Annotated in this window: 78 protein-coding genes (1 of these 78 running past the window's edge); 71 read left to right on the forward strand and 7 right to left on the reverse strand. The window is 67.1% G+C overall.

Annotation, left to right across the window (positions count from 1 at the left end):
• A partial coding sequence (locus ABT340_RS39360; protein ID WP_352016036.1) for a hypothetical protein occupies positions 1 to 183 on the forward strand: 183 nt, incomplete at its 5' end.
• Positions 183 to 1,184 carry an RNA polymerase sigma factor gene (locus tag ABT340_RS39365; protein WP_352016037.1) on the forward strand — a complete coding sequence of 334 codons (1,002 nt, stop codon included), beginning with the start codon at positions 183 to 185 and terminating at the stop codon, positions 1,182 to 1,184. The genes ABT340_RS39360 and ABT340_RS39365, both read left to right, overlap by 1 nt.
• 74 nt (positions 1,185 to 1,258) lie before the next feature.
• Here the strand turns inward: ABT340_RS39365 and ABT340_RS39370 are convergent, their stop codons facing one another.
• Positions 1,259 to 1,495, reverse strand: coding sequence for a hypothetical protein (locus ABT340_RS39370; protein ID WP_352016038.1), 237 nt, complete (start codon positions 1,493 to 1,495; stop codon positions 1,259 to 1,261).
• 208 nt (positions 1,496 to 1,703) lie between these two features.
• Between ABT340_RS39370 and ABT340_RS39375 the strand changes: the two genes are divergently transcribed.
• The 12 genes from ABT340_RS39375 (at position 1,704) to ABT340_RS39430 (ending at position 9,525) form a co-directional block, all read left to right on the forward strand.
• A complete protein-coding gene (locus ABT340_RS39375) occupies positions 1,704 to 2,774 on the forward strand; it encodes an LvrA C-terminal domain-related protein (RefSeq protein WP_352016039.1) in 1,071 nt (356 codons plus the stop codon).
• On the forward strand, positions 2,771 to 3,331 hold the full coding sequence (locus ABT340_RS39380) for an ATP-binding protein (RefSeq protein ID WP_352016040.1): 561 nt from the start codon (positions 2,771 to 2,773) through the stop codon (positions 3,329 to 3,331). Before ABT340_RS39375 ends, ABT340_RS39380 begins: the two co-directional genes overlap by 4 nt.
• On the forward strand, positions 3,328 to 4,686 hold the full coding sequence (locus ABT340_RS39385; RefSeq protein ID WP_352016041.1) for a replicative DNA helicase: 1,359 nt from the start codon (positions 3,328 to 3,330) through the stop codon (positions 4,684 to 4,686). Before ABT340_RS39380 ends, ABT340_RS39385 begins: the two co-directional genes overlap by 4 nt.
• 13 nt (positions 4,687 to 4,699) lie before the next feature.
• Positions 4,700 to 4,909 (forward strand): hypothetical protein, encoded by a 210-nt coding sequence (locus ABT340_RS39390; RefSeq protein WP_352016042.1) that lies wholly within the window; start codon positions 4,700 to 4,702, stop codon positions 4,907 to 4,909.
• A gap of 100 nt (positions 4,910 to 5,009) precedes the next feature.
• Complete coding sequence (locus ABT340_RS39395; RefSeq protein WP_352016043.1) at positions 5,010 to 5,645, forward strand: hypothetical protein; 636 nt, start codon at positions 5,010 to 5,012, stop codon at positions 5,643 to 5,645.
• A gap of 3 nt (positions 5,646 to 5,648) precedes the next feature.
• Positions 5,649 to 6,125, forward strand: coding sequence for a hypothetical protein (locus tag ABT340_RS39400; protein WP_352016044.1), 477 nt, complete (start codon positions 5,649 to 5,651; stop codon positions 6,123 to 6,125).
• A 160-nt stretch (positions 6,126 to 6,285) separates the two neighbouring features.
• On the forward strand, positions 6,286 to 6,519 hold the full coding sequence (locus tag ABT340_RS39405) for a hypothetical protein (RefSeq protein WP_352016045.1): 234 nt from the start codon (positions 6,286 to 6,288) through the stop codon (positions 6,517 to 6,519).
• Entirely contained in the window at positions 6,516 to 7,601 is a 1,086-nt protein-coding gene (locus ABT340_RS39410) for a DNA cytosine methyltransferase (RefSeq protein ID WP_352016046.1), read from the forward strand. Before ABT340_RS39405 ends, ABT340_RS39410 begins: the two co-directional genes overlap by 4 nt.
• The gene (locus ABT340_RS39415) at positions 7,598 to 7,939 is read left to right on the forward strand and encodes a hypothetical protein (RefSeq protein WP_352016047.1); all 342 of its coding nucleotides are present in this window, start codon (positions 7,598 to 7,600) and stop codon (positions 7,937 to 7,939) included. Before ABT340_RS39410 ends, ABT340_RS39415 begins: the two co-directional genes overlap by 4 nt.
• A gap of 60 nt (positions 7,940 to 7,999) precedes the next feature.
• On the forward strand, positions 8,000 to 8,479 hold the full coding sequence (locus tag ABT340_RS39420) for a hypothetical protein (protein WP_352016048.1): 480 nt from the start codon (positions 8,000 to 8,002) through the stop codon (positions 8,477 to 8,479).
• Positions 8,480 to 8,539: 60 nt separating this feature from the next.
• Positions 8,540 to 9,142: an RNA ligase 1 family protein gene (locus tag ABT340_RS39425; RefSeq protein WP_352016049.1), complete on the forward strand. Its 603-nt coding sequence runs from the start codon at positions 8,540 to 8,542 to the stop codon at positions 9,140 to 9,142.
• Positions 9,139 to 9,525, forward strand: coding sequence for a hypothetical protein (locus ABT340_RS39430; RefSeq protein WP_352016050.1), 387 nt, complete (start codon positions 9,139 to 9,141; stop codon positions 9,523 to 9,525). The genes ABT340_RS39425 and ABT340_RS39430 overlap by 4 nt, the downstream gene beginning before the upstream one ends.
• 145 nt (positions 9,526 to 9,670) lie before the next feature.
• On the opposite strand, the gene ABT340_RS39435 is transcribed toward ABT340_RS39430, so the two are convergent.
• Together ABT340_RS39435 and ABT340_RS39440 are read right to left on the reverse strand one after the other, a co-directional pair.
• Positions 9,671 to 9,826, reverse strand: coding sequence for a hypothetical protein (locus tag ABT340_RS39435; RefSeq protein WP_352016051.1), 156 nt, complete (start codon positions 9,824 to 9,826; stop codon positions 9,671 to 9,673).
• 299 nt (positions 9,827 to 10,125) lie between these two features.
• Positions 10,126 to 10,356 carry a hypothetical protein gene (locus tag ABT340_RS39440; RefSeq protein WP_352016052.1) on the reverse strand — a complete coding sequence of 77 codons (231 nt, stop codon included), beginning with the start codon at positions 10,354 to 10,356 and terminating at the stop codon, positions 10,126 to 10,128.
• Between ABT340_RS39440 and ABT340_RS39445 the strand changes: the two genes are divergently transcribed.
• From ABT340_RS39445 to ABT340_RS39455, 3 genes are read left to right on the forward strand one after another with little or no spacing between them, the layout of a single operon-like run.
• The gene (locus ABT340_RS39445; RefSeq protein ID WP_352016053.1) at positions 10,355 to 10,678 is read left to right on the forward strand and encodes a hypothetical protein; all 324 of its coding nucleotides are present in this window, start codon (positions 10,355 to 10,357) and stop codon (positions 10,676 to 10,678) included. The genes ABT340_RS39440 and ABT340_RS39445 overlap by 2 nt on opposite strands.
• Positions 10,671 to 11,234 (forward strand): hypothetical protein, encoded by a 564-nt coding sequence (locus tag ABT340_RS39450; protein WP_352016054.1) that lies wholly within the window; start codon positions 10,671 to 10,673, stop codon positions 11,232 to 11,234. Before ABT340_RS39445 ends, ABT340_RS39450 begins: the two co-directional genes overlap by 8 nt.
• Positions 11,221 to 11,448 carry a DUF6011 domain-containing protein gene (locus ABT340_RS39455; protein WP_352016055.1) on the forward strand — a complete coding sequence of 76 codons (228 nt, stop codon included), beginning with the start codon at positions 11,221 to 11,223 and terminating at the stop codon, positions 11,446 to 11,448. The genes ABT340_RS39450 and ABT340_RS39455 overlap by 14 nt, the downstream gene beginning before the upstream one ends.
• Here ABT340_RS39455 and ABT340_RS39460 read toward each other — a convergent pair whose 3' ends face one another.
• Positions 11,449 to 11,697, reverse strand: coding sequence for a hypothetical protein (locus ABT340_RS39460; protein WP_352016056.1), 249 nt, complete (start codon positions 11,695 to 11,697; stop codon positions 11,449 to 11,451).
• Positions 11,698 to 11,784: 87 nt separating this feature from the next.
• On the opposite strand from ABT340_RS39460, the gene ABT340_RS39465 reads away from it, so the two are divergent.
• From ABT340_RS39465 to ABT340_RS39565, 21 genes are all read left to right on the forward strand, one after another.
• Positions 11,785 to 11,997 (forward strand): hypothetical protein, encoded by a 213-nt coding sequence (locus ABT340_RS39465; protein WP_352016057.1) that lies wholly within the window; start codon positions 11,785 to 11,787, stop codon positions 11,995 to 11,997.
• A 59-nt stretch (positions 11,998 to 12,056) separates the two neighbouring features.
• Positions 12,057 to 12,206: a hypothetical protein gene (locus tag ABT340_RS39470; RefSeq protein WP_352016058.1), complete on the forward strand. Its 150-nt coding sequence runs from the start codon at positions 12,057 to 12,059 to the stop codon at positions 12,204 to 12,206.
• A gap of 86 nt (positions 12,207 to 12,292) precedes the next feature.
• Positions 12,293 to 12,517 carry a hypothetical protein gene (locus ABT340_RS39475; protein WP_352016059.1) on the forward strand — a complete coding sequence of 75 codons (225 nt, stop codon included), beginning with the start codon at positions 12,293 to 12,295 and terminating at the stop codon, positions 12,515 to 12,517.
• 91 nt (positions 12,518 to 12,608) lie between these two features.
• On the forward strand, positions 12,609 to 13,334 hold the full coding sequence (locus tag ABT340_RS39480) for a hypothetical protein (protein WP_352016060.1): 726 nt from the start codon (positions 12,609 to 12,611) through the stop codon (positions 13,332 to 13,334).
• A 54-nt stretch (positions 13,335 to 13,388) separates the two neighbouring features.
• Entirely contained in the window at positions 13,389 to 13,604 is a 216-nt protein-coding gene (locus ABT340_RS39485) for a hypothetical protein (RefSeq protein ID WP_352016061.1), read from the forward strand.
• 763 nt (positions 13,605 to 14,367) lie between these two features.
• Positions 14,368 to 14,499, forward strand: coding sequence for a hypothetical protein (locus ABT340_RS39490; protein ID WP_352016062.1), 132 nt, complete (start codon positions 14,368 to 14,370; stop codon positions 14,497 to 14,499).
• Positions 14,500 to 14,618: 119 nt separating this feature from the next.
• Positions 14,619 to 15,146, forward strand: coding sequence for a DUF6221 family protein (locus tag ABT340_RS39495; RefSeq protein WP_352016063.1), 528 nt, complete (start codon positions 14,619 to 14,621; stop codon positions 15,144 to 15,146).
• Positions 15,143 to 15,415, forward strand: coding sequence for a hypothetical protein (locus ABT340_RS39500; protein WP_352016064.1), 273 nt, complete (start codon positions 15,143 to 15,145; stop codon positions 15,413 to 15,415). Before ABT340_RS39495 ends, ABT340_RS39500 begins: the two co-directional genes overlap by 4 nt.
• Before the next feature lie 57 nt (positions 15,416 to 15,472).
• Positions 15,473 to 16,066, forward strand: a complete 594-nt coding sequence (locus ABT340_RS39505; protein WP_352016065.1) for a hypothetical protein — start codon at positions 15,473 to 15,475, stop codon at positions 16,064 to 16,066.
• Between the two features lie 330 nt (positions 16,067 to 16,396).
• Positions 16,397 to 17,317: a hypothetical protein gene (locus tag ABT340_RS39510; RefSeq protein ID WP_352016066.1), complete on the forward strand. Its 921-nt coding sequence runs from the start codon at positions 16,397 to 16,399 to the stop codon at positions 17,315 to 17,317.
• A 148-nt stretch (positions 17,318 to 17,465) separates the two neighbouring features.
• Positions 17,466 to 17,900 carry a hypothetical protein gene (locus tag ABT340_RS39515; RefSeq protein WP_352016067.1) on the forward strand — a complete coding sequence of 145 codons (435 nt, stop codon included), beginning with the start codon at positions 17,466 to 17,468 and terminating at the stop codon, positions 17,898 to 17,900.
• A 25-nt stretch (positions 17,901 to 17,925) separates the two neighbouring features.
• Positions 17,926 to 18,243: a hypothetical protein gene (locus ABT340_RS39520; protein ID WP_352016068.1), complete on the forward strand. Its 318-nt coding sequence runs from the start codon at positions 17,926 to 17,928 to the stop codon at positions 18,241 to 18,243.
• 280 nt (positions 18,244 to 18,523) lie between these two features.
• Positions 18,524 to 19,585 carry a hypothetical protein gene (locus tag ABT340_RS39525; RefSeq protein WP_352016069.1) on the forward strand — a complete coding sequence of 354 codons (1,062 nt, stop codon included), beginning with the start codon at positions 18,524 to 18,526 and terminating at the stop codon, positions 19,583 to 19,585.
• Positions 19,582 to 20,040, forward strand: a complete 459-nt coding sequence (locus ABT340_RS39530; protein ID WP_352016070.1) for a hypothetical protein — start codon at positions 19,582 to 19,584, stop codon at positions 20,038 to 20,040. Before ABT340_RS39525 ends, ABT340_RS39530 begins: the two co-directional genes overlap by 4 nt.
• A complete protein-coding gene (locus ABT340_RS39535; protein ID WP_352016071.1) occupies positions 20,037 to 20,477 on the forward strand; it encodes a hypothetical protein in 441 nt (146 codons plus the stop codon). The genes ABT340_RS39530 and ABT340_RS39535 overlap by 4 nt, the downstream gene beginning before the upstream one ends.
• 172 nt (positions 20,478 to 20,649) lie before the next feature.
• A complete protein-coding gene (locus ABT340_RS39540; protein ID WP_352016072.1) occupies positions 20,650 to 20,841 on the forward strand; it encodes a hypothetical protein in 192 nt (63 codons plus the stop codon).
• A gap of 49 nt (positions 20,842 to 20,890) precedes the next feature.
• On the forward strand, positions 20,891 to 21,121 hold the full coding sequence (locus ABT340_RS39545) for a hypothetical protein (protein ID WP_352016073.1): 231 nt from the start codon (positions 20,891 to 20,893) through the stop codon (positions 21,119 to 21,121).
• Between the two features lie 183 nt (positions 21,122 to 21,304).
• Complete coding sequence (locus tag ABT340_RS39550; RefSeq protein WP_352016074.1) at positions 21,305 to 21,559, forward strand: hypothetical protein; 255 nt, start codon at positions 21,305 to 21,307, stop codon at positions 21,557 to 21,559.
• A 12-nt stretch (positions 21,560 to 21,571) separates the two neighbouring features.
• Positions 21,572 to 21,985: a hypothetical protein gene (locus ABT340_RS39555; protein ID WP_352016075.1), complete on the forward strand. Its 414-nt coding sequence runs from the start codon at positions 21,572 to 21,574 to the stop codon at positions 21,983 to 21,985.
• An 80-nt stretch (positions 21,986 to 22,065) separates the two neighbouring features.
• Positions 22,066 to 22,830 (forward strand): hypothetical protein, encoded by a 765-nt coding sequence (locus ABT340_RS39560; protein ID WP_352016076.1) that lies wholly within the window; start codon positions 22,066 to 22,068, stop codon positions 22,828 to 22,830.
• Between the two features lie 19 nt (positions 22,831 to 22,849).
• The gene (locus ABT340_RS39565; protein WP_352016077.1) at positions 22,850 to 23,152 is read left to right on the forward strand and encodes a hypothetical protein; all 303 of its coding nucleotides are present in this window, start codon (positions 22,850 to 22,852) and stop codon (positions 23,150 to 23,152) included.
• A gap of 95 nt (positions 23,153 to 23,247) precedes the next feature.
• Here the strand turns inward: ABT340_RS39565 and ABT340_RS39570 are convergent, their stop codons facing one another.
• Positions 23,248 to 23,724 carry a hypothetical protein gene (locus ABT340_RS39570; RefSeq protein WP_352016078.1) on the reverse strand — a complete coding sequence of 159 codons (477 nt, stop codon included), beginning with the start codon at positions 23,722 to 23,724 and terminating at the stop codon, positions 23,248 to 23,250.
• A 138-nt stretch (positions 23,725 to 23,862) separates the two neighbouring features.
• On the opposite strand from ABT340_RS39570, the gene ABT340_RS39575 reads away from it, so the two are divergent.
• From ABT340_RS39575 to ABT340_RS39655, 17 genes are all read left to right on the forward strand, one after another.
• Positions 23,863 to 24,456, forward strand: a complete 594-nt coding sequence (locus ABT340_RS39575; RefSeq protein WP_352016079.1) for a hypothetical protein — start codon at positions 23,863 to 23,865, stop codon at positions 24,454 to 24,456.
• A gap of 191 nt (positions 24,457 to 24,647) precedes the next feature.
• On the forward strand, positions 24,648 to 26,093 hold the full coding sequence (locus ABT340_RS39580) for a hypothetical protein (RefSeq protein WP_352016080.1): 1,446 nt from the start codon (positions 24,648 to 24,650) through the stop codon (positions 26,091 to 26,093).
• Between the two features lie 15 nt (positions 26,094 to 26,108).
• Positions 26,109 to 27,788: a hypothetical protein gene (locus ABT340_RS39585; RefSeq protein WP_352016081.1), complete on the forward strand. Its 1,680-nt coding sequence runs from the start codon at positions 26,109 to 26,111 to the stop codon at positions 27,786 to 27,788.
• A 4-nt stretch (positions 27,789 to 27,792) separates the two neighbouring features.
• Positions 27,793 to 28,857 (forward strand): putative phage head morphogenesis protein, encoded by a 1,065-nt coding sequence (locus tag ABT340_RS39590; protein ID WP_352016082.1) that lies wholly within the window; start codon positions 27,793 to 27,795, stop codon positions 28,855 to 28,857.
• Between the two features lie 57 nt (positions 28,858 to 28,914).
• On the forward strand, positions 28,915 to 29,055 hold the full coding sequence (locus ABT340_RS39595) for a hypothetical protein (RefSeq protein WP_352016083.1): 141 nt from the start codon (positions 28,915 to 28,917) through the stop codon (positions 29,053 to 29,055).
• A 491-nt stretch (positions 29,056 to 29,546) separates the two neighbouring features.
• The gene (locus ABT340_RS39600) at positions 29,547 to 32,012 is read left to right on the forward strand and encodes a hypothetical protein (RefSeq protein WP_352016084.1); all 2,466 of its coding nucleotides are present in this window, start codon (positions 29,547 to 29,549) and stop codon (positions 32,010 to 32,012) included.
• Positions 32,013 to 32,015: 3 nt separating this feature from the next.
• A complete protein-coding gene (locus tag ABT340_RS39605; RefSeq protein ID WP_352016085.1) occupies positions 32,016 to 32,369 on the forward strand; it encodes a capsid cement protein in 354 nt (117 codons plus the stop codon).
• Positions 32,370 to 32,473: 104 nt separating this feature from the next.
• Positions 32,474 to 33,637, forward strand: coding sequence for a phage major capsid protein (locus ABT340_RS39610; RefSeq protein WP_352016086.1), 1,164 nt, complete (start codon positions 32,474 to 32,476; stop codon positions 33,635 to 33,637).
• 295 nt (positions 33,638 to 33,932) lie between these two features.
• Positions 33,933 to 34,265: a hypothetical protein gene (locus tag ABT340_RS39615; protein WP_352016087.1), complete on the forward strand. Its 333-nt coding sequence runs from the start codon at positions 33,933 to 33,935 to the stop codon at positions 34,263 to 34,265.
• Positions 34,266 to 34,273: 8 nt separating this feature from the next.
• Entirely contained in the window at positions 34,274 to 34,627 is a 354-nt protein-coding gene (locus ABT340_RS39620) for a hypothetical protein (protein WP_352016088.1), read from the forward strand.
• Between the two features lie 11 nt (positions 34,628 to 34,638).
• Positions 34,639 to 35,073 carry a DUF6093 family protein gene (locus ABT340_RS39625; protein WP_352016089.1) on the forward strand — a complete coding sequence of 145 codons (435 nt, stop codon included), beginning with the start codon at positions 34,639 to 34,641 and terminating at the stop codon, positions 35,071 to 35,073.
• Complete coding sequence (locus tag ABT340_RS39630; protein ID WP_352016090.1) at positions 35,070 to 35,513, forward strand: HK97 gp10 family phage protein; 444 nt, start codon at positions 35,070 to 35,072, stop codon at positions 35,511 to 35,513. Before ABT340_RS39625 ends, ABT340_RS39630 begins: the two co-directional genes overlap by 4 nt.
• A gap of 38 nt (positions 35,514 to 35,551) precedes the next feature.
• Positions 35,552 to 35,950, forward strand: a complete 399-nt coding sequence (locus ABT340_RS39635) for a hypothetical protein (RefSeq protein WP_352016091.1) — start codon at positions 35,552 to 35,554, stop codon at positions 35,948 to 35,950.
• Positions 35,951 to 36,019: 69 nt separating this feature from the next.
• A complete protein-coding gene (locus ABT340_RS39640) occupies positions 36,020 to 36,346 on the forward strand; it encodes a hypothetical protein (protein WP_352016092.1) in 327 nt (108 codons plus the stop codon).
• On the forward strand, positions 36,304 to 36,573 hold the full coding sequence (locus ABT340_RS39645; RefSeq protein WP_352016093.1) for a hypothetical protein: 270 nt from the start codon (positions 36,304 to 36,306) through the stop codon (positions 36,571 to 36,573). Before ABT340_RS39640 ends, ABT340_RS39645 begins: the two co-directional genes overlap by 43 nt.
• Before the next feature lie 3 nt (positions 36,574 to 36,576).
• Positions 36,577 to 37,059, forward strand: a complete 483-nt coding sequence (locus tag ABT340_RS39650) for a phage tail tube protein (protein WP_352016094.1) — start codon at positions 36,577 to 36,579, stop codon at positions 37,057 to 37,059.
• Positions 37,059 to 37,574, forward strand: a complete 516-nt coding sequence (locus tag ABT340_RS39655; RefSeq protein WP_352016095.1) for a hypothetical protein — start codon at positions 37,059 to 37,061, stop codon at positions 37,572 to 37,574. The genes ABT340_RS39650 and ABT340_RS39655 overlap by 1 nt, the downstream gene beginning before the upstream one ends.
• A 348-nt stretch (positions 37,575 to 37,922) precedes the next feature.
• Here the strand turns inward: ABT340_RS39655 and ABT340_RS39660 are convergent, their stop codons facing one another.
• A complete protein-coding gene (locus ABT340_RS39660) occupies positions 37,923 to 38,555 on the reverse strand; it encodes an Rv1352/Rv1906c domain-containing protein (protein WP_352016096.1) in 633 nt (210 codons plus the stop codon).
• A gap of 66 nt (positions 38,556 to 38,621) precedes the next feature.
• On the opposite strand from ABT340_RS39660, the gene ABT340_RS39665 reads away from it, so the two are divergent.
• The 15 genes from ABT340_RS39665 (at position 38,622) to ABT340_RS39730 (ending at position 51,865) form a co-directional block, all read left to right on the forward strand.
• On the forward strand, positions 38,622 to 43,223 hold the full coding sequence (locus tag ABT340_RS39665; protein ID WP_352016097.1) for a coiled-coil domain-containing protein: 4,602 nt from the start codon (positions 38,622 to 38,624) through the stop codon (positions 43,221 to 43,223).
• Between the two features lie 103 nt (positions 43,224 to 43,326).
• Positions 43,327 to 43,518: a hypothetical protein gene (locus tag ABT340_RS39670; RefSeq protein WP_352016098.1), complete on the forward strand. Its 192-nt coding sequence runs from the start codon at positions 43,327 to 43,329 to the stop codon at positions 43,516 to 43,518.
• 1 nt (position 43,519) lies between these two features.
• Positions 43,520 to 43,987, forward strand: a complete 468-nt coding sequence (locus ABT340_RS39675) for a hypothetical protein (protein WP_352016099.1) — start codon at positions 43,520 to 43,522, stop codon at positions 43,985 to 43,987.
• A 69-nt stretch (positions 43,988 to 44,056) separates the two neighbouring features.
• Positions 44,057 to 44,551 carry a hypothetical protein gene (locus ABT340_RS39680; RefSeq protein WP_352016100.1) on the forward strand — a complete coding sequence of 165 codons (495 nt, stop codon included), beginning with the start codon at positions 44,057 to 44,059 and terminating at the stop codon, positions 44,549 to 44,551.
• 1 nt (position 44,552) lies between these two features.
• Positions 44,553 to 45,245, forward strand: a complete 693-nt coding sequence (locus ABT340_RS39685) for a hypothetical protein (RefSeq protein ID WP_352016101.1) — start codon at positions 44,553 to 44,555, stop codon at positions 45,243 to 45,245.
• 11 nt (positions 45,246 to 45,256) lie between these two features.
• Positions 45,257 to 46,315: a phage tail family protein gene (locus ABT340_RS39690; RefSeq protein WP_352016102.1), complete on the forward strand. Its 1,059-nt coding sequence runs from the start codon at positions 45,257 to 45,259 to the stop codon at positions 46,313 to 46,315.
• A gap of 33 nt (positions 46,316 to 46,348) precedes the next feature.
• Positions 46,349 to 47,509 carry a hypothetical protein gene (locus ABT340_RS39695; protein WP_352016103.1) on the forward strand — a complete coding sequence of 387 codons (1,161 nt, stop codon included), beginning with the start codon at positions 46,349 to 46,351 and terminating at the stop codon, positions 47,507 to 47,509.
• The gene (locus tag ABT340_RS39700; protein WP_352016104.1) at positions 47,509 to 48,243 is read left to right on the forward strand and encodes a hypothetical protein; all 735 of its coding nucleotides are present in this window, start codon (positions 47,509 to 47,511) and stop codon (positions 48,241 to 48,243) included. The genes ABT340_RS39695 and ABT340_RS39700 overlap by 1 nt, the downstream gene beginning before the upstream one ends.
• A gap of 21 nt (positions 48,244 to 48,264) precedes the next feature.
• Positions 48,265 to 48,978: a hypothetical protein gene (locus ABT340_RS39705; RefSeq protein ID WP_352016105.1), complete on the forward strand. Its 714-nt coding sequence runs from the start codon at positions 48,265 to 48,267 to the stop codon at positions 48,976 to 48,978.
• Complete coding sequence (locus tag ABT340_RS39710; protein ID WP_352016106.1) at positions 48,979 to 49,389, forward strand: hypothetical protein; 411 nt, start codon at positions 48,979 to 48,981, stop codon at positions 49,387 to 49,389.
• Positions 49,390 to 49,475: 86 nt separating this feature from the next.
• Positions 49,476 to 49,841, forward strand: a complete 366-nt coding sequence (locus tag ABT340_RS39715) for a hypothetical protein (protein ID WP_352016107.1) — start codon at positions 49,476 to 49,478, stop codon at positions 49,839 to 49,841.
• Between the two features lie 2 nt (positions 49,842 to 49,843).
• On the forward strand, positions 49,844 to 50,050 hold the full coding sequence (locus tag ABT340_RS42545) for a DUF7620 family protein (RefSeq protein WP_502992603.1): 207 nt from the start codon (positions 49,844 to 49,846) through the stop codon (positions 50,048 to 50,050).
• Positions 50,051 to 50,084: 34 nt separating this feature from the next.
• Complete coding sequence (locus ABT340_RS42550) at positions 50,085 to 50,363, forward strand: putative phage holin (RefSeq protein ID WP_502992605.1); 279 nt, start codon at positions 50,085 to 50,087, stop codon at positions 50,361 to 50,363.
• Positions 50,360 to 51,196: a peptidoglycan recognition protein family protein gene (locus tag ABT340_RS39725; RefSeq protein ID WP_352016109.1), complete on the forward strand. Its 837-nt coding sequence runs from the start codon at positions 50,360 to 50,362 to the stop codon at positions 51,194 to 51,196. The genes ABT340_RS42550 and ABT340_RS39725 overlap by 4 nt, the downstream gene beginning before the upstream one ends.
• 240 nt (positions 51,197 to 51,436) lie before the next feature.
• Positions 51,437 to 51,865: a hypothetical protein gene (locus tag ABT340_RS39730; RefSeq protein WP_352016110.1), complete on the forward strand. Its 429-nt coding sequence runs from the start codon at positions 51,437 to 51,439 to the stop codon at positions 51,863 to 51,865.
• Between the two features lie 260 nt (positions 51,866 to 52,125).
• Here the strand turns inward: ABT340_RS39730 and ABT340_RS39735 are convergent, their stop codons facing one another.
• Entirely contained in the window at positions 52,126 to 52,584 is a 459-nt protein-coding gene (locus ABT340_RS39735; protein WP_352016111.1) for a hypothetical protein, read from the reverse strand.
• Positions 52,585 to 52,652: 68 nt separating this feature from the next.
• On the opposite strand from ABT340_RS39735, the gene ABT340_RS39740 reads away from it, so the two are divergent.
• Positions 52,653 to 53,204, forward strand: the 5' portion of a protein-coding gene (locus ABT340_RS39740; protein WP_352016112.1) for a hypothetical protein. Its footprint extends 483 nt past the window's final position; the window shows 552 of its 1,035 coding nt (coding positions 1–552); the start codon lies at positions 52,653 to 52,655; its stop codon lies off the right edge, out of view.

Raw genomic sequence — 53,204 nt, forward strand, 5'->3', positions numbered from 1 at the left:
GGCCAGTACGGCGATCAGCTGCAGTTCGGCGGCAGGCACTGCGTCGACACGTTCGTCGAAGCCGTCACCGCGCTGGCGTGCTTGTCGTGGATGCCAGGCGGAGTGACCTTCGCCGGGCTGCACTTCTGCGTCCGCCACGAGGAGTGTCACACCGCTGCCGCTGAGTCTGCAGGGAGGTGCTGATGGCCCAGCTCACCTATTACGTTGCGCCTTGGGACCGTGACGACAACGACGGCCCGGCCTGGACGCCGGCGCCGGAGGATGTCCACACCCTCAGGTACGGCTACAACCTGGCCGACCTGCAGCGCCTCACCAGGTTCTCGATGGGCCGCACCTTCGGCGGCAGCCTGGACTACCACACCCGGCACGAAGTGGCCTGGTCAGCGATCACTGAAGCTCTCTACGCCGCGGACCAGCCTCCTGAGCCTGGTGAGCTGATCGCTGCCGGGCAAGCAGCGATCGCCGAGCACCTCCGTATCGACATGCGCCACCACGGTCGTAGCCTCCGCTACACCAGCGGTCAGGCGCCTCGGTTCGCGGCCTACTGGACCGGCCTCGGCAGAGGCACGCCCTCACCTGAAGAGCGGGTAGTGGATGCCACGGCGCTGTGGCAGATCTGGCCCCGCCTGACCGACCGGCAACGTGAGGCCCTGCTGGCGCTCGCCGCTCACGACGACTACCGGGCGGCAGCGGAAGCGCTCGGCGTCACCCCGGCCACCTTCAGGGTGTTGGTCAGCAAAGCCCGCCGCACCTTTTTCGCGCTATGGCACGAGGGCGAGCAGCCTTCTCGGGTCTGGGGGACCGACCGGCGAGTCGGCTCGTACGCAGATCCCTCCGAGGGAGGTAAACGCCGCCCGGTCACCCGCGTCGCAGCCCGGCGCACGGGGCGACCCGTGCACGAACTCGACCACGGCGCGGCATCCACCTACAGCAACCACGGCTGCCGATGCGGCCCCTGCACCCAGGCCGCAGCCCAGAAAGCTCAACGAGGCCGCCGGGCCAGAGGCGTTCAAGCCCGGCGCCGCATCACGGTCAGCCAGCTCGCTGACATCCGCCGCCGCCAGGCCGCTGGCGAACCCTTGACCGTGATCGCTCGCGATCTCGGATTCTCCGACGGTTACCTGTCGCGTCTCGTCCGCGGGATCCTCCGGCCTGCTCCGGACCCCGAGGCGGTGGCCTCATGACCCCCACGTCTTCCTCCTCCCTCCCCTTCCCGGGGAGGGAATCAAGAGGGGTCAGCCGGGGGAGTAGGGCTGGCTCAGAAGTCGTCGAGGAGATCGTCGAGCGAGGTGCGATCGCCCCGAGGGAGTCCAAGCTGCTCCCGCGTAGGACGCTCAGGCCGTCTCGCATCTGGCCGGCGCAGGTGCCAGCGGATGTAGGCGTTGATGACCTGAGCGCGATTCGTGCCCATCCTCTGGGCCACAGCGTCGAGGTCTGCCCAGTCGTCGTCGTCGACGCGGACCGAGCGGTGCTGGGTGCGTGGCTGGTTAGGCACGCCTCCCAGTCTGCGGGGTGTACGTGCAGTTCTCAAAACCGGCTCCTTTTGGTGTACGTACACCTGAGTGTAAGGTGTACGTACACCGCGATCAAGGGAGGCCTTTCGCGAGTGGTGGATTTCGGCATGCGCCGAACGCGAGAGAAAGGGCGGAAGAGCTGGGGGTGTCGCCGAAGACAGGCCCAGCCCTCGCCGTCCACGTACGAGCTTGAACAGCACCAAGGGAGACACCGTCCAGGTGAACGACGCAACGCTCAGGGGAAACGCCGAGGCTGCCGCACAGGCCGCCGAGGGTGGGCCTGTGAGCCTGGACCACGAGGCGGTCGAATGGGCCTGGGCCCAGCCGATCACCAACAACCCGGGGGCGCGGATCGTGCTGATATGCATGGCCCGCCGCGTGGACGACATCTGGGAGTGCACGGCGAGCCAGGAGGAGATCGCGGAGGACGCGATGCTGTCTGCTCGCTCTGTTCGTCGCCACATGGAGCAGCTGGAGGAAGACGGGCGCATCCGGCGACAGAGAAGATTCGACGAGAAGGGGCATCGACTGCCCGACTTGTGCCGTCTGAATCCGGCCGCAAACCTACCGGCCAATCTGGCCGGTAGGCAGGTCACTCCAATGGCCAATCTGGCCGGTAGGGACTCTGACCACCGGCCAGGTTGGCCGGTAGGAAATCAGGACAATCCGGATGCTCCCAGTTCGGAGCCAGCGGCCAATTTGGCCAGTGGCCAAACCGACCTGTGGCCAGATTGGCCGGTAGGCGAAGGGGACGAAACGGATACCCCCAGGTCGGATCCAGTGGCCAAATTGACCAGTGGCCAAATTGGCCGCGCTAGTAGTTCTCCTACGGAGAACTACTCCTCTTCTTCTACGAAGAAGAGGAAGGGGGGTGCGGGGGGAAACTCCAGCACGACCAAGCCGCGGACCGACGAGCACCCCCGCTTCGCTGAGTGGTACGCCGCCTACCCGTTGCGAGACAAGCGCCCTGACGCAGTCAAGGCGTTCAACCGGGCCATCGCCAAGGTCGGCGACGCGCAGATCCTCATCGATGGCGCCAAGCGGTACGCCGCCCACGATCCCAGGGTCAAGCGCGGCTACATCAAGGGCCCCTCCGTCTGGCTGAACAACGAGTGCTGGAACGACGAGATCCCGCCCGAGCCCGCCAGCCAGCCTCAGGTGCCAGCCACTGACCGCCCTGGCAACGGCTCCGGCTCCCAGGTGCCTCCCCGCGGTCCCCGCCAGAGCGTTTTCCGAAGCAAGAGGGAGAAGACAGCGTGAACGACGATGACGCCCTCGCCGAGTGGCGCGCCGACCGCCTCCGCGGACGCGTTGAGGCGTTCCAGGCCCGCAGGCCGGTCCTGCTGCGCCACCCCGGCCGGTTGAACGACGAGGTCGCCGAGTGGGGGAGCCGCCTGTTCGACGGCACCGCCCGCAACCTGGTTGTGGTCGGTGACATCGGCACCGCCAAGACGTGGAACATGTGGGAGGTCCTGGAGCGGGCCGTCAAGGTCGGCTACGCCGGGACGATCCTGTTCGCCACCCCCGCCGAGTGGCAGGACATCGTCGGCCCGCCCGCCGACCGGGACCGGCTGCGGGAGATGCGCGTCGCTGACGTGCTGGTCCTGGACGACCTGGGGTCGTCGCGGATCAACGAGTGGCAGCGGGAGATCCTGCTCGGCGTCATCGACGAACGGTGGCAGCACGGCCGCCCGACCGCGATCACCTCCAACATGGACGAGTTCGACAACGCCCTCGGCCCCCGCCTGACGTCCCGCCTGGGCGACGGTGCGATCGAGGCGATCCTCGAAGGCGAAGACCTGCGGGCCGCCCGATGAACGACTTCGACCAGCAGCAGAACGAACGCGACCTGTTCGCCGAGACCGCGGTTCTCGGCTCCATGATGATCAGCCCCGACGCCGTCGACCGGGCGTTGGAGGCGGTGTCGAGCCGCGACTTCAAACGGCCCGGCCACCAGCTGGTATTCGAGGCGATCTCCGCGCTGGCCAACCGCGGCATGGGCATCGACCCGCTGACGGTCGCCGACGAGCTCGACAAGCACCAGTTGCTGGCGAAGGCCGGCGGCGCGTTGAAGCTGCACGAGATGACCTCGGCCGTGCCGACCGCCGTCAATGTCGGCTACTACCTGGGACAGGTCCGGGAAGCGGCCGTGACCCGGCACACGCTCATGGCGGCCATGCGGGTCGGGCAGGTCATGGGCAACCGGGAGGTGGACCTCGACGACCGGGTCGACGCGGTTCGCTCGCTCATCGACGACGCCACCCGGCTGACGTCGTCGGCACCGCTGCGGTCGGTCGCGGACGTGATCGGCCCGCTGCTGGACCGGCTCGGGTCGAAAGCCCCCGCGGCGGGGGTGACAACGGGCTGGGCCGACTTGGACGACAAACTGACCAAGCTCCGGCCCGGGCAGCTCATCGTCGTCGGCGCCCGGCCGGGCATGGGCAAATCCGTGATCATGGCCAACCTGGCGGCGCACGTGCGCATCGACCTCGGCCTGCCTGTCCTGTACGCCAGCCTGGAGATGTCCGAGGACGAGATCACTCTGCGGATGGTCGCCCAGAAGGCCCGCGCCGACCTGGCCCGCCTCCAAAGAGGCGACCTGGGCGACGACGAGTGGTCACGCGTCGCCGACTGGGCCGGACGGATCGCCGAGTACAACGACCTGATCATTGACGACGACGCGTCCATGACGATCGCCAAGCTGCGCTCCAGCATCCGCCGGATGCGCCGCAACAACATGCCGCCCGCCCTGGTGGTCGTCGACTACCTGCAGCTCATGTCGACCGGCAAACGGACCGAATCCCGCCAGGCCGAGGTGTCGGAACTGAGCCGCAACCTGAAGATCCTCGCCAAGGAGTTCGAGGTGCCGGTCGTGGTCGGCTCCCAGCTCAACCGCGAATCGGAGAAGCGCGCCACCAAGCGCCCCACCCAGGCCGATCTGCGTGAGAGCGGCGCCGTCGAGCAGGACGCGGACGTGATCTTGCTGCTGCACCGCGAAGACGCCTACGAACCGGAGTCCCCCCGGGCGGGCGAGATCGACGTGATCGTCGAGAAAAACCGTCAGGGACCCCGCGGTGTCGTGACCCTCGCCTGGCAGGGCCACTACGCCCGCGCCATGGGCTTCGAGCGCGACCACCGAGACGGACGCCCCAACCTGCACGCCGTCAACTGAAAGGACCATCCCCATGCCCAGTGAATTCGTCGAGTTCCTACACCGCCGCAAGGACTGGCTGCAGGTCGTGGTCGTCCAGAACAAGTGGGGCAGCTACGACTCCGCCTTGGTGGTCGACGGCAGCTATGCCGACGCCGACGACGCGGCCCGCAACGCCGAGGAGCTCAAGCAGCAGCTCCTCGATGCGCTCGCCTCGGGCGGCAACGTTCAGGACGTCGCGTGAGCGGCCCCGTGTGTCCCCAGGTTGGGGACACGGCTGTGGAAGACGCCCTGACCCGCCCGGCGCTGTCCGCCCCCACCCCCAAGACCACCGAGGAGACCCTGTGACCCGCGTCTGGCCCTCCCGCGAAGAGTGGGTAGCCGCCGCCGAGCGGTCGGTTCGTACGGCGTGCCTGCCGCTGGAGCGCGTCCCCGAAGGCGCCGAGCACTACCTGACCGCCGACGAGGTCGCGGAGATGAACCGCCTCAACGTCCAGCTTGCCCAGGCGGCCCGCCCGATCCTGACGGCGGAGATCGCCCGGTTCGCCGAGGAATTGCCGAAGCCAGCCCCGACCGCCCGCACTCGCCGGGCTGACTTCTCGGTGTGGTTGAACGCCTTGGACGGGACGCAGATGCGGATGTCGTCGCGCATGTTCACGCTGCGGCACGCCCGTACTGACATCGGCCGGCAAGCCAAAGCCGACCCGACGGCGCTCACGACGTGGCACTGGTCGCCGCTGACGTACACGGTCCTGTCGGACGTGGTGCGGGACCTACTCGACCACCTCGACGGGTGGCAGCTGCTGTACGGGCTGGACGCCAAGTACCAGCGCTACCGGTGGGACGCCGCCCGGGAAGCCGAAGAAGCCGCAGTGGCCAAAGCCATCAAGGTCCGCTCCTCCGACGAGGGGTGGGCCCGCGAACTGGAGCGGCGCGCCCGCATCGACGACGGCCCGGCCGTCCGCGTCAGGGAGGGCTGACCCGTGAGCGCCGATCTGACTCCTGACGACTCCGCCGTCGACATGTGGTCCGCCGCCCAGGACCTGACGATCCCGCCGGATGTGTTGGAGCGCTTCCTTGTCCGCCGGGTCGCCCGGCGAAGGGGCGAGGAGGCGGGGCCATGTCCGGCAGGGGACTGGCCGTACCTCGCCAAGCACACCGCGAACAAGACCACCGAGGAGCCCCCGATGACCGCTGACGAGTTCAACGCGACCTACCCGATCGCCACGCCGGTCCTGGCTTGGCCGGGCAGCCGTGACGAGGAGCCGCTGACGACCGTGACCCGTACCCCGGCTTGGACTCTCGGCCACGGCACCCCGGTGGTGTCCGTCGAGGGCATCGCGGGCGGTATCGCCCTGACCCACGTCGAGCGCATCTCGGCCGATGTCCGCCCTCAGGGCGGGGAGACCGCAGAGGGTGCAGTGGCCGGAGGGGCTGGAGTGGCTCAGGAAGCCGTCTAGCGCTCACGCTCGCGGGCGTAGGCGGGCCCTGGGTCCACGACTGAGGGCCAAGGAATCTGATCTTGTCTCAGGCCTCTACGACTCTCCGAGCTGAACTGGTTTACGAAATCTGACCAAGATCTCGAATCAATGATCGATTTACAACGGAAAGGGCGCCGGCATGGCTATCTCAATCGGGCAGGTCTACGAGGCCTGCCACCCCCTCGACGAGGGGCGCCGCATCCGCGTCGTCGGCATGCCTGTCAACACGAAGGTGCTGGTGGAGTCGCTGCCGACCGGTGGGCGCGGCGCCCGCCGCCGCAACATCGAAACCAGCCAGCTCCACGCCAGCGCCACCACCCGCTCGGGCGCGGCCCGCCGTACGGGGTACGCGCTCGTCGAGGACGTGCAGTGATCATCAACCTGTTCGCCGGCCCGGGCGGGGTGGACATGGGCGCCCGCATCCTCGGCCTCACCGGGCAGATCCACGGCTACGACATCGACGCCGACGCCTGCGCCACAGCGATGGCGGCCGGGTTCGCCCGCACCCAAGCCTCCGTGCTCGACCTCGACCCTGACGGCATGCGCGGCGTGACGGGTGCCGTGATCACTTCGCCTTGCCCTACGTTCAGCACGTCCGGCAAGCGAACCGGCCTGGGCGACCTGCCGCACATCCTGAAGGCCATCGAACGCCTGGGGGACAGCCAAGCCGGAGTGGGCCCTGACGACGGCTGGGCCGAGGTATACGCCCAGGTTCAGGATGTCCGTTCCGCCCTGGTTGCGGAGGCCGCCCGGTTCGCGCTCCGACTGCCACACCTGCAGTGGCTGGTGTGCGAACAGGTCCCCGGCGTCACCCCGATCTGGCAGGAGATGTGCGCCGAACTCGCCACCAGCCACGACTTCCTGGCCTGCTTCGTCCTCACGATCCACGGCGAAGACCTGGGGTTGGCGTCCCGCCGCACCCGAACGTTCGTCATCGCCACCCGCCACCGGATCCCCGACCTGAACGGGCTGCCGTTCCGGGACGGGTGGGCGTGCGGCAAGTACGCCGCACCGACGAACCTCCTCCCGGAGGCGGGGCGCCGCATCTCTGCGGTCACGATGGCGCAGGCGTTGGGCTGGCCGGCGGGGGAGCGCATCAACACCCGCGGGGTCCGCAAGACCTCCGGCGGTAACGAGTTCTCCGCCGACCAACCCGCCTGGTGCCTCACAGAGAAGGCCCGCTCCTGGCGGCGCGTCTCCGACGGCACCCAGCTCACCGCAGCCGAGGCGGGGCTGCTCACGGGGTTCCCCACGGACTACCCGTGGCGCGGAGCCCGATCGAAGTGCTTTCTGCAGGCCGCTGACGTGGTGCCCCCGCCGGTCGCCGCCGCAGTGCTCGGTGCCGCCCTTGGCCTCGACTGGGAGACCCCGGTCAGGGACTACCTGGCCGGCATCTACCCGCCCCCTGTCGAGACGGCCTACCAGCCGTCCCTCTTCGAAGGAGCAGCAGCATGACCGACTCCACAAACGCCTTGACTCCCGAAGAGGAAGAGGTCCGCGCGGAACTCGCCCGGCAGGACGCCAAATGGGGCGAACAAGCTCACCCGGACGGCACCGGACCCGACGTCGCGTGGGCCTGCACCGGACCTGCCACCTACGTCGCCAACAGCGCACGCAGCACCGTTGAGCAGTTGGCCGCCGCAGGACACCTCACGTGGCGGGACATCCTCCTTGAGGAAGTCGCCGAAGCGTTCGCTGAAGACGACCCTGACAGGCTCCTTAACGAGCTGCTTCAGGTTGAGGCCGTTGCCCGCCAGTGGCGTCTGGCGATCCGCCGCCGTCTCACCGAGTAATCCCCTTCGCCCGCCCTCACCTGAGGGCGGGCCTACCCCAACGAAAGGGCAAGATCATCAATGGGTAGTGCACCCGAAGCGACCCTCGCCTACGGCTATGCCCTTGGAGGTGCCGACGGCTGGGACCTCGTTGAGGTCGACGAGTACGACGGCATCGACCCCGCCAAGGTCACCTGGTACGACGAGGACAGCGAAGACGACTTCATGGGGCAGGCGGAGAAGCGCCTCCTCGCCACGCTGCTGGGATTCACCGAGACCGATTGGCGGGTAGACGGCTACTTCGCTCGCGAGCGTGAGGCGAAGTCCAGTCTCGGAGTGAAGTTCTACGGCCACGGCTACGACGCCGGCCAGATGTACGCCCTCGTGACGAAGACCATCACCGTCAAATGGGGCGAGTCCAAGGTCCTCGACCTGCCAACTCTGATGGCCGAGCCCGCCGAGCGCGGGTGGGACGACAAACTCGCTGCCGCGCTGACAGCTCTTGGCATCACGCCGAAGCAGGAGCGGCCCGGCTGGCTGCTCTGCGCCTACTACGGCTGACCTTCCCCCGCCCGCCCCCTTCTGTGGGGCGGGCCTCACCCCGAAAGGACAAGACCACCCATGAAGAAGATCCCCACGGTCTTCATCCGAGACTGGGACAACAACCCCAAGCACGTCACCCGCGAGCCCAACCCTGAGTGCGCTTGGGTCTTCGACGGCGAAGGCGCTCCCACGGTGAAGTGGGACGGCGTCTGCGTCGGCTACCTGATCCTCAGCGAGACCGGAGGCGAACCGGCCTGGTACATCCGACGCGAGATCAAGCCAGGCAAGCCGAGGCCCGACGCATTCTGGGCGACCGGCACCGACGGGGAGACCGGCAAGATGACCGGCTGGGAGCCGATCGACCGATCAGGCTTCGCGAAGTACTTCCGTGAGGCCGTCGTCAACGTGCCCTTCGGCAACAAGATCGGCACCTATGAGCTGGTCGGCCCGAAGATCAACGGCAACCCGGACGGCTTCGACGCCCATGTCCTCATGGAGCACGGTTGGGCGCCCCTCAACATCCGTGAGGACGTGAAGACCGCCCCCCGCGACTACGACGGCCTCGCCGCGTGGCTGCACGCCCGCCCGTACGAGGGCATCGTCTGGCACGGACCAGACGGCAGGATGGCGAAGATCAAGAAGCGTGACTTCCCCGCTCCCACTGGGGAGGTGGTCCCGTGATCAACCCCGGCCTGCTCTCCTCCATGTGGGAGCGCAACGCCCAGTACTGGCACGCCACGGACCCGGGCAACGTCGGGTCGCCCCTCCCGGTCCGGCGCCCCGTCCTGCCGTCCTGGACCTTCGACGAGGCCGACGTCGCCCTGGAGGACAAGACTTTGGAGCGTCTCGCCCTCCTGACCGCCGAGTGCGGCTCCTCCTGGGCAGCAGCTTGCGAAGCGTTCGGGCCGTACTCGTTCGCCCGCGAGTTCTTCGCCAGCCAGCCTTCCAAGGTTGAGCGTCTGGCCCGGGAGCGCCGCCGCTGGCAGATGCTCCGCCACCAGTGGCCCGTCATGTCCCGCGTGAAGGCCAGTTACCACCGACGCAGGAGGAACCACCGTGGCTGACACGACTGGCTTACTCGCCCGGCTACGCCGGAAGTCCATCGTCCCTGGCTGTTCTCATGAGACTGCGGTCGAGGTCGAGTCCTACGGCCAGGTGGTCGCGGGCTTGTGCTTGAAGTGTGGGGAGCAACTGACCGCCGGGTGGTTCTCATGCCCACACGACTCGGTAGTGGTAGGGCACGACGAGGAAACCGCCCTCCGCCTCGCCCGTCAGGCCGCACCGCACATGACCACCTTCAACGGCCACACCGTGGCCGAAGCCCTCGCCGAAGGAGACAACCGTGGCTGAGACCTCCTCGTCCACGAAGGACCAGACGCTTCCTCCCTCATGGCCTTGCGACTCAGGAGACTGCGGTGAGCTGGCCGTCTACACGATCACGTTCCACGGACAGTCCGGCCACGTCCACGACTGCGAACGGCACACCGCGGTCCTTCGGGAATGGGCAGACGTCGCCAGCGTCATCCCGCTGCCGTGCCCTCACCGGCACGGAGACACCTGGGTGGAAACCCCACGGACTCTTGGGGGCGATGATGACCACCTCTGACGCCCTTCAAGGCGCTACGGCTGCGGTTCTCGCTCACCCGTGGCAGGACTCTCCTCGGTCAGCCCACCAGGACCACACCTACGACGCCGAGTGCGCGGTCTGCCAGGGGGACGTGGCCGCCGTCCTCGCCGTAGCCGCGCCGCTCATCGCCAAGACGATCGTGGCAGCGATTGACGCCGAAGCTCGCACTGGCGAAGCAGGCGCCCGTGGAGGACAGCACCTCACCTACGCGGGAGGGCTCCGTCGAGCTGCCCGCATCGCCCGCGCGGCTTTCGGGGAGGGCGGCCATGCCTGACATCCCCGACGCCGCCTTCCAGGCCGCCTCCGAGGCGATGGAAGCAGAAGACGGCAACCGAACCTACTTCACCTTCACCGCGATGGCCCGGACCGCTGTGGAAGCCGCAGCCCCGTTCATCGCCGAGCAGGCCCGCGCCGAGGAACGTGCCGCCATCGTCGAGGACCTCCGGACGTTCGCCGAAAGCGACGATCCGCTCAGCGCTCAGGACCGCGAGTTCATTGGTCATCACGCCTACCACGCCTCCGGGGCCGTTGTCGCGGCCGTGATGCTCGCCATCGCCGACAAGATCGAAAAGGGGAGGTCCGGTGCCTGACATCCCCGACACTCTTCTCCGTACGGCCGAGGACGCCATCCGATCCCGTGTACGTCTCCGTCTGGGGGAGCGGGCTCTCGCCGCCGCTTCTGCGGGGAAGGCCGTCATGCTGTCCGGCCGTGAGGCGGAGGAAGCGGCCCGCGCCGCCCTGGATGCCGCCATCCCGCTTCTCGCCGATGCGATCGCCCACCGCATCGCCTCCGCCTGCCCCACCCCGGACGAGCCGCACCAGGTGCCCTGCGACTACATGGACGCAGCCCGCATCGCCCGCGAGGTCTTTCCCGTCCCGCTCTCCTCCGTGGACGACCTCCGCGGCCAGGACGTCACCCCCGAGGACGCGGAAGCCCTCCGCCACCGCGGCGGCGAGCCCTGCTGTGACGCCCAGCAGGCGCTTCAGCGGGTCGTTGACCTCGCCCGAAGCCTGGAGGCCGACCAGCTCGTCGCCGCCGACAACATCGCCACCGCGATCCTCGGCCTCGCCCCCGAGGCGTACTGGCCGGGGGAGTCGATGGCCCTCCTCAACCAGCAGCGGGCGCGACGCCGTGACTCAGCTTGACGTTGAGGACTCGGGCGAGGAGAAACCGCGCCGAGGCCGATGCCGAATCTGCCGACACAAGCTCCAGGACCCTGTGTCGCAGGCGTACGGCATCGGCCCGGACTGCCGGGCAGCGCTGGGCCTCACGAAAGGGCCACGCCTCATACGGCTCACCCGGGTCCGTGCCGGCGGGCACGTGCCAGGGCAGGAGGACCTTCTCGCGGGGGAGGAGTAGCTACTCCCCAGGGGAAGTCTTGCGCCCCTTGGGGCCCGGGGGGAGGGCCTCCACTCCTCGCGCTCGAAGCTCCTTCCGGATGGTGACGGCGGTGGAGAAGGTACGCAGAGCGAGGGTGTCGGCGCTGTCCTGGCCGGAGCGCACCCGTTCGGCGCACAGGGCGAAGAAGTCTCGTTTGGCCTCGTCTGCTTGTTGCTGGAGCTTCAGGTATCGCTCGCTAGCTGCGACGACGGGATCGTTCTCGGTCATGCGAAAGAGAATACCGAAAGAGGGTTGCGAAACCTAGTCGGGAGGGGCATGATGATGCGTAAGCGAGTTGCGAAACAGGAGATCGAAATGACTGACACCGCCCAGACCATCCCCGCCGAGCGCATCCGCCCCGGCGTTGGCTTCCAGACCGTCAACGTCTTCGACCGGGCCGGCAACTATGTCCGCCAGCTCCGGTGCTACGGCACCGAGGAGCAGGCCCGGGCCCGTGCGGAGATGGGATTCCTCCACGACACGAACCCCCGCTGGTGGGCGCTCCGAAAGATCATCATCGGCCACTGACCGTCCCGGCCCGGGGGAGACCCCGGGCACCCCACCCCCTGAACACACTTGGAGGACCCGTGAGCACCAGTGAGACCCTGCCCCGCGCGAACGACGAGGCCGACACCTCCGTCTCCGCGCCGACCAACACGCTCGCCAAGGCGCTCGACCAGCGACCCGCCACCCGGTTCCTTGCCGCTCTCGGTGTACTGCCCACCTCCACGGTCTGACCGTCCGCTGTGTCTGCCGCTCCCACCGCGGGGGAGCGGCATGCAGAACGACCGGCCAGATCCACCGATCTCGAAGGAGACCCCCGATGTCCGCCATCCGCGCCGCTGGCGCCCGACTGTCCGCCCACCTCGACCAGGTCGGTGCCGCCGCCCCGCATCCGCCCGCTGACGTGCTCGCCCAGCCGTTGACGGCCGCGATCGTTGCCGCCTACCCGGCCTACTACATCCTCGGCCCCGGCCGGGCTCAGGCCCAGGCCACGCAGTGCAGCCACGGCTACAACCTGACCGACTCCTGCCCCTGCTGCCCCTGACCGGTTGCTGCGTCTGGCGGCCCTACGGGGAGGGCCGCCCTGCGGAGCGTCCAGCCAGATTCTTTCCCCTCCGATCCGGAAGGAGCCCTCGATGGTCACCGCTCAGCTCACCGCCCCCGCCCACCCGATCGACTTCGACCTGCAGGGTTGGCGCCGCCACGCCAACCGCCTCCTGCAGACCTGGCTAGCCGAGGACTTCACCTGGGGAGGCGCTCCCTTGTCGACGTTCATCAGCGCAGTCACTGCGGCTCTGGGGGACGGGACTACCTTCCCGCTGTGGGGCGACCACCGCTTGCTCGCCACTCCCACGCCAGCCGCCGTCCTCGACGCCTCCCTGGAGGACGCCGAACACGATCCGTGGCACCCGGCATGGATCGACCTGATCTCCGCCCCCTGGGAGCTCAAGGGCCGCTGGCTCCACCCGGACACCGCCTACGAGATCGATCAAATGGTCTTCGCCCGCAACGGCGGGAACCTCCTCATTGCATGCGCCGACCGCAGCCAACCCGGCACCGAGCCTCACCTCGACCCCACCCAGTCGCCGTACTTCACCGACCAGGGCGTGATCGCCGCTCCGATGCTCCCCTTTCGCGCTCTACGCCACTTGGAGAACGGCCACAACCCCGCGGAGGCGCTGCTCCTTCTGGCTGGCACCGCCGTGGCAGAGTTCTGCGTCCACGAGGCCTTGGAGACGTTTCAGGCCGCCCCAGGCAGCCCGGACTGGGATCCCCACGACAGCCCTTACTCGCTGGACATCACCCTGTACTGGCGCACTCCAGTCACGGTTTGCCAGGCGTGGCCCATCAAGACGTACTGATCCACCCAGCTCTCTCCTCCGGCACTCTGGCCGGACAGTACCCATGGAGGCGATATGACCACCCCTCTTTCCGGAAGCCCCGACGTGGCCCGCGTGAAACTCGCGGGGGCGCGTGAGCACCTGGGGCGCCACCCGATACCGGACCCTGACCGGGTCCATGAAGCGCTGGACATGATCCCGCTCCTCGTGGCCAGGCTGGAAGCCGCCTACCGGGAGATCGACCTCCTCCGAGTGGCCTGCGCGCGCCGGATCGGCCAGAACGACGACTGACCTTCTGTTCTCCTCGTGTCTCTACGAACCAGACACGGGGAAAGCCGCTGAAATACTCCAGGCGGCAAACTCCTGAAAGGAGCGACATGTCTACTTGCCCTCGCTGCGGACGCACCATGACCTTGCCCGGAACGTCCCGTACCACCACGAACCGTGACATCGAAATCTGCGGCCAGTGCTGCCAGGACGAGGCCATCCGGGACGCTGCTGGCCTCGCCCCTCAGCCGCCGCAGGAATGGCCCGTGGCTTGGCTCACCGCCTGGCGCGCCTGATTACCGTCTTGGTGCCAGCCCGTTCTTGCGGGCCGGCACCGGCACACTGGAGACGTCCCTGCAGCCTTGAGGAGCGTCCGTGACCGCTCACCCCGTCCCTGAGAACCACTCGATGTGGTGGCTGGTCCCACGCTCATCCTGGCGCCGCCTCCACGCCGTCCCAGCAACCGCCCTCACCCCAGAGCGGCTGGCTGACGCGATCGACTGGGGCGGACCACTCAGCCTTCGGGCAGCCTGCGGGCTGGTGGTAGACCTCACCTACGCCGGGGTCGGGAGTCGCTTCGGCATGCCAAGATGCGCCCACTGCTGCCGGGCGATCGGCATCCCGGCCGGTCTCGGAACCCCCGCTAACGAGGCCTGACCTAAGCGCCGTGCCCATGTAGACCTCACCCCGAAGCCCACACCAGGGCACCAAGGAGGAGGAAGCCATGAGGATGCATGAGGAGTGGGAAGTCACCTGCGGGCAGTGTCAAGGGCGCGGTGAGCACGTCATGGAAACCTACGCAGAGACGATCCGCACCACCTGCGAACGGTGCCACGGGGAGATGACCCTGCGGGTGTGGTACCTCAGCGACGACAACGGCCGATCGTGGGCGCCGATGGAACCGCAACCAGAGTGGTAGCCCGTCCCGGGCCGGAGGCGCTTTGGAGCCGTCTCCGGCCAGGGTGCACGCCGCTACGCTGTCCGCGTCGAGATCCTCGTGGCCTGGCCCGAGGCGCCCGCCTCTCCCAAAGAGGACCATTGACCAACGACCTGATCGCGTTTCTCGGTGCCCGCCTCGACGAGGACCAGGCCTGGGCGGAAGCCTGCCAAGGGCACCGCTGGCAGTGGGTCCGCAGCGAGGACGACCAGGTAGTAACCGCCAACCCGGCCCAAGAAGAATGCTTGGACGAGGACAGCTACGGCATCTCGCTGCGCAGCGTCGAGAACCCTGACCAAGAACCCTCGCCGATCGGCCACGCCGAGGGGGTTGAGTCCTCGGTGGCAGGTCACATCGTCCGCCACGACCCTGCCCGGGTACTCCGGGATGTCTCGGCTGACCGCAAACTCCTCGCCCGATATGCGGAGGCCGTGAAGGAGCAGGAGGAAGCCCTCGCGGCGTTCAGGGTCGCCCGCGACGAGTGGGGGTCCTCCTCTGAGGAGTACGCCGACGCCTACAAGGACTGGTCTGACGCCCTCCTCCGGGAAGGGGCTTTCCTGACCGTCATCAAAGACAGAGTCGCCCGCTTCTCCGACCACCCCGGCTACCTGCAGGAGTGGGCGCCGTGACTTGGCCACCAGCAGGAGAGAACTGGGAGGGCGGCTACCGCGACAAGCAGGGCCGCCGCTGGGTGCACGTCCCGAACGAGGGATGGAGAGAAGCGAACCCTGCGCCCTTCCTCAAGACGAAGGGCGCGCACAACCCCCACCAGAGCATGAGCCTCGTCGAGAAGATCACAAAAGGCTTATGGGAGCTCTTCCACACGTTCGACGGCGTGCAGGTGCGCTGGAAACCGTTCAGTGTTCGCTATCAGCAGCCGCGCTGGGAGGACAGGTAGGCAACGATCTGTTTGTATGCCCCCGCGTCGCCCTAGCCGCGCGGAACACTGTCCGCCATGACCCCCGAGACCTGGTCCGCACTCATCGCTGGCCTCGCCCTGGCAGGGACCGGCGGAGCTTGGCGGACGGCATACCTCGCCAAGCAGGCCACCGTGGACCTCACCCGGATCGAAGCCCGCCGCTGGCACGCTGACATGACCCCTCAGTTCGAAATCACCTGCGTCCCTCTCTCGATGGGGGACCAGGTCAGCGAGGACCGGGCAGAGCTCCGCATCCGCTTCGTCGGCCCTCCAGGGCTCACCAAGCTCACAGTCACCCCGACGATCCGAGACGACTGGCCCGACCGCAAATCCACCCTCGCGGGCGGACCCACCCAGGAGGAGGTCACTTCTCAAATCTGGGGGCCCTACCGCTTCATCCACGGAGTAGACGGCGGCTCCGAGGGCAGCCGCACCGTCACCCCGATCACCCTGCTCCTCAGCGACGGCCGCCCGCTCTCCGTGGAACGGACACCACCGCCCCGGTGGGCCGACTCCGCAGGGTGGCGTCAGCGGTACAACGGCACCCCAGTACGGCTCGCCCTGCACTGCGTCCACGAAGGCGACGAACCCTGGACCGTGTACAAGGAAGTCCCGACCGTCCACCAGTGACCGCGCAACCTGGGAGAATGGCTTCTCATGATTGCTTCCCCTCCCTCGGTCTACACGCACCCTGAGGTGCCGGGGGCCGTTCTCCACCGCAGCCCGACTGGCATCTTCTACCTCATCACTGGGGCTCTACAGCTCACCCCAGGCCAGCTCGTTGACGTCGGCAAATGGCTGACTCAGCTCGGGCGGGAAGAATCGGGCGCCTCAGAGCGCTAGACAGCGAAACGGCTCCCCGCCCCAACGGAGAGCCGCCTGCCGATCTCAACCGCTCCGGACCCTGCCTGATCGCGAAGCCTCACCTCACCGCAAGCGTACGACCTCGGGGAGGCTTCAATGTCTGCATGGATTCACTCGGACCCCAACGCCGACGACGGCTACTGGCGAGACCACGGCATGCGGGAATGCGCCCGCGCCGACCGGTGCGCAGCGCCCCGCACGGAAACCGCGAACGGCCGCACCGTCTACCTCCCCGCCCTCACCCCGCGGGCCTTCTGCCTGGCTGACCACGCCGCTATCGCCCGCGCCCTCGACGCCCTGCCGGCGCTGTACGTCCGTGTCCACCAGGCCATCGACAAGACCTTCGCCGTAGCCGGTGTGGGCCCCGTCGTCGCCATGTCGAAAACCGCACCGGTCCCGGTGTCCCTGCCTGCGGACGAGTTGGCACGCCACATTCTGGCGGTGCTCACCTCATGGGAGGAGCGCGTGCGGGTCGTCGCCCGCCTGGCCCCGCTCTCCACCGGCGCTTCCCGGCGTCGCCGAGACGGTGTGATCCTCACCCAGGCGTGGACCGTCCTCGCTGCCCACCTCGACGCGCTCCTCGCCTTGCCCGCCGAGCCGATGGCCCGCACCGTCTCCCTCCGTGATGCCGCGGCCCTTCCGCCCGGCACGCCCGGACTCGTCCACCACGCCGCCGGGTACGCCGACGTCCTGCTCACCCTGTCCGGCGCCGACGCTGGCCTGGAAATCCTCGCCCTGGCCGCCCGGTGCCGAAGCTTCCTGACCGACACCCCTGCCAGCCGCCGGCACATGAGCGGCGTCCCGTGCGGGGCGTGCGGCTACACCGAGCTGTACGAAGTCCTCGACGGAGACGGCCAGCACGCTGGCGCTTCCTGCGACGCCTGCAGGGCCGGGTACGACGCCGACGCCTACAAGGCGCTCACCATCGACCAGGTCACACCGATCCGCGCCTCTGGTGCCCGCCGCCGCGCTCTGCGCTCCGCGTCGCGAGACGACGTGCTGTCGCGCCGAGCCTGAAAGGAGACGCAGGGGAGTAGAAGGGGCGGGGCCGCTCCTTCTACTCCCGTTGTCTGCCGCAGCGTAAGGCAGAGCGCACCTTGACTACCGTCGGCTTCTTTGACCTCATCAAGGGTGACCAGCACCACCCTTCGCGAAGCGAGGTCGTATGGGCAATGTCATCCTCGGCGGACTACTCGCCATCATCGGCGGCATCGTTGGCACCCTGCTCACCCACTGGCTCCAGATCAGACGCGAAGAAAGAGCCCGCCACTACGAGCAGCGTCGAACAGCTCACCTCGAATTCGCTCGCAGGTTCAACGAAATCCGTGCCGCGGTAGCTGACTCCGACTACACCCAGGAATCCCCGTCCATGTACGACTACCGAGTGACCGGCGACCTCCCTCTCCTGTTCCTAACAGTCCGGGTCTTCGCGTCACCAGCCACCCGTCAGGCCGCGTCTGTCGCCATTGACCGTCTCCACGACTGGATCGGTACAGACGGCAAGGCGGACGACGGCCCTCTGAACGCGGCGTTCGAGCAGTACTTGCGCCTGGTCCGCCAGGAGCTCGGTGTGCAGGGTAATCCGGCTGTCCAGAAGTAGCGTTTAACTCCACGACCTGTTATAAATGGGATCGATCGTCCAGCAAAAGGCCCTCAGGCACCTCGCCGAGGGCCTTTTCGCATGTTGGGAGGTGCCCGGCATGCAGAGACGAGAACCCATCACGATCGCCGCCGCCGCGGCCCGCCTCCGCAAGCCGGAGCCAACCGTGCGCGTGTGGGCGTCTCGGCACCATGCCCGTCGGTGCATGAAGATCGGCAAAACCGTCTACTACGACTGGTTCGACCTCGCAACGATCGAAAGGCAGCTTCGCCTCGGGTTGAGGGTGCCAGCCACGCCTGAGGCACGCGACGAGATCCGCGCTCAGGTGCGGTCCGCAGCGTAGGTCTTTGAACTTCCTGATCGCGCACCACCTGGCGGGGGTGCGCTGCTCCGCGAGGCGACTTCCCCGTGCGCCCCGCGTCGAGCTCCTGGCGGCTGGTTCGGGCGCGGCGGCCCGGCCAGCCGCCCCAAAACGCACGCCCCCTCACGGCGGCGTGCTGCGTGACGCAGAGCAGTGGGGTCCCCCGACGACACGCTCGCCACGCACGTGGCCCGGTCTCCCCGCAGGGGGTGCAGGGAAGACCGGGCCACACACCCCACCTCCAACACCCCCTGGAGAACCCATGCACTGGCACACCGTCGACTACCTGAAGGAAGACGGCCCTGCCCGGGGCCGCCTGGTCAACCGCGGGTTCTGGCTGTCCGGCATTCCCCGGCCGCTCATCTGGTGCCGCCTGCTCGGCCACCGGCCTGTGGTCGACGGCTACGGCCCTCACCGACCGGGCCTGGACGCCGCACGGTGGGTGTGCTGCGACCGGTGTGGGGTCCGCCCCGACCCCCAAGGCAACCTCGACCCTGACCAGTGGGACGTCGGCCAGCGCTACACCGGCACCTTCGACGGCGCCCTCGTGGTCCGGGACCGCCCGAATAGCCGGGAACCTTCCGCCGCGAAGCGTCCGCTCGTCCGCGTCCACGGTTCGCCCGGCTCGTGGCCGCGCCGGTCCGAAGGCGAGGTGGGCGGGCAGTTCGTGATCGGCAAGACGTTCGGCGTCTTCGAAGCTGAGGTGAAGGTCGGCAACGCCGGAAGTGAACAGACGCTCGCCGCTCACCTACGCATCTGGCCGATCGGCGCCCTCTACCTGCACACCGAACGGTTCGGCACTTGGCTGCAACGCCGCCTGAACCCGACCGGCTATGACTCCCGGCTCATCAGCCTGGCCGTGGGGGATTGGCAGGTCCGCTGGAAGCTGTGGGCCCGCCGCGACCACTACTCCCGCACCGACCCCTGGTGGATGCACGGCTCTATCAGTCTCAACCCCGTCGAGCAGCTTCTCGGCCCCAAGTACTACTCCTACGAGAACGTTGGCGAACCGGTCACTGCGACCGTCCGCATGCCCCACGGCGATGACCACCAGGTGACCCTGCAGCTCCAGAGCCGGACCTTTGGCCGTCGTCGCGGGCGCAAGACCGTCGGATGGGACGCCGACTGGAACTGCGAAGGCGGCATCGCGACCAAGCCCGGCGACCGCGGCGGTGTCTGGGGCTCCGGGGTGGAAGTGCCTGACGACGCGGTCAAGGCAGGGGATTGGGTGTCAGCTGCTGTCGCGGCGATCGCTCAGCGCCTCACGGCCGACCGCGTCCGGTACGGCTTCCAGAAGCGGACCGCCCCTGAGGTGACCCGATGAAGGTCTACCTGGCGAGCAGAGGCTCGTATTCCACCTACCGGGTGGTCGGCGTCTTCGCCCGCAAGGAGGACGCTGAAGCGTACGAACTCGGCGAGGACGTCGAGGAGTACGACGTCCACGAAGGGCCTCAAGAGGTTCGGGCCTGGCTGAAGCTGATCTGGTACCCCGACCATCCAGATAAGGACACGTGGGAAGGCGACGGGCCGTACAACCCCTACGAAGACATGCGCCCAGAACGCCGCGACTACGACGGGCACCCCAACCGGGTTGAGCACCGCTGGGCCCGAGGGTGGGGCGAACGCGGTTCCGGCCACCTCGAAGTCTGCGGCTGGGAGATCGAACGGATCCGGAAAGTCTTCGGCGAGCTCCGCGCCCAGTGGTTGAGCAACAGGACGCTCGGCATGGTGTGGGACTGCGACAAGCTGGAGTGGACCGCCCCCGAGGTGGAGTCATGACGCTCAAACCTGAGGACCGCCGCCCCTACCGGGCGCTCTCTGAGCCCGGAGACGAGTGGGTCGTCACTCACGCCGCCCCTACTGCCAGGAAGAGGCGCTACACCCTGCGGCTGGTCGGCCGACACGGACAGAGCGGAGCCTTCTACGCGCTCGACGAACCCGCGTCCCAGTACGAGCCAGGGCCGTTCGGGCTCATGTGGGTGATCGCCTCCACCGACGAGGACGACCCCCAACAGACCGCCCAGCAACTGAACTTCGCCATAGGGCGGAAGCCCACCGCCCGGCAGATCCTCACCGACGCCCTGAGGCAGAACGACTTCTTCGCCCAGGACCCCGCCCACAGGGTTGGGTGGCTCACTGACCAACTCCTGCTCGCCCTCGACGAAGCCGGGCTGGAAATCGTCGCCAAGGACGAAACGGAGGCGACCGATGCCTGACGAGTGGGTTGCGGTCAGGATGGGCGAGCGCTAGATCAACACGAACTTCGGCCTGCCCTTCTCGTCCACGGGGTCCAGGGGCAGGCCGATCATCTCCGGGCGGGTGGCTGAAACCAACCGAACGCATGCGGTGAGACAGGTCACCCGCCCGGCACCACCCCCAGGAGGCCCCGTGCCCCTCTCCGATGAGACCAGAGCCGCGATCGTCGCGATCCCCGGAGATAAGGGCTGGTGGAACTACGCCGCCCGCGACGACTACGTGGCGCTGGCCGCTGACCTCATTGGCTACGGCCTACAGCCCGAGCAGGCGGTCAGCGTACTGACGGCCGCCTTCCGAGTTGTCGCTGAGGAAGTCGGGGAGTAGGCCACACGCCTCACCTGATCTGTCAGTACCGCCCCGTACCCTCACCTGCGTGTCCACTGTTCCGCCTCGCCCGCCTCTGGTGTGGTACGGCTCCCGCCTGGCCTGGCTACAGGTATGGCGCCGCGGTGAGGTGCACTGGATGGCGTTGGTGTTCTACGCCGAGAACGACGGTAACCGCCCCTACGTCGTGGAGCGGTGGGCGACCGCCGACGAGATCACCAAGATCGACGGCGAGAATTACACCCGCGTCCCGCGCGTCATCTCCCCACCCGCTACCTGACCCGGGCGGGAGGCGCCGTGCATCTCCGCCACCGGTGGGAGGTCGTCGAGACCATCGGCAAGGTGACCACCACACGCTGCAGGATCTGCGGCAGGACCCGCACCCGCGTCGCTTGACCTTCAGGGCCGTCCATCCGGGCGGCCCTTTCGCCTACCCAGCAACCTCTGGAGTCCCGTGTCTGCCGTGTACCTGATCGCTGGCCCCCGCACTATGGCGGGCGAACTTTCCAGCCCGCCCCAGACGCTGTTCACGAACTGGCTGATAGCGGAGGGCATCGACCGAACCCGCGGTAACCGGCTCACTGTCTGGGATGACCTGAGCGCCGTCTTCGATGTCTTCGAGCTGGACGAGAACGGCGACCCGGTTGACCCGCCCACCACCAGTCCTGAGGCCCTGACTGTCTCCACCTTGCCCCCAGTGAGCGGTGAAACCGCCTGATAGGAGGACGCCGTGGCCACCCGCCTGTCCACCACAGCCCGCAACGCAGCCGCTGACGCCGTCGTCGACCTCCTCGACGCCGGATCGGGGCCGGCCATCGTGGAGATCCGTACCGGCACCCAGCCAACTACGGCGAACGACACCGCCACCGGGACGCTGCTGGCAACCCTCACCTTGGCCGACCCCGCATACGGGTCGGCGTCTTCAGGCGCGGCCACTATGGCGAGCACTCCCCGCACAGCTACAGGTGTGGCGGCTGGTACCGCAGGCTGGTTTCGCATGAAGGACTCCGCTGGCAACACAGTGCTGGACGGGTCGGTGACAGCCACAGGCGGTGGAGGCCAGCTCGAACTCGCCACCACCAGCATCTCGGTCGGCCTGACGGTGGAGGTCACTGCTGGCACCGTCACCATGCCTGCAGGCTGATGGCTCGCCACAACCTCTGCCTCAACCCGTGCTTGACGAACGACGGCACCGGCTGGGGCGGGGGTAGCACCCCGACTCGCGTGGCAGCGAGCGGATTCGTCAGACCGTTCGTCGCTGAGTACACCACCGGTAGTTTCGCCTCCACCCCAGCCACCCAAGTCGGCGCCATCACAGTGGGCGAAACCTACACAGTAAGCCTCTACCTGCGAAGCAACACCTTCAACGTCAACAGCGGCAGCGTGTACGTCGAATGGGTGAACGCGGGCGGAACAGGCTTCGGCTACCCCAGCGCCGTCTACAGCGTGGCCGCCAACACAGTGACCCGCGTCTCCGTCACCGCGGTCGCCCCAACTGGAGCTGTCGCCGCCAGGGTGATCGTGGACGGCGTGAACTTCCCGATCAGCCCAGGTCACTTCACCGCTGTGCTGATCGAGCCCGCCGCCAGCCTCGACACCTACTTCGACGGCGACACCAGCCCGGGCGGCTCATGGGACGGCGCCGCCGGCAACAGTTCCAGCACCCTCTTGGATGCTGTCGCCGGAATCCTCACAGCCGCCCTGCCCACCCTCGACTCTGCCGTAGCTGCTACCGCCACCACGACTGGCGCTCCGATAACCACGCTGCCGTCTCTCACTGCCACCACTACGGGAACCGCGAAAACCTCCGGCACAGCCGCCATCAGCCCAGATGGCCTCACCGTGGCATCGGCCGGTCGGGCCGTTCTCCGAGGCGCCATGGTTGTGGCCTTGCCCGAACTCGCCGCCTCCACCCCAGCTACCGGAGACGTCACCATTCGGCTCGGCCCAGTACGACGCCGCTGGTCAGCTCGCACCGGCCACCGCTGACCTCCTGGAGGTGACGGCAGTGGAACAGTTTCCTCGGGGGGGCACCGAATACCTCACCGTCATCATCACCGGCGACGCCAGCCTCGACACCCTGCCCGTCCACATGCAGGTCCTGCCCTACGGCGTCCGCCCCACGACAGACGGCTGGCAACCCGCCGAATGGGACACCGACGACGACGGCAACACCATCGCGAAGATTCTCATCGGCCCTGACAGCCTCTTCGACTTCTCCCTGGCGCCCGGTACGAAAGTCCCGTGGGTGAAGGTCACCACCAGCCAGGAGACACCGGTGCTGGAAGGCACTCCCTTCGAGGTGACCTGAACGGCCACGACCCCTTTTCGGTCACGCTCGGTACAACTCGTCACCGGTGGGAGACGCCGGGCTAGTAACCGTTTGTAATCACCGCAGGATGACTTCTACTGACCTAGGGCCTTCCTCTGCGTGGCCTGGTGCACCTCCGACAAGTCCACCAGCCGCTTGTCTCCACGCATCACCCCACCGCACCGCTCCTGCAACAGCTCAAGCAGCTTTATGTGCTGATCCGGGTCCGTCAGCGGCCCCCGGTGCGTCGCGTACTGCCGAATAGCTGCACGCAACTCCCGATCCCGTATCCGAGCGCAAGGCCGCTCCAGTGAATCGTTGACTTCGCTGTCCTCCATCTCCTGCTGCTCAAACGGGCGGGGATCCCTCCGCCGAGCTGGCGGATAGAGCGACTCCTCGATCTGTTCGGTCCGCAACTTCCCCAACACGGCGTAGAGCTCCTCGCACGCGGTCACCTCCGCCAAACGCTGCTGATAACGCACCTGGGATCGGGCCGCGTACACCTGGCCGACCACGCCACCAACCAGAGACAACGCGCCACCGACGATCACCGGCAGAAGCAGGTTCCACATGAACCCACTATCCGCCAGGCCGGTGCCTGCGGCGAGAGCTTTCCTGCGGCGCACACCGAATCGGCCTCGCTGACCCAGCGTTCCACCAGTGATCCTCATGAACCCCCCTCGCGCGCGACATCCCCTTGGAGGTGAGCCGTGGAACGCCAACGCTGCTCAGCCAAGTCCAAACGCTCAGGAGAGCAGTGTCAGAACAAGGCCATCCCGGGGGCGAAGACCTGCCGCATGCACGGATCGGCGACGAAGAAGGCCAAGAACGCGGCCGAGCGGCGGGTCGGTGAAGACCTTGCTCGTCGGACGGTCGACACGTACGGTCTGCCGCGTGAGGTGGACCCGGCGACTGCTCTGCTGGAGGAGGTCCACCGTACGGCTGGCCACGTCGCTTGGCTCGCCGAGGTGGTCGCTGGGTTCGAGCGTGAGGATCTCGTCTGGGGCGTCGTCGAAGAGGTCGAGAAGACCGCGACAGAGTTCACCGGTACGGACGTCACTCGTAAGTCCGTCCCGAACGTGTGGCTGGATCTTTACCAGCGGGAGCGGAAGCACCTGACAGATGTGTGCAAGGCGGCTATCGCGGCGGGCATCGCCGAACGGCAGGTGCGCCTTGCCGAACAGCAGGGCGCGTTGATCGCGTCGGTGATCGGACGGATCCTAGACGATCTCGACCTGTCGGCGACCCAGCGGGCCCGAGTGGGGGAGGTCGTGCCGCGGCACCTTCGGGCGGTGGCCGGGTAGCGGCCATGCATGGTCGATGCATGACGGCTGCATAAACGGACATTCGGGCGGAAATTCTGTGGGCGAAATGCGCAGTTTGCGTTTTCGCTGGTCAGGGGCTCGGCTTACCGTACAGACTCTACATTCTGTACGGTTACCCATAGGTAACGTGATTCGTGCTCGCTAGCCCTCTATAGCTCTCAGGGGGCGATATGAGTGCGCTTGCTGCATTCGAGTACGCTGCCCGCGCGTTTGAGCCACCGAAGCCCAATCCCTATCTGAATGACCCTGTTGGGTGGGTTCGCGAACGGCTCGACGGCTACCTCTGGTCCAAACAGCAGGAGATCGCCAACTCGATCGTCATCAACCGGCGAACCGCTGTGAAGTCCTGCCACAACGCCGGCAAGAGCTTCCTCGCCGCGCAGATCGCCTGCTGGTGGATCGACGTCCACCCTCCCGGCGAGGCGTTCATCGTCTCTACCGCCCCCACCTACGCGCAGGTTCACGCGATCCTCTGGGAAGAGATCCGCAAGGCGGCCAAAAACCCGAACGGCGACTCGCTCCCCGGCAGAGTGCTCCAGTCAGACGAATGGAAACTGGACGACGGCACGCTCGTTGGCTGGGGTCGCAAGCCAGCCGATAACGACCAGCACGGCTTCCAAGGAATTCACCGCCGCTACGTCCTCGTCATCCTCGACGAAGCATGCGGCATCCCCGAACAGCTCTGGGTCGCCGTCGAAGCCATCACCACCGGCGCCGATTGCCGCATCCTCGCGATCGGCAACCCCGACGACCCGAACACCGAGTTCGGCAACGTCTGCAAGCCGGGCTCCGGCTGGAACGTCATCCGCATTTCCGGCTTTGACACCCCGAACTTCACCGACGAGCCGTTCCCCGACCGGCTCCGGCCGCTCATGCTGTCCCCGGAGTGGGTGGAAGACAAGCGGCGCCGGTGGGGGGAGACCTCACCCCGCTACGTCGCCAAGGTGCTGGGGGAGTTCCCTGAGGTCGGCGATGACACGCTGATCTCACCTCGGTGGATCGAAGCCGCCCAGGCCCGCACGTGCACCCCTGGCCCGCGCAACGTACTCGGTGTGGACGTGGCCCGTTTCGGCTCTGATCGGTCAGTGTTCTGCCTGGTCCGTGGCCCGGTCGCCCGCATCATCGGCGACCACGCTCACGCCCGCACGACCGAAACGACCGGCAAGGTCATCGCCGCCAAGCGCGAGCACGACGTGCACGAGATCCGCGTCGACGGCGTAGGGGTCGGCTCCGGCGTCGTCGACGAACTCCTCGACGCCGGCCACGACGTCCTCGACATGCAGTCCGGCGCCGCAGCCCTCGACCGTGAGCACTTCGCCAACGCCCGCGCCGAGTGGTGGTGGGGCCTACGCGAACGCTTCGAGCAGGGCGACATCGACCTCGACCCGGAAGACGACGAACTCGCCGCCCAACTGGGGGCGATGAAGTACAAGTACACCGCCCGCGGCCAGGTCCTCATCGAGTCCAAGGACGACATGAAGAAGCGCGGGCTTCCGTCACCGGACCGAGCTGATGGCGTGATGCTCGCCTACGCCCACGTGCCGCCACCTGACCAGATCGTCGACGACGACGACCTGGATGAGGACCTCGACGGCTACAGCATCAGCGACTACTAGGCGAGGGAGGCCGTCATGGGGATCGCCTCCCGCCTGCAGGAGTCCTGGTATCGGGTGACCGGCCGTACGGCCCTCGCTGAGCAGCTCGGCAAGGAGCGCCGCACCGCCGAGTTTTTCCAAGAGGCCCTCACCGACCTCGAAGCCCGCATGTATGAGCCGGGGTGGCAGCACCTCACCGCTCGGGCCGATTTGGAGTTCACCCGGGAGGGCCTCGGCCGTCTCGCTGTGGTGTGTCGTGTGATGGCGATCAAGAACCCGTTGATCAAGCGCGGCCTAGCGTTGCGCGCCGCCTACGTGTGGGGGCAGGGCGTCAACATCTCGGCCCGCGACGAGAAGGTCAACGCCGTCGTCCGCGCCTTCCTCGACGACCCAGGCAACCGGCGGGTGCTGGCGGGGGAGCAAGCCCACGAGATCCTGGAACGCGCGCTCGGCACCGACGGCAACCTCGTCGTCGCGTGCTTCACCAGCCCCACGACCGGCCGGGTGAAGGCCCGCCTCGTGCCGTGGGATGAGATCACCGACATCATCACGAACCCCGAAGACGCCTCCGAGCCGTGGTTCTACCGCCGAGACTCCTGGATCGACGAAGTCGATTTGCGGTCCGGCGCCCGTATCACCCGCCGGCAGATCGTCTACTACCCGGCGCTCGGCTACCGCCCCAAGGTGCGAATCAAGCAGATCACCGACGCGGCCGGCACCGGGCAGGTGATGTGGGACGCCCCCGTCTACCACGTCAAGGTCGGCGGCCTGGCGGGCTGGAAGTGGGGTGTGCCTGACGTCTACGCCGCACTGGACTGGGCGGCGGCGTACAGGGAGTTCCTCACTGACTGGGCGAAACTGGTTAAGGCGCTTTCCCGATTCGCGTGGCGGCTGACCTCCAAGGGGTCGAAGCAGGCGCAAGTCCGGGCCAGAATCGCCGCCGGGCCAAGCACGGACCGCTACACCGGAGATCCGCAGCACGCCGGGGCGACCGCCATCATGAGCCCGGACATGGCGCTCGAAGCGGTACCGAAGAGTGGCGCGACGATCGACTCGGACTCCGGCCGGCCGCTGGCTGCGATGGTGGCCGCTGCCCTCGACGTTCCGGTGACGATGCTGCTCGGAGACCCAGGCACCACCGGCGCCCGAGCCACCGCTGAAACGCTGGATACACCGACTGAGCGGGCGATGGAGCTGCGGCGTGCGGTGTGGGGCGAGATGCTGCGGCAGATCCTCACCCACGTCATCACCGAATCCGTCCGCGCCCCCCAAGGCGCCCTCAAGGGCACTGTCGCGCCGGGCGACTTCGACGGGCAGGAAACCGTCACCTTCGCCAAGGGCCTCGACCCGACGATCGACATCTCCTGGCCCGACATCGACGACGTGCCGATCGCCACGCTGATCGACGCGATCACCAAGGCCGACAGCACCGGATACGTGCCGCCGCTGGTGACGCTGCGGGTACTCCTGGAGGCGCTGCGGATCAAAGATGTCGACAAGATCCTCGAAGCCGTCACCGACGAGGACGGCAACTTCAAACCGCCCGAAGGCGCTGGTGGCCAAGCAGGGCAGGCCGCGGTGGACGCATTCAGACGAGGAGATGATCCGGCCGCACTCTTGGCCGGACGTGCGCCAACCAAGCAAGGAACGGATTCGAAGGGCGCTCAGCCTTCTGACGATGAGGACGTCGGCGAGAAGTCGCAGCCGAAGAGGTGATCGCATGCCGGTCACCCACGAAACGCTGCAGCTGGTCGAGCGGATGCGCCAAGCCGTCAACAGCATCGTCGACAACGTCACCCGGCTCCTTGTGGCTGCCTGGGTGGGGGCCTGGGACCAGATGGCCGTCGAGGTCGCCGCAGGTATAGGCGAGGTCCTCCAGGCGGGCGACGGCCAGTGGCCAGCCCGGCGGGTGATCGAGCGGACCTCCCGCATGATGCGGGCGCTGGACGTCATCGCCGCAGCCCTCACCCGATTGGCGGACCTGACCCGATCCCAGACCCTCACGGGCGCTGCAGAAGCCGCCCGGATCGCTCTTGATGGGCAGGGCGAGCTGGTTGCGTCCCAGCTGCCGTACGGGTCCACGCTCGGGTTGGCGGCCCGCTACCGGCGGCAGCAGCCCGACACAGTCGACGCGATCGTGCGCCGCACAGCTGAGCAAGTCAACGCCGCTCACTGGCCGCTCGCCGACGAGGCGACAGCCGCCCTGAAACGGGAACTCATCCGTGGGGTCGTTGTGGGAGACAACCCGCGTACCGCAGCCGCCCGCATGCTGAAAGGGCTAGAAGGCCAGTTCAATGGTGGTCTGACCAGGGCTCTCGTGCTCAGCCGCACTGAAATCATCGAGGCCCATCGCCAAGCCGCTGAGATCGGCCAGGCCGACCACGCTGACGTCCTGGACGGGTGGGTGTGGCACGCCCGCCTCGACGGCGTCCGCACCTGTCCCTCCTGCTGGGCCAAGCACGGCACCCTGCACCCGCTCAGCGAGCCGGGCCCGATCGACCACCAGCAGGGGCGATGCAGTAGGACGCCCCGTACCAAGAGTTGGGCGGATCTCGGCTTCGACATTCCAGAACCGGCCGATGCCACCCCGGATGCCCGAGCGGTGTTCGACGCTCTCCCTCAGGCCGACCGTCTGAAGATTATGGGGCGCCGCCGCCTCGAACTCCTCGACTCGGGCGCCATCGACTGGGCTGACCTCGCCCAGCGCCGCACCACCACCGGCTGGCGAGACAGCTACGGAGCGAGGCCGGTGAAAGACCTGGAACGCCTCGCCCGCTCTACCTGATCGTGTCGGCTGCCAGTGCTGGGCGGGGCGGCCGACACTCACTCTTCGGAGACCCACGTGAACGTCCTCGTGCTTCTTGCTCTCATCTGCTTCTTGACCTGCGCCATCTGGTCAGCCATCACACGCGCCTGGCCGCTCGCTCTGCTGGCTGCCGGGCTGACCCTGCTCCTGCTGGCCTCCGCGCCTCTTGACCTCTGACAGGAGGACCCATGTCTGACGAGTTTGACTGGCTGGCCGAGGGCCGCCACTCCGCGTGGAGGGAGGAAGACCACCCTCGCGCACCGGACGGAAGGTTCGGCCACTCCAGTGGAACCCACACCGGTGGTGTCAGCAGCGGACATGGCGGGGGAGGCGGCTCGCACTCAACATCCCCCGGCGGTAGCCGATCTGCTTCCGTCGACACTAAAAGCGGCCCCGTTACTGTCACCCGGAACTCAGACGGCAGTGGAACAATTCACGCTGCAGGAGTCACGCTTCAGCTCGCCAACGCCGACGAATACCATGAAGCTTACTCGCAGCTTAGCATCACCAGCATGGTCCCCTCAGGGCTCACGCAAACTGCCAGGGCATTCACGGTCGGCAAAGAGCGGCCTATGCCAGCGGATGAGACAACGGCTCCTCTTGGAATGGTCAAACGCACTGGAAGCGATACATTCGAAGTGCGATTCAGGCCTCGGCCGGGAGCCACCATGGATGAGATATCCGCAGCTCCCGCGATTACGGTCACTGCCAAACAGGCGAACAGCATTGCGGGCGCCATGGAAAAGCATCGGGCTGATGTAAAAAAAGAGGAGAAGGCGGCTAAGGATGCAGCCCGGCAAGCGAATATAGCAGCCGGGCGAGCCAACCCGGCAGACGTCGGACGTCGCGCTTCCGGACAGCCGCCGAGCGTCACTGGACCAGATGAGCGTGGCATGTCTGCGACGATCGCTTCCAAGCAGATGCGCACTACTGGCGGCGGAAGCCTAACGCTTCATCGTCAGGAAGGTAGTGACTATACCCACGTCACCACTGCTGACGGCCAGACCTATGCACTCACCGATGATGAGGTGCGCGAAGTTTACTTTAGGGTCCATGACATGGATGACGGTGAATTTAAGGTCGGCGAGAATGAGGGGCTCGTTGACAAAGAGGGGTTCCTGTTCGGGCAAATTATGAAAGTCGGATCCGACCGGTATGATGTCCAGATCGATGGAAAGCGGGCATTCACCTTAAGTCCCAAAGACGCTACGCGATTGGAACAGGCCGGGAGTGATCTTTCTACCGCAAAACGATTGGACACCGAATTCGGCAAGATCGATGTCTTTTCAACTGGCGGTGGCAAAGTAGGGGTTCGCCACCTTGGTGACGATGGCAAGCCCTTGGAAACGACCTTTAACGCCGGATCCTGGAGGAAGCTCGGCCAAGCAGTTGACGTCGTCTTCGAAGGCTTTGATGAGGAAGATACCAACCCGAACGCGCCCGATTCGGGTGTGGCCAGTAAGACGGTCAAGACCAACGTCGGTAACGTGACTGTACAGCTGAAAGGCGAATGGGGGGCGCCCGACAGCAGCCTCTCAATGATGCCTGAGAAAGGCGACTGGGGAGTCGTCGTTGATGGGCCGCACATGGATGCGTGGTTGAGCGCAATCGCTGGCGTTCTGGAGGAGTCGGCTGGATCCCGCCGCCTATCTGCTGGCCAAGTGTCGCTGTCTGAGGCCACCGGCGTGGCGCCTATCCAGCAGACTTCGGACTCGCGCGGACGTTTCCGGGTCCTCCTCATCAAGGAGGGGTGGGGCACCAGCGGCTACTACCCCGAGGCTGTCTTGCGCCGCGATGGCCCGCAGGTGTGGCCCAAAGGCACCCACATGTACCTCAACCACCCCACCGTCAGTGAAGCCGCTGAACGGCCCGAGGGCGATGTCAGGTCGTGGGCATCCATCACCACCACTGACCCTGTCTGGGATCCCGCTCAGAGGGGGTTGGTGGCTGAGGTGCAGGTCTTCCCCCAGTGGCGGCAACTCCTGAACGAGGAGTTCGCCCGCGAGGTCGGCCTGTCCATCCGCGCGAGCGGGCGCGTCGAGTACGGCGAAGCTGCTGGCCGCGAGGGGCCGATCGTCACGAGTCTCGACGAGGGGGTGTCCGTGGACTGGGTCACCAAGGCCGGTGCAGGAGGCCGAGTGCTGGAGCTGATCGAGTCCGCCCGCAGCGAGGGCTCTGGTCTGCTGCGGCGCGCAACGGAGGCCAAGCAGCCGCCCGTCAAGAGAGGCTCTGCCAAGGAGCCCGAGGTCGACGAGGAGCTCGACGGCGAGGACGACGAGGCACAGGACGGCGATTGGAAGGGTAAGCCCGCTTTCCTGAAGGCCAAGGAAGCCGCCTCCCTGACAGAAGGCGCGAGCCTCGGCCAGTGGCTCGAAGCCCGCATGCACCTCGGCTTCACGAAGCTGGCAGATGAGCTGTACGGCGACGGCCGCCTCACCCGCGAGGAGCGGATCGGCCTCTCCCAAGCCGTCGGCGACGGCCTGAAGGCTTTTGTGACCCGGGTGGAGGCCGACTGCCCCCGCCTGTACCAGCGCGCCGTGTGGGACTCACCAGAAGAGCCCGACGACGACAGCCAAGAGCTTGAGGAGGCCCCCTCCTCGGCTGCGGCTACTACCGAGCCGGGCAGCCCGCCCGCAACCACAAGCAAGGAGGAAGGCATGCCCGAGCTCACCGAAGCGCAGGCTCACGACCTGCGGGAGGCGAACGCCACCGCTGAGGCAGCCAAGAACGAGGCTGAGCAGCGTGCCGCAGCCGCCGAGAACCGGCTTCAGCGGTTCGAAGCGCTGGAGGCCGCCCGCCCCGTTGTCCGTACGGTGCTGGCTGAGTCTGGCCTGCCCGGCAGGGCACAGGACCGGCTGCTGGCCACCGTGACTGCTGACAGCGTCCCGCTGGCCGACGGACGCCTCGACGAGGAGGCTCTGCGCAAGACCGTCACCGAAGCCGCCGAGGCCGAGAAGGCCTACCTCGCCAGTCTGGCCGAGGACGCCGGCGCGGGTCAGGTGCGGGGCCTGGGCGAGTCTGCCCGCACGGACCGCAACAACGGCGGTGACCTCGATCAGCGGCTCACCGAGGCCTTCAAGGGGCTCGGCATGGACGACAAGGCCGCTCAGACCGCGGCGTACGGAAGGGGCTGACCCATGGCGCAGAACATCGTTTTCGAGGACGGCACGCAGCTCGCCCTCACCGCGACTGACCCTGCTACTCCGGCGTCGGGTGACCCGGTCCTGGTGGGGCAGATTCCCGGTGTGGCCCTCATCGATGAGGCGGCTGATGGCGTCACGACCATCAAGACCAACGGCGTCGCCACCCTCAGCGTGAAGGGCATCGACGGCGGTGGCAACTCCGCCGTTGCCGCTGGTGACATCCTCTACTACGTCACTGGCGACACCCCGAAGCTCAGCAAGAAGAACACGGGCGTACGGTTCGGCTACGCCCTTGAGGCCGTCAGTTCGGGCGCGACTGCCACGATCCGCGTGAAGATCGGCTACTGACGTCGGCGCCCCTGGCGCCCCTTCTCCTCTTTCAGCCTCCGTGCCGTCCGGCCCGGGGGCTTTCGCATGCCCCGGCGCGGAGCGCCTGAGACAAGGAACGCAGAATGCAGCTCCTCGACCTGATCGAGACTTACCACGCCCAGGACGCCTCCACCGAACGGCTGTACGCCCGCGAGGGGCGCCGGGTGCGCGGTGGGCGCAACACCGCCCAGTACAAGGAATCCCTGCTGGAGGCCGCCAACCTGTACGAGGGCGTCCTGAACGGCCGTACCCCGTTCTGGCGCCTGCAGGAGGCCATGACCACCAGCGATTTCTCCTACCTGTTCGGCGACATCATTGACCGGCAGATGCTCGCCTCGTACCAGCACATGCCTGTCCTGTGGCAGAGCATCGCCCGCCGCGGTGTCGTCCGGGACTTCCGTAGCGTCGACCGCTTCACCCTCGACGGCGGCGAGGCTGTCCTGAGCGAGGTCAAGCAGGCGTCGGAGTACCCGGCTGCTGCGGTGGTGGATGGCCGCTACCAGTACGCGGTGAAGAAGTACGGCAAGCGCCTGCCCTTCACTTGGGAGTCGTTCGTCAACGACGACCTGGGCGCGCTGCGAGACCTACCGACCCGTCTCGCGAACGCCGCCCGGTTCTCTGAGGAGCGGTTCGCCACCGACCTGTACGCCGGCACCACCGGGCCCGACAGCACGTTCTTCGCCTCCGGCAACGCCAACATCGTCACCAGCAACCCGACCCTGTCCGTCGCTGGCCTGACCACGGCGCTCAACGTGCTGGCCGCCCAGGTCGACACGGACGGCAACCCGATCTACGTCAACGCCGTGTGGCTCGTTGTGCCGCCCGCGCTGGAGATCACCGCGAACAACATCATCAACGCCACCGAGATCCTCGCAGCGGACGGCGGCGGCGATGGTACGGGCACCAACCAGCTGCGGGTCACCAACTGGATGCGCAACCGGGTCAGGGTCTTGGTCAACCCGTGGCTGCCGATCATCTCCACCACCAACGGCAACACGAGCTGGTACCTGTTCGCCGACCCCGGCGTTGGTCGCCCCGCCATGGAGATCGGCTTCCTGTCCGGCCACGAGTCGCCTGAGCTGTTCATGAAGATGCCGAACGCCACCCGAGTCGGCGGCGGCCTCGTTGACCCCATGGACGGCGACTTCGACACCGACGCGGTCGACCACAAGGTCAGGCACGTCTTTGGCGGCACCCTGATGGACCCGAAGAGCGCCGTGGCCTCCAACGGCACCGGGACGCCCTGATCCCTGAACGGAGGATCACGGTGAACCTGCCGCCACCGATCAACGGCACAGAGTCCTACCTCGCCGCGATACACGACGTACTGGGGGAGATCCGTGACCGGCTCCCTGAACAGCAGCCTCAACCAGTCACGGACCAGGTAGAGCTACGCGAGCCACAGGCGCTCGGTGCCATCACCGAACCAGCCCCCTCCCCGGAGGCTGCTTCGGCCACAGAGCCTGAGCCCCTGGCTGAACCCGCCCCCGCCCCAGCGCGGGGGCGGCGACGCACCACCAAGAAGAAGGAAGGGGACGCCTGATGGGCTCCACCGCAAAGGGCGTCGCCGGAGGGCTGGCCACCCTCGACACCAACGGCCGGGTACCTGCCAGCCAGGCCCGCCTCACCGCCTCCGCGACGCTGGACTTTGCGTCCATCGCCGCAGGCGCGGTCGGCACCCTAACCGTCACGGTGACCGGTGCCAGCACCGGCGATTTCGCCCTCGTGGCGCCGCCCGGCAACCTCAACGCCGGCCTGGTCGTGTGCGGCTTCGTGTCGGCCGCCGACACGGTGACCATCCGGGTGCTCAACGGCACCGCGGGCGCGATCGACCCGGCCAGCTCGACCTGGAAGGTCACGGTCTTCACCGCGTAGGAGGAACCGTGGCGCTCGACTACTCCACCGACGTCGGGAAAGTGCGACTCCTGATCGCCGACACCGACCCGGCGACGCAGCTGCTGAACGACCCGCAGATTGAGGGCTTCCTGGAGATGGAGGGCAACGTCAAGTTGGCCGCCGCGCAGGCGCTCGACTCCATCGCCAGCAGCGAGGCGCTCGTCTCCAAGGTCATCAGCATGAACGGCCTGAGCATCAACGGCCCTGCCGTGGCGTCCGAGCTACGAGCCAGAGCGACAGGGCTGCGCGAGCAGGTCGCTGAAGGCCTTGGCGACGACAGTGTCGGCTTCGACGTCGTCGACTTCGACCCGTATCAGGGCTACTTCGGCTACGTCAGGTAGGAGGTGGCCTGATGCCGTTCGTTGGCCACACTCCTATCCACCCGCTCTGGTCGCAGCATCACCGTCCTACGGCGACGGCCACCCAGACCAGCACCTGCCTCATTACTCGCCTCGCAGGCGAGGGCACTCTGGATGCCGCCGGGGTGTGGCACCCGCCCACCAGCACGGAGGTGTACCGGGGGCCGTGCCGCATCGCCCCACCTGGACCGGTCTCCAACCCCGTCGTAGGAGACCAACGGGTCGGTCTCACTGACTACCAGGTGATGGTCCGGTGGGACACCCCGGAAATCCTGGAGGGCGACATCGTCGAAGTCCTCACCGCAGCCGACCCGCTCCTGCCCGGCCGTCTGTTGCAGGTGACCGACACGGTCGGCGGAGGCGCCAGCCAGCAGTGGGAACGCGTCCTGACCTGCAGCCAGGACATCACCAACCGGGACATCAGATGAGCGGCGGCGACTTCGAGTTCGACGAGCTGCTGGAACTGAAGGTTGAGCTGGGCAAGGCGGGCAGCAAAGCGGAGACCCTCGCCAAGGCTGTGGTGGCAAAGGTCGGCCACGACACGGTGGCAGGGGCGCAGGCTCTCGTCCTGGTCGACACCGGCAACCTGAAGAACAGCATCGGCGCGGACTTCGACGAGGACGGGCTCGGCTTCACTGCAGGCCCAACCGCCAACTACGGCGCGGACGTCGAATACGGAACCGCGGCGCACGTCATCGTCCCCCGGGACGCAAAGGCGCTGTGGTGGCCAGGGGCGGAGCACCCAGTGAAACGGGTCCGCCATCCTGGCACCGCACCTCAGCCGTACATGAGGCCTGCTTTCGAGCAGGCCACGGCACCACTTGAGCAGGTGCTGGCCCAGCTCGCCGCGAAGGCCCTCGAAGAATGAGGATCTCCGTTGCTGCGACAGGGCCACACACCGACGCGGTGGTAGCGGCCATCACCGCCGCTGGGGTGCTGGTCGGCCGCGGGGTGTTCCCGTCCGGCGCTGGCTGGTCGGGCAACCCCGGATCGTCGAACTACGTCCCCTACGCGGTTGTCTACCCGTCCCCGGGCGTGGCCGACGGCAACACCGCGGAGCCGCTGGAGTACCTGGACTACTCGGGGCAGATCAACTGCTTCGGCGTCACCCAAGATCAGGCGGTACAGGTCGCTGACACGGTGAGAGGCGCCCTGATCGGCCGGCGCCTGACAGTGGTGGGCCGCTCGACTTACCCGGTGACCTCGCCGGGCGGGCCGCCCGTCCGGCCTGACAACTCGGTCGTGCCGCCCGTGCACATGGCCACGGTCGAGATCGCGTTCCGGTCCCAGGCCGTGCCTTCCTGACCCCACCCACCTTGTAGCCCGCACGCCTATGCGTGACCGGGCCCTTTCGCATGCCTGAAGGAGGCCCTCGTGGCTACCTATGACCCGAATGTCGCGGTCATCAACGGCGCGGCGGTGACCATGCACGCCGCCGCTGCCGGAGACAAGATCCGCGGCATCAAGCGCGACACCCGGATGCTCGTCTACAACGCGTCTGGCGCATCGATCACGCTGACGATCACCCCGCCTGGCACCACCGAATACGGCGTTGCCAACCCGGCTAAGACGTACACGATCGCTGCAGGCGCGTACTTCGTACTGCTGCTCAAGCCGTCCTACAGGGACCCCGCGGACTCCAACCTGATCAGCCTGTCGTGGTCGTCGACGACCACTGTGACGTGGGCGGTGATCGGCTGATGGCCCGCCGCATGATCAAGGTCCGGCACCGGGTCACCGGCGACATCACTGAAGTGTCGGAGCGGGCGTACCCGCTGTTCGCTGCCGCCTACGAGCGCCTCGACCAGCCCGATACCCCAGCCCCGGAGCCCGAGGCCAAGCCCGCTCCCGGAGCCACTGAGGACGCATCGACTTCCCGTTCTGCTTCCCGCTCGCCGCGCCCGGCGGCCACCACCGACAAGGAGTAACCCGTGTCCGACCTTTTGGGCGACGGCAACATCAAGGTGACCTTCTGCCTCACCCTGTCCAGTGTCTCCAACCCGCCGGCTGCCGAGTGCAACGCAGGCGTCGACTTGCAGGAAGTCATCACCAAGGAAGGGCTCGACATCCAGCCTGACCAGGCCGCAGTCGACAACACCAGCCTCGCGAGCAGGGACGAGACCGAAGACGCTGGCACCGTCAAGTACAGTCTTGAACTCACCGTCAAGATTCAGGAACTCACCGCCGATGACATCGGCACCACCACGCTGGCCGACCGGCAGAAGGGCTACCTTGTCGTGCGGCGGAATCGCCCCCACGAGGACGACTATGCTGCGGGCGACCCTGTCGAGGTGTACCCGGTGCGGTGCGGCCGGCAGCGCAAGGACCCGCCCGCGCTCAACACGGCGCAGACGTTCAAGTCGAAGCTGTTCAACTACGCGACCGCCGACTCGGAAGCGGTGGTGGCTGCCTAATGGACATCAGCGACATCCTCGGGCAGATCAAGCTGCCTGAGGAAGTGGTACCGCTGTGTCTGCGGGCGGACCTGCAGGTGGAGTGGGAGAGAGCTGAGAAGGCTCTGCAGGCCGCGAATCTCAAGGCCAGTGGTTCTCTCGCTGGGACTAGCAAGGAGGTCGCTGCGGCGGCTGAGCGGGTCCGCGCGGTCGAGGAGCAGATGCAGGCCTCCACCGTGGACTTCCGGCTGCGAGCGGTTACCACCCGCCGATGGTCGGACCTGAAGGCCGCCAACCCGCCGCGCGAGGGCCACTATGAGGAATGGAATCCTGAGACGTTTGGCGTCGCCGTCCTAGCCGCCTGCAGTCTTGAGCCGAAGATGAGCGAAGAGCAGGCCGGACAGCTGGTGGACGCCATCACCGAGGGCCAGTGGGAGCAGCTACAGACCGCCCTCGGCCGGATCAACCGGACTGCGGTGAGCGTCCCAAAATCCAGTCTCGCCTCCGCGAAGCTCCGGACCTCGACGAAGAAGTAGCGCTGGCCGAGGCCTACGGCAGGTCTCGGTCAGTGTGGCTCGGCCGTCAGCGGGTGTCGGTGACGACGTACGAGTACGACGACGCCACCGGGCGTCTGGTCCGCTCGACCACTGTGCATGACGCCGAGTGGACTGACGACGACCGGGCCTGGGCGCAGGCACGGCGCCGAAACAAGGCGGAACTGTGCCCAGGGTGCGGGCTGCCAATGCCGGAGACCACGGACCCAGCGAACAACGGCTCTTACGAAGCACCTCTCCCCGTGATGTGCTTCGCCTGCGTCCCGCTGGAGAAGCGGAAGTCCGAATACAAGGACCCCGGGTACCTGTTCCACGTGCGAAAGCAGCTACCTAAGCAGGCGCCCAATTCCCGCAGCCACGCGAGGTGAATCCACCATCCGTAGGCGCGATCGTGACCGTCACCCCTGATGGGGCGAAGTTCACGAACCGGTTGGCGATCGTGTCTCCACCTTTCGTGGTGCGCTCCCAGTAGCAGTCCTTCACCTTGCGGTCCACGGTCCGGTAGACGCCTGGCTTGATGTCAACGCCGATTTCCTTGTCGCCTTCAGTGAACCCGCGGGTGGCCGCCCGCCAGGCTGGCAGGTACTTCGGGCATAAGTAGCGGGTTGCGGCTTTGTAGAGGTCCAGGTCGGTGTCGTCGCGGTCGATGGCCTCAATGAGAAAGCCGACCGATGGCGGCCCGTCGCAGTACTCGTGGCCGTCGTCCAGGACGGATTTCGGCAGGTTGATGGGGCCGTAGGCGTTGTACTTGTAGCCGAGGCTCTTCACGTACAGGGCCTCAGCGTGCGTGGTGTAGAGGCCTTCAGAGATGTTTTCGCTTGAGGGCTTCGGGGTCGGCGTCGAGCTGCCGCCCGAGGTGGGCGCTGCCGTGCTGGGTTGAGCGGCGTCAGGGGTCTCCGCAGAGCAGCCCGCGACTGCTGCTGTTAAGGCAATGGCGGCGATCAGGTGTCGGCGTCGAACCACGGTAGCTCCCGTTCCCATTGTGCGTAGGTGTGTAGGACGCGCCACGCGTGGCGCCCGTTTGCACCATTGCGCATCCACACAAGATCAATCTGGGTTTTCCGTCGTTGGGCCATCGCCTTGGAGGTGAGTCCAATAGCGGACCGCACCGTCTCCGTCCGACTTCGCCTCAACACTTCGGCTTTCACCTCCGGCGAGAAGGACGCGGAAAAGGCTCTTTCAGCCCTGGACCGCAAGTTCACGCAGACCTCCGGATTCGTCGCAGGCTTCCGGAAGAAGCTTGAAGCCGCGACCAAGCGGCTCCCCGATATCAAGGTCGACGCCGACACCCACCCCGCAGAACGGCAAGTCGCCGAACTACGGGCCAAGCTGGCGGACCTGGCGAAGAAGGAAATCGGCGTCGACATCGATGCCGCCTCCGCCTTCGCCCAGGTGGAGGAGATCCAGGCCGCCCTGGATGCCATCCAGAAGGACACCAGCTTCGAGCTGCGGGCCGACACCAAGGCTGCACTCGGCCAACTCCAAGACGTGGCGCGTGAGATCCAGCGGATCGACGGCCAACTGGTCCATGTAGGCCTCGAACCCGCCGAGGGCGGCGCATTCGCCCAGAAGGTACGCACCCAGGTCGAGGCGGCAGCGCGCGCCTTGCCGAAGATCCCGATCGACGCTGACTCCTCGCCCGCTCAGCGACAGATCGCCGACCTGCGGGGCCGTCTGGAGTCCCTGTCCGGCCGCACGGTCGGCGTGGACCTGGACGCGGCCTCCGCAATGTCGGAGATCCGCGCGCTCGAATCCGAACTGCGCGGCCTGGGGCGCGACACCACCATCGACCTGCGGGCCGACGCAGGCGAGGCCCTGTCCAAGCTGCACAGCATCTCAAGCGAGGTTTCCCGACTCGACGGCCGCAACGCCCAGGTGCGTGTCGACGCGGACGTGGCAGGCGCGCTCACTGGCATCGCCCGGGTAAGTGCCGCTCTGGCCGCCCTACCTGCCGTATCCACCATTGGGGTTGGGGCTGCCGGGCTTGGAGCGGCCTTCGCTGGCGCGGGCCTAGCCGCGGTCGCGTTCGGCGCAGCCGCCAACCCCGCCTTGGGGCGCGTCAATGACGCCCTTAAGGAGACAGCGAGCTCAGCGGGCGGCGCCGGTGGGGCGGTGAAGTCCGCCGCACAGAAGGCAGCCGAAGCCGCGTCCAGCGCCCTGCGACTGGCGGAGGCGCAGGACCGGGTCAAGGATGCCGCTCAAGGCGTCAAGGACGCCCAGCGAGGCGTCAGCGATGCCTTACAGGACGTCCGGGACAAACAGGACGCTCTCCGGCAGGCCCAGGAGTCCGCAGCCCTGGCAGGCTCTCGCGTTGGAGAGGTAGCCGAGGCGGGCGCCCGTCGGATCGCAGACGCCGAACGTGCCGTCCAGGACGCCCACCGCGCTACCCAGCGGGCAGTGGAGGACCTGACTCGGGCACGTGAAGCCGCTCAGGAACGGCTCGAAGACTTGGCCCTCGCGACAGAAGGCGGCGCTCTCTCCGAGGAAAGAGCGCAGATCTCCCTGAAGCGTGCCCAGCAGAATCTCGCCCGCATCACCCAACCAGGGTCCGGGGCGAGCGACACGGATAAAGCTGACGCCGAGTTGTCGGTGCGTGAGGCCGAGTTCGCGCTGAAGCGGATCAAGGAATCCAACGCGGACCTGGCCAAGGAGCGATCCGAGGCTGACGCCAAGGGCGTTGAGGGCAGCGATCAGGTTGTAGCGGCGAAGGAAGCCGTCGAGCAGGCGACCCGCCGTGAGGCAGATGCCGAGCGTGCCGTATCTGAGGCTCGAAGCCAGGCGGCACGTGACGTCGCCGCGGCCCAGAGCGATGCAGCACGAGCAGCTCGCGATGTTGCCGCGGCGCAACGCGACGTTCGCGACGCCATGCGTGACGTCGGTGATGCCCAGCGCAAGGTCACCGAGGCCCAACGGGACGCCCTGAGAGCGACACAGCGCCTGAAGCTGGAGCAACTCCAGCAGAAGGCCGCGGCAGAGCAGGCCGGCGCCGCAGCGGGCGGTGGCGGCGGTGCCGCATCCAAGATGGCCGAGTTGTCGAAGGCCGAGCGGGAGCTGGCCAAGGACATCAAGGCTGCCCAGGACGCGTACGTCAAGTGGCAGCAGTCCCTGGAGAGCAGCACCTTCCCGGTGATTTCCGGCGCTCTGGACCTGATGACGTCACAGCTTCCCCGCGTCTCACCGTTGGTGCGGGGCCTGTCGGCGGCGCTCGTCACCTTGGAGAGGGACGCCGGGGCTGCCCTGCAGGACCCGTTCTGGGACCAGTTCCTGTTCAAGGTCGGCACCTACATGCCGGACGCAGTGGTCGGGCTCGGCAGGTCCCTGGGCAACGTCACCACTGGCGTCGCTGGGATCGTCGATGCGTTCTTGCCTTTCGAGCCGACCGTGGTCGGCGGGATCGAGCGGGCGTCTCAGGAGTTCGCCGAGTGGGGGAAGAACCTCAAGAGCAGCCCAGAGTTCCACGAGTTCATCGAGTATGTGAAGGCCAACGCCCCGCAGGTGTGGGAGCTGATCAAGAACGTCGCCAAGGCCCTTGGGAACGTGGTCGAGGCGGTTGCCCCGCTGGCTGCCGGGGGTGGCGTTGGTGCTCTGAGTGGCCTCAACCTGCTGGCGAAGCTCGTGGCCGGGATGGACCCGCAGCACATCCAGCTCATCGCCATGGCGATCGTCGCGGTCAAGACAGCTCAGGCAGGGCTGCGTGTCGCCTCCTTCTTCACCGACATGGCAGGCAAGGTCGGAGAAGTCAGAACCAAGGTGTCAGGCCTTGCCGATTCCTTCGAGAAGGTCAAGGGCAAGACGGGAGGGCTCCGTACTGCCGTAAGCAACCTCGGGGAATCCCTCGGCGGGGTGAGCGGCATCGTCGGCGGCGTAGCTCTCACTGGCGGCCTGCTCATCCTGGAAGACCGGTTCGCCAAAGCTGCGGAAGCCGCCAACAAGTACGTCGAAACGGTCACCGCAGCCTCAGGCGGCGACCTGGACAGGGAAATCCAGCTCACCAACGAGGCGCTCCAGAAGCAGCTCGACCTCCAAGGCCCCAACATCGGCGAATGGCTCTACTTCACCGACGTTGGGAAGGAAGCCGGCGACAAGGTCGACGCCCTCAGGCAGCACCTGGACGACCTGAACCACCAGAAAGACATCGCCGCGATCAAGGCGAAAGTCGCTGGCGACTCGATCAGCGGCATGGGAGGGCAGGCCGGCGAAGCAGGGAAGGCCGTCGATGACCTCAACCGGGGGCTCGACACCTTCGCCGGTCGAACTGATGCGTTGCAGGCGACCCGCAACATGGAGACCGCCTACCGTGATGCCGCGACGGCGATCAAGGCGTCCAGCGGGGCACTTGAGATCCACCGTGGGATGACCGACAAGCAGCGGGACGCGGTCATCCAGGCCCGTGAGAAGTTCTCAGCGTATGTCGACGCGGTCCACCAGGCCGCCGAAGGACAGAAGACCCTGTCAGGGCGTAGCTACGAGGCCACTAAGGCGGTCTTGGAGCAGTTGCCGCAGCTCGCCTCATTGGCGGGCAAGAACCGGGAAGCGCGCGAGCAGGTTCTTCTTCTCGCTCAGGCCTACGGAATCTCCCGGACGGACGCCCTCAAGGCCATGGAGGGCGGCAAGCAACTTCGAGACGTCCTGGCCCAGCTGAAGAGCAAGCAGATCAAAATCGACCTGGACACGAAGGCTGCCCAAGCGCAGTTCCAGTCGCTGCTCAAGAGCTTCTCCTTGGCTTCGCCGACGATTCCAGTGGGGATCGCGGCGCCAAAGAAGAAAGCCCAGGGCGGCATCTCCCATGTGTCTGGTGTGGAGCTGATGGCGTCGGGCGGTATCCGCTCGGCGGGGGCTTCTCCTCAGGCGATGATCGCCACGTCTCCGTACATGATCTCGGGCCGGTCCGGCCCGGACGTGGTCTTCGGAGAAGCCGGCTGGGAAGCGTTCATTCCGCTCGACCCTAGCAAGCGGTCCCGCGGCCTGGATGTGCTGGGTGCGGCGGCCTCGGCTATGGGGATGGCGGTTGTTCCTCAGCAGGCTGCTGCGTCGTCGGCGCCGTCGTGGACTGGCGGCGGGTCGCTGCCGGGGTCGTCGGCGTCGGTCACCGTGACCGGGGTCGAGGCGCTGAAGGGCAGCCTGGATTCCACTGCCACGACCCTCACCGGCGGCTTGGCTGACGCTACCTCCGCTGTGGACACGACCCTGGGCGACACCGGGTCGGTCACCGGCGCGCTACAGCAGATGACGTCCACGCTCAGTACCCAGCTCGCGGCGCTCACCTCCGCGGTGGAGGGCCTGTCAGGGGCAGTCCTCGGCGCGGGCGCGGTAGCTGGCGCAGCCAAGACCGCGGCGACCGGAGGGAAGGCCAGCACAGGGGGGAAGATTCAGATCCTGAACGGGTCCACGGTGTCGGCTCCGGTGCAGGGCATCGTGAACCCGTCGAAGGTCAGCAAGCCGGTGCAGTCCGCACCGAAGATGACGATGGTGGCGGGCTTCAACGCGGGTGATTTCACCGGCCCCTCGTCCGGCGGGTCAGGTGGCGGGTCGACCCCTGGCCGGACTCTCCACATTGAGAACTACTACGAGGCCGAAGGCGGTAGCGCGCGGAAGACAGCCGAGGAGCTGAACTTCATGGACCGCCGCTAACCGCTCCGCCTCTGGCCCCAGGCAGCACCCGCCTGGGGCCTTCGTCATTCCCACTCAGAGAGGAGGCGGCCCCGTCATGCCTGGATACGGCCCTGATGGGTCCATGACGTACGCCCAGTGGCTGCAGTCGAAGGGCGTCGGGTCGATGCGGCGCACGTACGCGACTAAGCCGCAGGTGCTTGTCGACACCGCGGTGCAGCGGACGGTGCGCGATGAGAACGGCCACGACGTCACTGACCGCACCAGCCCGGACGGCCGGGAGCACCGTGATGTCACGATCAACTTGAGGCCGTGACGTGGCGATTACTCGGGATGGTCTGTATGTCTCCACTTTGGTGGCGGCGCTCACCAACACCATCGCGCTGAACTTGTCCAGTGCCAGCGCGTTCAAGCTGGCGATGTTCACCGACTCCCTCACGCCGGACTTTTCTGCGGTGAGTCCGGCGTACGGGTCCAGCCCGTACAACGCGAACGAGGTGTCGGGGCCTGGCTACACCGCGGGCGGCATCGCCCTGGCCAGCGCGGTGTTCGAGGAGCTGCCCAGCACCGCAGGCACGGTGCGGTTCGACTTCGCGAACATCTCCTGGTCGTCCTCGACCATCACGAACGCCAAGGCTGCGCTCATCTACGTGCCGGGGTTGTCCAACGTGGCGCTGCTGCTGAGGTCGTTCGGCCAGGACTACAGCACCCAGGACGGGACGTTCGCGATCAATCTGCACGCCGACGGCATCTTCAAGATCGGCCTGCTGGGTCCGATCCTCTGACCCCGTTCATCTTTGACGCCCCGCCTGGCCGGGGCTTTTTCATGCCCTCACCCGACCAGGAGAGTCGTCATGCCTTTGTACTGGGCCGCCAACGGCGCGATGCCCACCACCGCGGCGCTGAGCCCGGTCACTACCGGCACCAGCATCAAGACCCTGCTGCAGATCGCGACCCCTTCCACCCGCGGCATCCGAGTCGTCGAGTGGGGGATCTCCTTCAGCGGCTTCGTGGCGGCTGCGCCAATTAACGTCGAGCTCGTCCAGACGGATGTGGCCGCTACCGTGACCGCCCATGTGGCGGCTGGTGTGCAGCCGTACTCGGATGCGGGCGCCCCCGCGTCGCTGATGACGCTGGGCACGTCAGCGACCGGCTATACGGCCACCGCCGAGGGGACGATCACCGCCACACGGTACGGCGACCTGCAGCAGATCCCGCCCACGGCGGCGTACATCAAACAGTGGCCGCTCGGGCGGGAGTTCACGGTCCCGGTCAGCAAGTTCTTGCGGGTGCGCGTCACTGCGGCGGCAGCCGTGAACGCCTACACCTACGTGATCTGGGAAGAGTGACGTGACGACCGCCACCAACACTTTCGAGGGCGGCACGAACGGTACGGCGGTCAGCACCGGCAACTCCGGCGGAGCATCGGGGACGGCGTTCAGCTACATCGATGGACCGCCGAAATACTCCTCGCTGCGGGCTGCGCACGGCAATCTCTCCATGCTGATCGACACCGTTGATGGAGGCATCGCCGGGTTGGCGATGTCCGGGTCCGGCACCAGGTGGCTCCGGGCGTGCGTCTGGTCAACGAGTTGGAGCGAGTCGTTCTCTCTCATGTACGCGGAGATGACGTCAGGGTCGTACTTCAGCCTGGAGCTGGGGTTATCGTCTATGGCCCTCAGGCACTACAACGGCACGTCCACCACCGATATCGCAACCGGGACCGTGGCGCCCGCCACAAGCCAGTGGATACGCGTGGAGATGCAGTGCGCCAGCGACGCGTCAGGCTCGGCACAGGCTCGCCTCTTCAACAGCGTGGACTCCACGACGGCCAGTGACAGCATCTCCGGGTCCCGCAGCCAGACGTCGACCACCTGGACGCAAGCATCGTGGCGATTCACTGCCGAGGCCGACACGTGGTTCGACGACGTCGGCTGGTCGGACACCGACTGGCTGGGGCCTGCGACCGCGTCCGCTTCCCTGCCGCCCCGCCCCATGGTCACCGGGCTACGGCAGGCCGTTCACCGCGCCGCGTTCATCTGAGGGGGTGAGAGATGGCCCGTCTTGGTCGTGGCCAGCCCATCCGCTCACGTGTGCTGCGGCAGCCGTACCGGGCAGACGCCCAAGCGGATCTCGGCGTCCTGTCTTTGCAGACGGTGTTTCCGGCGCTGGACGTGGTCACCCCGGACGTCAACATCCCTCTCGGCGTCCTGTCTCTGCAGACGGTGTTTCCGGCGCTGGATATGGCCATTCAGCAGCCGGCAACGATCCCGCTCGGCGTCCTGTCCCTGCAGGTGGCGTTTCCGACGCTGGACGTGGAGGTGCCGTTCGTCCCCGGGTCGCTCATCACGATGGACGGGGAAATCGAATGGCGGGAGGCCCTGTGGTCGCCCCTGAATCAGTTCCGGCCCCAGGCGAACCTGGAGGGGTGGGACGACCTACCCGGGTTGTCGTCGGGGAACGCGGAGAAGTCCCAGGACCACGGCTCGTGGCCGGGCGCGGACTTCTCCGAGGAACGCTACGTCTCGGCGACCATCCAGCTGAGAGACGACTCACCCACCTGGGTGGACAGCCTGCGAGCCATCCGTGGCCTGCTGACTCCGGGCCAGGACGAGACCGAATATCCGCTGGTGATCCGCACTCGTGGGGAGACGCTCCTCGCCTGGGGAAAGATCAAAAACCGTAAGATTGCGTCTGACCTCATCGGTGTGGGGTCCGCCGACATCGCCGTGCAGTGGGTCTGCTCCGACCCGCGCCGCTACAGCCTCGACGAGGTCGGTATCCATGTCGCGACGACCGGCACGGCCACCAACACCGGTGACGTCCCCACCCGGCCACGGCTGCGGTTCTTCGGCCCTGCCACCGTCCCGCGCGTTCACGCCGCAGGCCGGATCCTGGCCTTCAACATCACCTTGTTGGCCGGTGAGGTTTTCGACGTCGACTGCCGCACCGGGGACACCATCGTCGGGGACGTCGACTACGTGCCGCTGTACAGCTTCTCGGTGCCCATCGCGGACTTCGAACTGCCGCCCGGAGACACCAACATCACCTACGCCCCCGATTCCGGCGGCGCCGGCGGAGTGGACGTGTTTTGGCGGCACTCGCACCTGTGACCTGCCCGCATTCTCCTCGCGAAGGGGGGACCTGTGGCAGTTCGGTACCGGTGGATGGTGTGCGACCTGCTGACCGACGCGTTCATCGCGGATCTGCCGCTGGTCGTGCAGGAGTACGACCACCGCATCAACCAGGCCGGTGTGATCTCCGCGTCCATGACGATCCCCAACCAGCGCATCAACCGGCTCGTCGACAAGGTCGTACCGCGCGACATCAATGACCTGTCCGCAGGGCCGGGACGGTTGGTGCTGCACTGCATCCGCCAGTGCGCCGGCCGCCCCGACGACCTGTGGGGTTCGTACTGGTTGTGGCGGGCGAAGACATCGCAGGGCCGGGCCGGGCCGCCGAAGATCGAGTTCAACGGCATGGGGCTCGACGGCTACCTCAAGCAGGTGGAGGCCCGCGACGTTTTCGAACGGCTCAGCACCGACGTGGCCACCATCGGACGAGACCTCCTCACCACCGCGTTGGCCAGGCCCTACGCCAACATCGGCGTCACCATGCCCGCAGGAACAACCGGCGTCACCCAGGACCTCATCATCCGCCCCACCGACAAGCAGAGCTACGGGGCCGCGTTCGAGAAGCTCGCCGAAGGAGCTTTCGAGTATCACTTCGACACCCGCCTGGATGAGGCCGGGCAACGCGTACGGATCCTCGACTGGGCATATCCGAGGCTCGGTGAGATCAGCACCCGCCACGACTTCAGCCAGCCAGGCAACGTGCTGGAGTGGTCCGAAGACGTGGATGCCCTTCGGGGCGGCACCAGCTACGTCGCCCGCGGCGACACCTCCAACTCCGACATCACGGGGGAGAGCCTGCCCACCCTGTCGGACCCGGCGGACGCCACCGACTACCACACCGCGGGGTGGGCGCGCCTGGACCGGACCCTGGACCGCCCCGGCACCGCGGACCTGACCGCGCTGCAGCAGTACGCCTCCTACTGGGCGACAACCTCGCCGGGGCCGGTACGGCTGCACTCAGTGACCGTGCGACTAGCCGACAACCCCAGCCTGACGCCGCACCGGCTCGGGGACTACGCGACGATCCGCCTGGTCAACCAGCGCTACCCGAGAGTCGACGGGGTGGCGAGCTTCGTGCGGAGCTGGAGGGTGATCGGCATGGCTATCCGGCCGCCCAAGCGCGGCAACTCTGTGGAGGAAGCCGAGTTGCTGTTCGAAGAGCAGGTGGCCTGATGCCCCTGTCGTTCCCGGAGAACCTCCCGGTCCGGGTAGACCGGCTGGAGCGGCTGCTCAACCAGCTGTACACCTCCTCCCAGACCCGCCCCGCCCAGGACACGATCCGCGCCGCGGCCCTGACGATCGGCGACCCTGCGGGGCCGCACATCAAGCTCATCCCGACCGGGGATGACGGCGCCGAAGTGTGGCTGATCCCTGCGGCGGGTGCGGAACCAACCCGGCTGGTCGCGGATGTTACGACCGGGTACCCCAGCGAAGCCACGTTCCACGTGCTCAGCGCGGCGGGCTCGACCTCAGCCGAGTTCAATGTGGCCAGCGGCGAGATCAACATGAGCGTGCACAACGCCGACGGCTCTGGCGAGGCAGGCGGGCAAGCGTATTGGGGCTATGACCTGGCCGCTTTCGGCTACATCAACGGCTCCACCAATAACTTCTTCCGCTTCTCGCCGTCGTCGATCAGTTCCCATGTTGGTCAGTGGAACGACTACGGCCAGCCGCTCGGCTCCTCCGCCGGAATCGTGCCGGGGTCGTTGACCGTACCGGGCGGCAACAGCTTCTGGGGCGTGTCGTACCCAGCCTCCATGGCCAGCAACATGGGGCCCGTCGCGACTGTTCGCAGGTCTACGCCGAACTTCTACTGGTGCCTCACCGCCTCCTCGACATCCGGCTTCACCATGTCGCAGGTCGGGACTGAAAGTTTCGCCATCTACTTCTGGTCATTCCGCCACTGACCTTCATGGAGGCCTGCCCTGATGGATCTGTACGAGATCTACGACTCCAGCGGCGCCTACTCCTACCAGCCTCGTCCGGGCGACCGTGCGGCCCGCGCCCCTCTGGGCAGCGTTGAGCCGCAGTGGAGCGTGTTCTTGTACCGGCCGGACGTGGCCCAGTGCGGCGGCCTGACCATCCCGCACGCCCGTCTGGAGGCGACCGTCGTGCAGAACGGCGTCGACGCCGAGGACGTGCAGACCATCGTGGAGACGATCCTGCACTGGCACCTCATGCCGTCCCCAGACGACCCACTCGCGTGGGAGCACGGTGGCGCCACGGCGTTCCTGGAGGCGTCCGCCGACATCCCGGACCCCACCCGGCACCTGACCATGCCAAGCGAGGAGAAAGCCGCCTGCACCGCAGCTCGCGTCGCGGCCGTCCGGCAGCACCTGGCCGCCATGGACCCGGCCGCCTACGACGACCGGGCCGGTGCGATGGCTGCCCGCGCTTTCGACCTCGTGGCCGCAGCCGCTCCTCAGACGCAGGTGGCGTACTACGACCGGGCGCCGGAGCCGCACCCTCTGGACCCGGTCATTGGGGCGGTGCGACTGGACCCGGCCCGTATCGACTCCCTACGGGCTTACCTCGCCTGGATGCAGGCCCGTGACCAGCAGCCCCACAGTCGCGCGACGGCACTGCTGGGGCCTGGCCTGCCCGGCGTGACCCGCGACATGTTCACCTCTAAAGGAGCCTGAGTGTTCTACTTCCAGCACGACAGCCTCGGAATCGGCTCCATCGGAGACGACGTCGGCGGCGGCCCGGACCTGACCAAGGTGGACAAGGCTGCTGAGCAGTTTTACCGCGTCAACCAGGATCTGTTCGCTGGCTACGGCGTCTGGTCGGGCGGCACCATGACGATGTACTACCCAGACCTGTGGCTGATTTGCGTGCGGGCCACTCGAACCGGTCAGTCGCCTGAGTGGCTGCTGTACGCCTTCACCTCCCGGGACACTCCCGGCTGGCCGACGCAAACGTTCACGGTCGCCCCGCCTGACGCCGCCGCTATCGCGAGAGGCCTGGTAGGGGAGGGGCATTCGGTGGCGCTGCGCCACTACGCCACCCCTCACCTCGACTTCCAGGCGACCGCCTCGACGGTTTCTCTTTGACCGGTGCCGCCCGCGTGGATGCGCAAAGGGGTACGTGGGCGGCACCTACGTATGCGGTGCGAACCGCACCATAGAAAGGCGACTGTGTGGAATTCGCAGCGATCCCCTGGGTGCAGGGTTCTCTTGTCACCCTCGCCCTAGCGGTGATCGTTTCAGGGTTCTGGATGGTGTTCAAAGGCCACCTGGTCCCGCGCTCCCACGTTGAGGATGTTCGCGCAGACCGGGACGCCCGTATCGCTCAGGCGGAGAAGGACCGCGATGAGCGGGTCGCCGAGGCCGAGAAGGACGCCGAGCAGTGGAGGTCCCTGTTCGAGCAGGAGCGGTCCGCACACGAAGCCACCCGGCAGGCTTACGCCGAGGAGACTCGGGCCGTTCTGCTGGCAAGTACCGAGGGCGCGCAGATCGCCGCAGCCCTGCTGACGGAGATCCGCACCCGGCAGATCGAGGCGTAGCCATGAGCACACCAGACGAGCAGAAGCTGACCCTTGACGAGGCTGAGCGCTTGGCTGAGGAATCCCGGCGTCGAGCTGAGGCCGAACGTGAGCAGGCGCGAGAGAGGGCCCGGTGGGCGTTGTCGCTGGCTCGTCGACTGCGCAAGTTGCGGGAGGACAACGGGTTCGGCCCGCTGATGGAAGACGCTTTCGGGGGTGGCCGTGGGTGAGGGATTGAGGCTTCTCGGCAGTGTGCTGGTAGTCGTGTCCGCTGCGGTGGCATGGGCGTGCGTGATAGCCCAGGCGGCATTAGCGCGGTGGTGGCGTACAGGGGCTGGCCGTCACGTGTTCGCCTTCCAGAGCGTGCTTGCTCTGACGTTGGGGTTATGGGCGCTTCGGCTCCTGGTGCCGGAAGGGGATTGGTTCCAGGCCGTACGGCTGGCCGCGTTCGCTCTGGTGCCCATCGTGCTGGCGTGGCGGCTGCAGATCATCATCTACACCTGGCGCCGTGGGCGCCGGCAGAGGCGGGAGGACCCCCAATGAAAGCAGGCGAACCGCCCATCACCAGGCGTGCCGTTCACGACTCGGGTGGCGGGAACCTGCCGCCTCGAAGAATCGTCATCCACGCCACGTGCCCAGGTGTCGGTTATCCGGCGGCGTCGAAGAAGGGCGCGGCATCTGGGACGGCGAAGTACTTCCAGATGGCTTCTTCGGGCGGGTCGGCTCACTACGTGTACGACTCCAGCCGGGACGAGCAGCACTGTGTCCCGGACCGGGTCATCGCCTGGCACGCCCCTCCGAACACCCGATCCATCGGCATCGAGATCTGCGGCGAGGCCACCTACACACGCCAACAGTGGCTGTCACCCGAGGTGTGGCCTGCGGTCGAGGAGGCCGCCGCCCGGACGCGGGAGTTGTGCCTGCGGTTCGACCTGCCGATGCGGAAGCTGTCTGTGGCCCAGGTGCGGGCAGGAGCCGAAGGTGTATGCGGCCATGTGGACGTGTCGAACGCGTTCCGACAGACCGACCACTCCGATCCTGGGCCGAACTTCCCGTGGGAGGAGTTCATGCACCTGGTCAACGCGGAGAAGCCCATCCCCATCCCCGTCTCGAACCCCACGGAGGCCCTGGTGAAGAAGCTCCCCACCCTGCAGCTCGGTGACGGCCGGAAGGACGGCGACCCGCTGAAGTGGCACGTCAAGACGATGCACTACCTGCTGCTTGCTCGGGACTACGCGCTCGACCCCGCCGTGGACGACACGGTCTTCGGCCCCGCCCATGAAGCTGGGGTGAAGGGGCTGCAGACAGCGGCCGGATTGAAGGCCGACGGGATCGTTGGTCCTCTCACCTGGCCGGTGCTGCTACGCGTCGCATGATCGAGGACCTCCTGCTGTGGCTGCTGTGGCGCCGCCACCGTCCAACGGAACCCGCCCCGGGGTTGGAACTACCAGGAGCGCTTCCAACGCCAGTTGGGGAAACCTCGGCGGTTGTTGGAGAAGGACCACCGCTAGTTGAAGATGCCCGAGTCCCGGGCCTGATTGACGAGACGAACTGACCAGCCGAGGGCTGGTCTTTTTTGTGCCCCTTGGGAGGGGCCAATCCCTGAGGAGGGGTACGTGAAGGTTCTCGGGCGTGAGCCGGTTGTCTGGCTCGGAGCTATCTCGGCGGTGCTCGCCGTTCTGGTGACGATCCCGGCGGTAGGGCTCACTGCGGACGCGGCGTCGTGGATCATGGTGATCGTGTCCGGTGTGTTCGCCGCGGTGGAGGCGATAGCGACACGGCCGTTCGTGGTGACGGCACTGACCGGTGCGGTGAGGACGGTCCTGACAGGGCTGGTGTTCTTCGGCCTGCCGCTGTCGGAGGAGACGTCAGGCGCGATCGTGGCGGCCCTCAACATGGTGCTGGCGCTGGTGCTGGCCAACTCGGTGACGCCGGCCGCGGATCCGGCGCCCGGCTTCGTGCGAGCCTCGGGGACCGGGGCGGCCGCAGGAACGGCGGGCTACCACCCGGGCGGGCACGCAGGCCGGAACCTGGCGGACCTGTAAGAGAAAGGCCCCCTCGTGTCGCCACCATGCTGGCGCGAGGGGGCCTTCTGCCGTAGGTCCGGTCTACGCCTGGCTGGTTTGGGTTGCCAGGCTGGTTCGTGAAAATACACGGTTTTGTTATGTCCCTAACTGGGGGCGGCGACTCGCGGCTGGCTGCCCTGTAGCCTCAGGGCGTGGGGTCTTGGACGTGCGGCCGCTCGACTGAGACCCCACCCAGAACACTGCGCCCCTCGTCCGACTGGACGAGGGGCGTTTTCGTTTTAGTACTGGTAGTCCACTGTGGCGCGGTCAGACGTGGTGCTGGCTACGGGGTAGGTGCCGCCGGTCAGGGTGTGTACGACGGTGATCGTTCCCTTAGGGTCTAGGCCGTCGAAAATGTGAAGCCATATTGCTCTGCTGCCAGTGATGGTGGTCGCGCCCTTGCATTTGTAGTCGACGGTGGTGCCGGGCTGCTGGTAGCAGACGTCAACCGTTTCGACGACTCCGGGGCCTTGGGGGTAGGGCTGAACCAGTAGGGACACTCCGGTGATTTGCCCGCCGCTCGGGGTGGTGGGGTTGGTGAAGTAGGTGGTGACGGGGACACCGTCAGCGGTGATCGTTTCGTGGGCCTTGTACCGTACCCACGATCCGGCGGTCGTCGCTGCCGCGGGGTAGGCGACGGCGGTCGGGATGATGAGTGTCGAGCCGATTGCGGCGGCGGTAAGCAGACGTCTGAACACGAGCCCTCCCATTCGGGGGTGGTGCAGGACGTTGTGTAAGACGGCTGGCGGTATCTATGAGTTGCGGAATGTCCACATTTGGACATATGTATCCGCTTCGTCTGGAAATCATTGCGGTGAGTGATCAAGAAAGCCTGATGATCCTTCACGGCAGCGCTGCACTCTCGCTACGCCAGCCTTGTGCTCCTTCCCGCACGGATGAACGTCCTGTAGCCGAAAGAACACGATCGTGTTCGTCGAACCGGCTGAAGGCGAGAGGCATGCGTCTATGGGATTGGCTGACTCGGAAGTCGAAGACCGCTTCACTTCGCTCTCAAGCGCCGCCTGACTTCGCGGTCACCCTGGTCCGGCTTCTTCCCCGCCTGGACCATCCCGCCCCGGTTTTGGCCGGTGTCGATACCGAAGCCCGAAAGCGCTTCGCCGCGTGGCGGTCGTCGGAGAAGAACCTGCGCGGCATCGCCGACCAATTCGAGCAAGCAGGTGATCCCCAGGTCGGGCAGGCGTGGCTGACCCTCGCCCAGACTGTGCGTTACCAGTCCGGGCGCCGCGACGACACCCTCGACGCCTACATTCGCGCCCTGTACTACAACCGCGGAGACGCCCGCTTGTGGCAGGAGCTG

The sequence above is a fragment of the Streptosporangium sp. NPDC000239 genome (genome assembly GCF_040300765.1).
In the GTDB taxonomy this organism is placed as follows: domain Bacteria; phylum Actinomycetota; class Actinomycetes; order Streptosporangiales; family Streptosporangiaceae; genus Streptosporangium.

Excerpts from the sequence above, each read along its gene's own strand:
- ABT340_RS39630 (WP_352016090.1), top strand. The coding sequence starts at position 35,070 with ATGAGCGGCGGCGACTTCGAGTTCGACGAGCTGCTGGAACTGAAGGTT.
- ABT340_RS39390 (WP_352016042.1), top strand. The coding sequence starts at position 4,700 with ATGCCCAGTGAATTCGTCGAGTTCCTACACCGCCGCAAGGACTGGCTG.
- ABT340_RS39590 (WP_352016082.1), top strand. The coding sequence starts at position 27,793 with ATGCCGGTCACCCACGAAACGCTGCAGCTGGTCGAGCGGATGCGCCAA.
- ABT340_RS39465 (WP_352016057.1), top strand. The coding sequence starts at position 11,785 with ATGACTGACACCGCCCAGACCATCCCCGCCGAGCGCATCCGCCCCGGC.
- ABT340_RS39700 (WP_352016104.1), top strand. The coding sequence starts at position 47,509 with ATGCCCCTGTCGTTCCCGGAGAACCTCCCGGTCCGGGTAGACCGGCTG.
- ABT340_RS39580 (WP_352016080.1), top strand. The coding sequence starts at position 24,648 with ATGAGTGCGCTTGCTGCATTCGAGTACGCTGCCCGCGCGTTTGAGCCA.
- ABT340_RS39505 (WP_352016065.1), top strand. The coding sequence starts at position 15,473 with ATGACCCCCGAGACCTGGTCCGCACTCATCGCTGGCCTCGCCCTGGCA.
- ABT340_RS39385 (WP_352016041.1), top strand. The coding sequence starts at position 3,328 with ATGAACGACTTCGACCAGCAGCAGAACGAACGCGACCTGTTCGCCGAG.
- ABT340_RS39510 (WP_352016066.1), top strand. The coding sequence starts at position 16,397 with ATGTCTGCATGGATTCACTCGGACCCCAACGCCGACGACGGCTACTGG.
- ABT340_RS39625 (WP_352016089.1), top strand. The coding sequence starts at position 34,639 with ATGCCGTTCGTTGGCCACACTCCTATCCACCCGCTCTGGTCGCAGCAT.
- ABT340_RS39490 (WP_352016062.1), top strand. The coding sequence starts at position 14,368 with ATGGAAACCTACGCAGAGACGATCCGCACCACCTGCGAACGGTGCCAC.
- ABT340_RS39485 (WP_352016061.1), top strand. The coding sequence starts at position 13,389 with ATGACCACCCCTCTTTCCGGAAGCCCCGACGTGGCCCGCGTGAAACTC.
- ABT340_RS39515 (WP_352016067.1), top strand. The coding sequence starts at position 17,466 with ATGGGCAATGTCATCCTCGGCGGACTACTCGCCATCATCGGCGGCATC.
- ABT340_RS39520 (WP_352016068.1), top strand. The coding sequence starts at position 17,926 with ATGGGATCGATCGTCCAGCAAAAGGCCCTCAGGCACCTCGCCGAGGGC.
- ABT340_RS39670 (WP_352016098.1), top strand. The coding sequence starts at position 43,327 with ATGACGTACGCCCAGTGGCTGCAGTCGAAGGGCGTCGGGTCGATGCGG.
- ABT340_RS39535 (WP_352016071.1), top strand. The coding sequence starts at position 20,037 with ATGACGCTCAAACCTGAGGACCGCCGCCCCTACCGGGCGCTCTCTGAG.
- ABT340_RS39600 (WP_352016084.1), top strand. The coding sequence starts at position 29,547 with ATGGATGAGATATCCGCAGCTCCCGCGATTACGGTCACTGCCAAACAG.
- ABT340_RS39475 (WP_352016059.1), top strand. The coding sequence starts at position 12,293 with ATGTCCGCCATCCGCGCCGCTGGCGCCCGACTGTCCGCCCACCTCGAC.
- ABT340_RS39570 (WP_352016078.1), bottom strand. The coding sequence starts at position 23,724 with ATGTGGAACCTGCTTCTGCCGGTGATCGTCGGTGGCGCGTTGTCTCTG.
- ABT340_RS39415 (WP_352016047.1), top strand. The coding sequence starts at position 7,598 with ATGACCGACTCCACAAACGCCTTGACTCCCGAAGAGGAAGAGGTCCGC.
- ABT340_RS39705 (WP_352016105.1), top strand. The coding sequence starts at position 48,265 with ATGGATCTGTACGAGATCTACGACTCCAGCGGCGCCTACTCCTACCAG.
- ABT340_RS39610 (WP_352016086.1), top strand. The coding sequence starts at position 32,474 with ATGCAGCTCCTCGACCTGATCGAGACTTACCACGCCCAGGACGCCTCC.
- ABT340_RS39445 (WP_352016053.1), top strand. The coding sequence starts at position 10,355 with ATGCCTGACATCCCCGACGCCGCCTTCCAGGCCGCCTCCGAGGCGATG.
- ABT340_RS39530 (WP_352016070.1), top strand. The coding sequence starts at position 19,582 with ATGAAGGTCTACCTGGCGAGCAGAGGCTCGTATTCCACCTACCGGGTG.
- ABT340_RS39480 (WP_352016060.1), top strand. The coding sequence starts at position 12,609 with ATGGTCACCGCTCAGCTCACCGCCCCCGCCCACCCGATCGACTTCGAC.
- ABT340_RS39655 (WP_352016095.1), top strand. The coding sequence starts at position 37,059 with ATGGACATCAGCGACATCCTCGGGCAGATCAAGCTGCCTGAGGAAGTG.
- ABT340_RS39680 (WP_352016100.1), top strand. The coding sequence starts at position 44,057 with ATGCCTTTGTACTGGGCCGCCAACGGCGCGATGCCCACCACCGCGGCG.
- ABT340_RS39365 (WP_352016037.1), top strand. The coding sequence starts at position 183 with ATGGCCCAGCTCACCTATTACGTTGCGCCTTGGGACCGTGACGACAAC.
- ABT340_RS39725 (WP_352016109.1), top strand. The coding sequence starts at position 50,360 with ATGAAAGCAGGCGAACCGCCCATCACCAGGCGTGCCGTTCACGACTCG.
- ABT340_RS39605 (WP_352016085.1), top strand. The coding sequence starts at position 32,016 with ATGGCGCAGAACATCGTTTTCGAGGACGGCACGCAGCTCGCCCTCACC.
- ABT340_RS39525 (WP_352016069.1), top strand. The coding sequence starts at position 18,524 with ATGCACTGGCACACCGTCGACTACCTGAAGGAAGACGGCCCTGCCCGG.
- ABT340_RS42545 (WP_502992603.1), top strand. The coding sequence starts at position 49,844 with ATGAGCACACCAGACGAGCAGAAGCTGACCCTTGACGAGGCTGAGCGC.
- ABT340_RS39420 (WP_352016048.1), top strand. The coding sequence starts at position 8,000 with ATGGGTAGTGCACCCGAAGCGACCCTCGCCTACGGCTATGCCCTTGGA.
- ABT340_RS39425 (WP_352016049.1), top strand. The coding sequence starts at position 8,540 with ATGAAGAAGATCCCCACGGTCTTCATCCGAGACTGGGACAACAACCCC.
- ABT340_RS39690 (WP_352016102.1), top strand. The coding sequence starts at position 45,257 with ATGGCCCGTCTTGGTCGTGGCCAGCCCATCCGCTCACGTGTGCTGCGG.
- ABT340_RS39585 (WP_352016081.1), top strand. The coding sequence starts at position 26,109 with ATGGGGATCGCCTCCCGCCTGCAGGAGTCCTGGTATCGGGTGACCGGC.
- ABT340_RS39440 (WP_352016052.1), bottom strand. The coding sequence starts at position 10,356 with ATGGCCGCCCTCCCCGAAAGCCGCGCGGGCGATGCGGGCAGCTCGACG.
- ABT340_RS39405 (WP_352016045.1), top strand. The coding sequence starts at position 6,286 with ATGGCTATCTCAATCGGGCAGGTCTACGAGGCCTGCCACCCCCTCGAC.
- ABT340_RS39460 (WP_352016056.1), bottom strand. The coding sequence starts at position 11,697 with ATGACCGAGAACGATCCCGTCGTCGCAGCTAGCGAGCGATACCTGAAG.
- ABT340_RS39615 (WP_352016087.1), top strand. The coding sequence starts at position 33,933 with ATGGGCTCCACCGCAAAGGGCGTCGCCGGAGGGCTGGCCACCCTCGAC.